This is a genomic window from Pseudomonas sp. Irchel 3F6, assembly GCF_900187595.1.
GTDB lineage: Bacteria > Pseudomonadota > Gammaproteobacteria > Pseudomonadales > Pseudomonadaceae > Aquipseudomonas > Aquipseudomonas siliginis.
Window position 1 is genome coordinate 21468 of sequence record NZ_FYDP01000001.1, and the last position, 57671, is coordinate 79138.

A 57671-nucleotide genomic window follows, 5' to 3' on the forward strand; every position below is an offset into this window, starting at 1 on the left:
ATCGATCCGGGCGCAGCGGCTCCGGTTTGCTTCGCTGCACCTCCTTCCGCTGTGTCTGGCTGCGCCAGACGGTCGCTGCGCTCCCACCCCCGGATCAATCCCTCCACTCAGCCTTCCGACGTCGCCGGTGGATCAAGATCAAGAGCACTCGAGCTTGCGCTCATTGTTGAGTGGTGCGGCTTCGCCGCGGGCAGCTGCGCTGCCTTGCTTTTCTGTGGGAGCGAGCCTGCTCGCGAAAGCTCCCTTCCAGACGACATCAAACCACCTGCCTGTCAGAGGCAATCCCTGCACTTAAACATCATCAAATAGCCACGTTTAAACTACACGACCCGTTACGCCATCCCGGCTACAACTCCTTGCGCCATTGCCTACGCCTACGCCAGAATCCGCCGGCTTACGCGTCTAGGCGGCGGGCTATATCGTTTGTCTGTCACTGAAAAACAGTGATGGGGTTTGGTAGCCCGCGTCGAAACCGTTGTATAGCGTCACCGTATGCAGTCCCGTTTCGGGGCTCGACTTTTATGGTGGGCATGCGTGGGGCTCCTTTGTGAGCGCCGGGTTTCCTGTTTCGACCGGTCTACCAACCTGCGTATGACCACCACCTTTCGTTTGGTAGCGAGGGTGTTGGCTCCCAATATTCGAAACCGGAGTACGCCCATGTTCAAAGTCACCCCAAACCCGCCACCCCCCCAAGACCGCGCTCTCGATCCGCAAAAAATCCAGGAAGCCACCGACCGCGCCCTCGATTACTACCTCAAACCCGAAGATCTGGCCGCTCCACCAAGCTCTCCAAAATATCGCCCGATCTATGTCGTGGACCCCACGCTGGATGACGAAACCCTGTTGGTCGAGGCCTGCGAGTCGCTTTCATACGCGCATGCCATGGCCGGTAACATCGCCAACTCGATAGGCGGCCCGGAACGCAAACCACTGCTGGCGCTGCAACAGGTGATCATGCTCAACGAACTGTTGGTCAATCGACTGCTGGACAAGCTCAAGTTGCCTCAATAATTTCGCTGGCTGTTATGGCCTCTTCGCGAGCAGGCTCGCTCCCACAGGGGATTGGTGTCTGGCACCTAATCTGTGATCACCGCAGATCCAATGTAGGAGTGAGCCTGCTCTCGAAGCGCCATACGGCTGAAAGGGCGGGGATGCAATCTGATCGAAACGTTGTCGCGAAAAATCACAAATCATCCCTAAGCAAGTTGAAAGTACCTATAGGCTGCGTTCGGTATCCATGGCTTTTGAACTTTGCTTCAAATGTACCTTTAGCAATCCCCTTAGTGGGATGGATGTCGATAGTGACCGTGGCTTCATCAGCATCAACATAAGTAAATCCATAAAACCCAGAGGGTCCAGGTGACGAGTGGCCGTGCTGGAATGTCAGCCCGTCTTCTAGCGTATAGGTTTTATGGAACGGGGCGTCACTGGTATAGGGGATCGAGAAAGAGTAGAGAAAGATGTTCTTCTCCTCCAGCGTTCCTGTAGATCCTGAGATTGACCAGCTCTTTTCGCCCGTCGGAATAAAATGACGTAGCTCAAAAGAAATTATAGTGGCCGTTGTTTCAGGGTTGGTGCCGAATTGCCAAGTGAAAACATTAGACTGTTTTGCAATGGCACCTGGTTTTGGGATGAGGATGCTATGTTTGCTCATTTTTTAGCTCCTTGGTCATATCGTGATAATGAAAACCATCTGTTCAACGATTTATAGATATGCCCCTGAAACTTGAATGTCTACTGTAAGACCTGACAGTAGACATACGCTGTATTCTGTGGATTTTCGCCAGGATTTCCGAATGTGCAGCGCAAAACTTTCTGATGAAGTTCAATATTAGATGTCTCGGTTTGGCAGGCGGCGCAATGCAAGACTGAACTACTCAAGCGCAGTCTCAACCTACTCAAATCCTATTGAGTAGTTCATTGACACAACAAAAAACCCGGAAAGCTCACGCCATCCGGGTTTTTTCATTCCAGCCTTCAATCAGCGATTAAACCGCGCCACCAACGAATACTGCGTGTTGGCCGTCTTCGTCAGTTCTTCACTGAGCAACGCCGAGTTGTGCGCTTGTTCCGAGGTCTGATCGGCCAGTTCCGAGATATTGCTGATGTTACGGCTGATCTCCTCAGCCACGGCACTTTGCTCTTCGGTCGCGGCGGCGATCTGGGTGGTCATGTCGGTGATATTGGCCACTGCTTCGCTGATGCCGACCAGTGCCTGATCCGCTTCCAGAACCCGGGCCACGCCTTCTTCGGCCTGGCGATGCCCGGCTTCCATGGTTTGCACGGCGCTGGAGGCAGTCTGTTGCAACTTGGCGATCAGGGCATGAATCTGCCCGGTGGATTCGCTGGTGCGTTGCGCCAGTTGGCGGACTTCGTCAGCCACTACCGCAAAACCACGGCCCATTTCACCGGCACGCGCCGCTTCAATCGCAGCGTTGAGGGCGAGCAGGTTGGTCTGGTCGGCGATGCCTTTGATCACGTCGACCACGCCACCGATTTCGTCGCTGTCCTTGGCCAGTTGTGTCACGGTCAGGCCGGTTTCGCCGACGACCACCGACAGGCGCTGAATCGCTTCGCGGGTTTCCCCGGCAATGTCGCGGCCACGCCCGGTCAGGCGGTTGGCTTCCTGGGTGGCGTCAGCGGTGCGCTGTACGTGGCTGGCGACTTCCTGGGTGGTGGCGGCCATCTGGTTGACGGCGGTGGCGACCTGTTCGGTTTCCACGCGCTGGCGTTCCAGGCCGGTTGAGCTGTTGTGTGCCAGGGCGTCGGACTGCTTGGCCTGTTCGGTCAAGTGCTCGGCGGTGTCCTGCAGGCGGGTCAGACAGGTTTTCAGGCGTGCTTCCTGGCTGAGGATCGACATTTCCAGACGCGCCTGGGCGCCACGGCTGTCGGTGTACATCTGCGCGATCAGCGGGTCGGAGGTGGTCTGTTCGGCCAGGCGCAGCAGGCGCTTGAGCCCGCGTTGCTGCCATTGCAGGCCCATCAGGCCCAGCGGCACCGACAAACCGGCGGCGAGGGCGAAGCCCCACTGCGAGTTCAGCGTCGCGCCGATCATGAAGCTCAGCTGGCTGACCAGAATGAACGGCAGCCAGTCCTGCAGGAGCGGCAGCCATTTGTCCGTCGAAGGAATCGCCGACTTGCCCTGGTTGATGCGTTGGTAGAGCGCTTCGGCGCGGCGGATCTGTTCGGCGGTGGGCTTGACGCGCACGGACTCGTAACCGATCACCTGGCTGCCATCGAACACCGGTGTGACGTAGGCGTTAACCCAATAGTGGTCACCGGATTTGCAGCGATTCTTAACGATGCCCATCCATGGCAAGCCTTGTTTCAGTGTGCCCCACATGTGCGAGAACACCGCCGATGGCACGTCAGGGTGGCGGACCAGATTGTGCGGCGCACGGATCAGTTCCTCCCGCGAAAACCCGCTGATCTCGACAAAATCGTCGTTACAGTAGGTGATCATGCCCTTGGCATCGGTGGTGGAAATCAACCGTTGCTGAGCTGGAAAGGTCCGCTCGCGTTGTGTAATGGGCTGGTTGTTACGCATGGTTTTTCAATCCGCAAGGCTTTGAATGGTTGTCGGCGCCGACAGGTTTTTATTGAAGTTTTTTTTCAGATTTAAGTACGCCGTCGCAAAACCGCGCTTGCGTCAACTGGCCAGCATCGGATAGGTGAACAGGCCGAAGTGCAACAGGTTCAGGCCGAAATGGGTGGCGATCGCCGCGCCCAGTCCGCCGAAACGGTAGGCCAGACCATAGCCGACCCCGGCCAGTCCCGCCAGCAACACCCAGGTCCAGCCAGCGCCGGCATGCACCAGACCAAACAACAGCGAGGCCAACAGCAGCGCGAGGTTGTCGCCGTAGGGCAGGTGCTTGAGGCGACGGCTGAGTCCGCCCTGAATATAACCGCGAAATAGGGCTTCCTCGACCAGCGTCACCAGCAGCAGATTGTTCAGCACCCACAGCCAGGCCTGATCCGGCCATTTCGGTGCCCAGGCGATCACGCCAAGTAAAAGCGCGCCGCCGAGGGCGAGAATCGCGCACAGCGTCAGGGCGAGGGCGGTGGCATAGACCGTCAGGCGCAACGAACGCCGCGCGACGATCCACGGACAAACCAGCAGCAACCAGAAGCCCACCAGCGGTTTGTCGAGATTGAAGTACATCGCGAACGGCACCGCGTTGTCAGTGAAACGTTGCGGATTGATCACCCGGGCGTTGGCGAAGCCCGGCAGCCAGTGCATCGCCAGTGCCACGGCCAGAACGATGAACAGGCCATGGCCGAGCCAACGCGCGACCGGCACCTCTTGCTGACGCACGGCGAACGCGGCGAACAGCAAAAGCCCCACGGAGATCAATGCCAGCCAACCGAGCTGGCCGTAGCTCAGGGCCAGTCCGTAACCGAGGCCGAGCAGCGCGAGGTAGAGCCAGGGCAGCGCCTTCATCGAAAGTCCTTGTGCGAGATTTCTGGAAGGGGCTTTCTACACGGGCGAGGGAGGTGGGACAAGTGAAGGTGTGGCAGTGATGCCAGACACAAATCAAATGTGGGAGCGAGCCTGCTCGCGAATGCGGTCTTCCAGATGACGTCACTGGCGCCTGACACTCCGCCTTCGCGAGCAGGCTCGCTCCCACAGGTTTTGCATTCGGCTGGATATCAGCGCAGGCCCAGTTTGGCCGCCGCGCGTTCAGTAATCTCGGTGCGCAGCTTCAACGAAGGCGCCGCGCGCAACCGCGCTTCATTGACAACCGCACTCGGCGCCACGTCCGGGCTGCCGGCATTGAACGGCGGTGCCGGGGCATATTCCAGTTGCAACTGCACCAGTTGCGCTGTGTCGGCATCGACCAGTTCCGCCGCCAGCACCAAGGCAAAATCGATCCCGGCAGTGATTCCGCCACCGGTAAACAGATTGCCGTCGCGTACCACCCGATCCTTCACCGCAACCGCGCCCAGGGTCGGCAGCAACTCGTGATAGGCCCAGTGCGTAGTCGCGCGCTTGCCCTTCAGTAGCCCAGCAGCGCCGAGCACCAGCGAGCCGGTGCACACCGAGGTCACGTAACGTGCCTGGGCGGCCTGGCGTTTGATGAAGTCCAACGTCTGCTGATCTTCCATCAACGGCCCGACGCCGCCACCGCCGGGCACGCAGATTACGTCCAAATCCGGGCAATCCTCGAAAGTTGTAGTCGGTTTCAGCAGCAGGCCGGTGCTGGACGTCACCGGCATCAGGTCCTTCCAGATCAGGTGCACCTGCACGCCGGGCAACGAGGCGAGGACGTCGTAAGGGCCGGTGAGGTCGAGTTGCTGGACCTGCGGGAATAACAGAAAACCGATCTGCAGCGTCATCGTTCTTGCTCCGTTGAAAGAAGTGGACGACTGCACTGTAGGCGCGTAGGTTCTGGCGCATACGCCAATAACCCCACGAATTACGCCAAATGCCTAAAGCCATTCACGTCCTCGCGTTTGCCAACATGCAGATTCTCGATGTTACCGGGCCGTTGCAGGTGTTCGCCTCGGCCAACGATCTGGCTCGCCAGCGCGGTTTGCCCACACCCTATGCGCCGAGCGTGATCGCCAGCGGCGGCGGGGCGGTGATGTCATCGGCGGGGTTGGCGGTGCTCGCCGAACCGTTGCCGCAAACGCCCAGCGACACCTTGATCATTGCCGGTGGCTGGGGCATTTATCCCGCCGCCGAAGACTCGCAACTGGTCGACTGGGTGCGCGAGCACGGCACTCATTGTCGGCGCGTGGCTTCGGTGTGCACCGGGGCCTTTCTGCTCGCCGCCAGCGGCTGGCTCGATGGCCGCCGCGTGGTCACGCACTGGACGCGCTGCGAGCAACTGGCCGCGCAACATCCCAATCTGCGCGTCGAAGCCAATCCGATTTTCATCAACGACGGCCCGGTGTGGACGTCCGCCGGGGTCACGGCCGGTATCGATCTGGCGCTGGCCATGGTTGAAGAAGACCTCGGCCGCGACATCGCCCTCGACGTCGCCCGGCACTTGGTCGTCTTCCTGAAACGCCCGGGCGGGCAGTCGCAGTTCAGCGTGACGCTGTCGCTGCAACAACAGGGCAACCGCTTCGATGAACTGCACGCCTGGATCGCCGAGAACCTGACCTGCGACCTCAGCATCCCGACCCTCGCCGAACAGGCTGGCATGAGCGAACGCAGCTTCATCCGCCACTACCGCGCCGACACCGGCCAGACCCCGGCGCGGGCGATCGAATTGATCCGCGTCGAAACCGCGCGGCGACTGCTCAGCGATACCGGTTTGCCGGTGAAACGCATCGCCGCCAATTGCGGGTTTGGCAGCGAAGAGACGCTGCGGCGCAGTTTTTTGCGAGCGATTGGCGTGACGCCGCAGGCTTATCGGGAGCGGTTTTCGGTCAGCGTTGCAGCAGATCCAGTATTGCCTTGAGGGTTTCCTGCGGCGCTTCTTCGGGAATGTTGTGGCCGACACCCGCGAGCACGCGCCGCTCATAAAAGCCGCTGAAATGCTCGGCATCTTCATCAATCAGCGAAGGCGGGCCGACGCCATCATCGCCACCGCACAGCGAAATACTCGGCACGCTGATCACCGGCTTTGTGGCCAGCGCTTCTTCCATCCACTCCAGGGCTGGATCGCCCGGGGCGTAGCCGAAGCGATGCCGATAGGAATGAATCACCACGTCGACAAAGTCAGGATTATCAAAAGCGCCAGCGGTCAGCGGGTAGCGTTCGTCCTTTCGCGCCCATGTCGGCGACCACAGCCGCCAGAGCAACTGACACAACTCCCGGCGATTCTGCTTAAGGCCCTCGGCGCCACGCGGCGTGTGGAAATAGTACTGATACCAGAGCCGATGCTCGTCTTCCGGGTCCAACGGCTGGTTCGCATGGGCGATGTCCTGCACGAGGTAGCCGTCGCCGCTGACCAGCCCGCGCACTCGCGCCGGAAACAACGCCGCGACAATACACGCTGCCCGACCGCCCCAGTCATAACCGCAAAGCGTGGCCTGTTCGATGCCCAGCGCATCCATCAGATCGAGCAAGTCCTGCGCCATCGCAGCTTGCTGGCCGGAGCGCAGGGTTTGCGCACTGTTGAACCGGGTCGGCCCGTAACCGCGCAAGTACGGCACGATGACGCGGTAGCCTCGCGCGGCCAGCGCCGGGGCGACTTCGTCGAAGGTGCGCGGGGAATAGGGGAAGCCGTGGAGCAGAATTACCGGGGCGCCGTTGTTCTGACCGTGCTGTTCGTAGGCAATGGTCAGGGTTGGGGTAAGAACGCTCTCGATCATGACGAACCACTCCGTTTGAATCGTATTCAGACACTCTGGATCTGCGAACGGAATGCGGGTCACCGCTGCGCAGGTTTCACCATGAATATGGGCCTGAGCCAGTTGTCTGGCATGCAGGCCCGTTGTGGAAACATACCTGTCGATCAGAGATCGGTCTGACAAGCGCTGGCGAAAAAGCGCTCAACGCTACGGCTGCCAGGAACTCTTCTCGCCACTCAGCTTGCGATCAAGAAAACTCGCCGCACTGATCAACGCCAGATGCGTCAGCGCTTGCGGCGTGTTGCCCAGGTGCCGCCCATGGCTGTCGAACTCTTCGGCGTACAGCCCAAGCGGATTGGCATATCGCAACAATTGCTCGAACTCCAGGTGGGCTTTTTCCACCTGGCCGGCGCGGGCCAGGCATTCGACGTACCAGAACGAACACGCGGCGAACGCGCCTTCGATGCCGCTGAGGCCATCGATGTTGGCGTCTTCGTTGCGATAGCGATAGACCATGCCGTCACGCACCAGGGTTTTTTCGATTGCCTCCAGAGTCGACAGCCAGCGCGGATCCTTGGCGCTGACGAAGCGCACCAGCGGCATCAGCAGCATCGAGCCATCCAGTGCGGTACCGCCCTTGTACTGAACGAAATGCCCGCGTTCTTCGTCCCAGAAGTTTTCCCAGATATCGGTGTAGATCGCTTGCCGGGTGTCATCCCAACGGGCGAACGGCGCCGGCAGCGAACGCTTGGAAGCCAGACGGATCGCCCGGTCCAGCGCCACCCAGCACATCAGCCGCGAGTGCAGGAAATGATGGGTCTCACCGCGCATTTCCCAAATGCCGACATCTTCGCTCTGCCAGTTTTCGCAGACCTGATCGACCACTTCGCCGACGTGCCGCCAGCCTTCGTGGGAAATCGCATCACCGTACTTGTTGACCAGATACACGGCGTCCATCAGCTCGCCGAAGATGTCCAGTTGGACCTGATCGTAGGCACCATTGCCGATCCGCACCGGTTGCGCGCCGCCGTGACCGGACAGGTGCGTGAGTTCGGTTTCCGGCAACTCCTGCTGGCCGTCGATGGCATAGAGGATGTTGAGCTTCATCGGTTTGCCGCAGCAATCGCTGACCCGTCCGCGCAGCCATTGCATGTAGTGGTTGGCTTCATCGACAAAGCCCAGGCGCATGAACGCGTAAACCGTGAACGAGGCATCGCGGATCCACGTGTAGCGGTAATCCCAATTGCGCTCGCCGCCGGGAGTTTCCGGCAGGCCGAAGGTGGCGGCGGCGAGGATCGCACCGTGGCGACGCGAGGTCAGCAGTTTCAGGGCGAGGGCGGAGCGATTGACGATTTCCCGCCAGCGCCCGCGATAGTTGGATTGGCCGATCCAGCCGCGCCAGTATTTGAGGGTGCGCTCCATGCACAACTCGCCGGCGCCTTCGGCAAAACGCGGATCGTCGCTGCCGCCGAGCATGAACGCGGCGGTTTCATTGTGCTTGAGGGTGAACTGCGCGACGGCCGCTTGCGCGTCGATCTGCAGTGCCTGATCTGAAGCCAGGCGTATCGACGGCTGGCCAGCGGCGTGGAACGTTACGTCTTTTTCGTCCATTTCTGCCCGGGTGTCGGCGCGGCCATAGTCGTGGCGCACCGCGCAACGCAGATTGAACGTCGCCGAGCCGCTGACCACGCGCACCCGGCGCATCAGCAGCGGCAGGGCGTCGACATCGTCTCCGATGGGCAACAGATCGGTGATTTCCACCACTGCGTGCTCACTTAGCCAACGGGTCTGCAAGACGTTGGTGTCGGGCAGATAAATCTGTTCCCGGCGCGCATCCGGCAAGTCCGGCGCGAGCTGGAAAATCCCTGCTTCAGGGGTATCGAGCAGCGAGCAGAAGATCGTCGGGCTGTCGAACTCCGGCCAGCAGAAAAAATCCACGCTGCCCTTGTCGTTGACCAGTGCGGCGCTGCGCATGTCGCCGATGATGCCGTGGGCACCGATGGGACTTTGTTGTTCCACTTCAGGCTCAGCCATTGCCGCGAAACTCCGGATAGAGGCTCATCCCGCCATCGATGAACAGGGTGGTGCCGACGATGTAATCGGACAGGTCGCAAGCGAGGAAAACCACTGCGTTGGCGACATCCTCGACATCGCCGATGCGCCCGTACGGAATCAGCTCAAGAAGTTTGTCGCCGGCCGCGCCTTCAGTGGCTTCTGTGTTGATAGCCGTGCTGATCGCACCGGGCGCGATGCTGTTGATGCGGATGCGCTGGTGGCTGACTTCCTGGGCGAGGCTCTGCATCAATTGATCGACGCCGCCCTTGGACGCCGCGTAATTGACATGCCCGGCCCATGGAATGCGCTGGTGCACCGAACTCATGTGAATGATCTTGCCCGCCGCGCGCGACACGCCTTCGCGCACGCCCTGACGCTGGAAAATCCGCAACGCCGCCCGTGCGCAGAGGAACTGCCCGGTGAGGTTGACGCCGATCACCGTGTTCCAGTCGTCGAGCGTCATGTCCACGGCAGCGGCGTCTTTTTGCAGGCCGGAATTGGCCACCAGAATGTCCAGCGAGCCGAAGGCTTCGACGGTCTCTTTGAACAGCCGCTCGACATCTTCTTCTTTCGAAACATCGGCGCCGATAGCGAGGGCCTTGCCGCCCTCAGCGTTGATTTGTGCAGCCAGTTCTTCGGCAGGTTCGGCGCTGCTGTTGTAGTTGATCACGACCGCAGCACCGGCCGCAGCGAGTGCTTTGGCGGCGGCATGGCCGATGCCGGAGCTGGCACCCGTGACCAGCGCCACCTGATGAGCGAGGGAAATCTGCATGACGATTCGCGCCTTGGTTCCAGAGACTTAAGTAGCTGACTGATGGCAGACGCTGAGAGTTCATTTGCTGGATGCGGTGATTGCGCCGGCCCCTTCGCGAGCAGGCTCGCTCCCACCGGGGGACGGCATTTCGAATGTGCGAGCGAAGGGGCCTTCACAGACCGCTAACAATTGCGCGCTTCCACGGTATTCAAGGCTATGGCAACTTGGCCGCCCCTGATGAGGCTGCAATCGATGGCAAACCCCTACCGCGAATTGTTCACCGCCCCCGGCGCCCGTGCGTTTGTGCTGGCCGGGATGCTGGCGCGCATGCCGATTTCCATGACCGGCATCGGCCTCATCACCATGCTTGCGCAGTTGAACGGCGGTTATGCGCTGGCGGGTGCGGTGGCGGCGACGTTTGCTTTGGCCACGGCGTTTTGCGCGCCGCAGGTATCGCGACTGGTTGACCGCTACGGGCAGGGGCGGGTGCTGCCGATCGCAGCGCTGACCGGTGGCGGCGGGTTATTGATGTTGCTGCTGTGCACGCGTTTGCAGGCGCCGGACTGGACGTTGTTCGTCTTCGCCGCGCTGGCCGGGTGCATGCCGAGCATGTCGGCGATGGTGCGGGCGCGCTGGACCGAGATCTATCGTGGCCAGCCGCAATTGCAGACGGCGTATGCCCTGGAGTCGGTGCTCGACGAAGTGTGTTTTATCGTCGGGCCGCCGCTGTCGGTGGGCCTGTCGGTCGCGGTGTTTCCCGAGGCCGGGCCGCTGGCGGCGCTGTTGGCTCTGGCCATTGGCGTGACGGCGTTTGTCGCCCAGCGCAGCACCGAGCCGCCCGTGCACGCGCAGGAGTCGCAGCATCAGGGCTCGATCATTCGCTCGACCGACGTGCAATGGCTGCTGGCGTTGATGCTGGCGATGGGCGTGATCGTCGGAGTCATCGATGTGGTCAGCGTCGCCTTCGCTCAACATCAGGGCCAGCCGGCAGCGGCCAGTATTGTCTTGTCGGTATACGCAATCGGCTCGTGCCTGGCCGGGATCGCCTTCGGTGCGATGCGTTCGAAACTGCCGTTGCCGCGCCTGTTTCTCTACGGCGGTGTGGCGACGGCGGTGACCACGCTGCCGCTGCTTTTGGCGAGCAACATCCTCGGCTTGTCGATCGCGGTATTTATCGCCGGACTGTTCTTTTCGCCGACGTTGATTGTTGCGATGGCGTTGATCGAACGCATCGTGCCGCCGGCCAAACTGACTGAAGGCCTGACCTGGCTGGTGACCGGACTGAGCATCGGCGTGGCGATCGGCGCCGCCGGTTCCGGCGCGCTGGTCGATGTTTTTGGCGCGCGCAGCGGATTCTGGCTGGCGATTGCGGCGGGGGCGGTGGTGCTGATTTCAGCGTTCCAAAGTTTCCGTCACTTGAAATGAAATTCCACTGTGGGAGCGAGCCTGCTCGCGAAGGCGGTGTGTCAGTAAATATCTTCATACCTGATACAACGCCTTCGCGAGCTGGCTCGCTCCCACAGTTATTTTGCGGTGTTACCAGCCGCGGCCGGAGTTGATCCAGAAGTTGACTGATAACGAAGTCGACACCGACTCCACCTGATGGAACCATCCCTCTGGCAAAAACAGCAGATCCCCAGCCTCCAGCGTCACCCGCAAAAACGTCACCTCCCGCGCTGCCGGGAAGCGTTCATAGTCCGGCGCGTCCGGGTTGAAATCGCAGCCATCCAGACCTCCCTTGGGCGCGGTCGACCAAGTGCCCAGTGCCTCGCGGTGATGAGGTGCGGCAAGGGTGAATTTTTTCTGCCCCCAGACCTGGGCGAAGAGGTTGTCGGTGTCATCGCGGTGCAACGGCGTCAGCGTGCCCTTGGGGCCGATCCAGATACGTGGCGGAATGAACAGCGACGTGTCGAAGTAGGGCGGGTACTGGATCTGCTGCAACAATTGCGCGGGCAGGATGTTGTTGCCCATGTACGCCGGCGGCTCGCCATCCGCGCCTTTGACCGCCGGGCTGTCCAGCGAGGCGATGAATTCGGCCATCGAGGTCGAGCGGAAATCACGCTCGGTGGAAAAGGTCTTCTTCACATAATCGCCATGGCGGGTGATGCCCTGCAGTTCAGCGAAATGCACCAGCGATTCCTCGCGGCTCAGGCTGAACAATGGCCAGTCGTGCAGGGCATTGCTGATCACCAATGGAATGCCGTTGGGCAGATACCGGGTTTCGAATTCGTGCCGGCTCAACCCTTCGCGCGCACGGCGTTCGATGCTGGTCTGCCGAGGCAGCGCGGCAGTGAGCTTTTCGCTGAAGCGCGGTGGCGTCGGGTAGCGCTTGTTCATGTCAACCTTTTCCACCGTGCCGCCACCCTGGCGAGCGTGGTCGATGATCTGCGGCAACATCGTCGCCAGGCCCATGTTGCCGCCGATCTTCAGGCGCCCGCTGGCGAACAGTTCCTCGACATTGACCACGCCGGCCATGATCCCGAGAAATTCCTTTTGCGCCACTTCGATGGTCACGTCCGGGCTTGGATGGCGCCCGATTTCCGTGCGCTGGCTGGTCTTGATGTCGTACCAGTACGCCTGTTGCGCGCTGAAAATGAACTGGAAAACGCCCTCGATGCCGACCGCGCCGGCGTTGGCGAACAACTTGCCCAGAATGCTCTGCAGGTCCACGGTGATTCCTCGCGATTGTTGTTTTTTTCCTGAACAGGCAACGAGCGGCTCGCGGGGGAATTTAGCGGCCGGCGACTAATTTGTCCGGCCAGTGATCCGTCTTTCTTGCAGACACATTTTTCAAGGAAAGCGCGGTGACCAAGCTGACATTGCTGTGCCTGCCCTATTCGGGCGCCAGCGCCATGGTTTACAGCCGCTGGCGGCGTCAACTGCCGACGTGGCTGCAATTGCAACCGGTGGAACTGCCGGGACGTGGCGCGCGGTTCGATGAACCGCTGCAAACCGACATGCGCGCACTGGCGCGGCAACTGGCGCGCGAGCACAAGCCGGGGTTGCAAGGCCCGTATGCGTTGTTCGGGCATAGCCTCGGTGCGTTGCTCGCCTGCGAAATGGCCCATGCCTTTCGCGAATTGGGTGTGCCGGAGCCGCTGGCGCTGTTCGCCTCCGGCACCGCCGCACCGTCCATGCGCAGCGATTACGACCGAGGCTTTGCCGAACCGCGCAGCGATGCAGAACTCATCGAACAGTTGCGCACTTTTCAGGGCACCAGCGAAGAAATCCTCGCCAATCAGGAATTGATGAGCCTGACCCTGCCGGTGCTGCGCGCCGATTTCATGATGTGCGGGCGCTTCACGCCTGCCGAGCGGCCCTTGCTCAATTGCCCGGTGCACGTGCTCGGTGGCAAGGAAGACCGCGCCACCACCGAACAACTGATCGGCTGGAGCAAAGAGACCCTGGGCAGTTTCTCGGTGGACATGATGACCGGCGGGCACTTCTTCATTCATGAGCACGAAGCGCGGGTCATTCGCACGATCAAGACGCATCTGGAAGTGCATCACCGGCGCCATGCGCAGGCCGCGCAACCGGCGTTCTGAGACGCGACTCATCTATCACGCATATTCAGGAGGCCAGTCATGACTGTTGCTCTGGGATTTTCCGTTCGGCCATTGCTGCCGCAGCGCGGACGCTTGCCGCTGTTGATCGAGGCGAGCGATGCCGACACTGATCTGTTTGCGGTATTCGATGAATTGAAGGAGCTGGTCGACGAGCATCTGCTGCGCGACGGTGGCGTGCTGTTTCGCGGCTTCCGCCTCGACGGCGCCGAGCAGTTTCGCCAGTTTGCCGCGAGTTTCGGCCATCCATTGCTCAACTACGAGTTCGGCTCGACGCCGCGTACCAACGTCACCCAAGGGGTGTACACCTCCACCGAATACCCGGCGCACCAAAGCATTCCGCTGCACAACGAACAGGCTTATTCCCGCGACTGGCCGATGAAGATCTGGTTCTACAGCATGATCGCCGCCAAGTCCGGCGGCGAGACGCCGATTGCCGACAGCCGCGAAGTCTACCGGCGCATCCCGGTGGCGATCCGCGAGCGTTTCGTCAGTAAAGGTCTGATGTATGTGCGCAACTTTGGCAACGGCCTCGACGTGGCTTGGGAAGACGTGTTCAACACCGAAGACCGTGAAGTCGTCGAGGCTTACTGCAAGGCTCACGGCATAGTTTGCGAGTGGAAGGACGACGGTGAGCTGCGCACGCGGCAGACCTGTCAGGCGGTGGCGGTGCATCCGGTGACCGGCGACCACGTCTGGTTCAATCAGGCGCACCTGTTTCACATCTCCAACCTGCCAGCGGACGTGCGCGAAAGCTTGCTCGACATCGTCGACGAAGAAGACCTGCCACGTAATGTCTACTACGGCGACGGCTCGCCGATCGAAGACGAAGTGCTGGCGCAGATTCGCGCGGTGCTCGACGACTGTGCGATCAGTTTCCCCTGGCAGGAGGGCGATGTGCTGATGCTCGACAACATGCTCTCGGCTCACGCGCGCTCACCGTTCGAAGGGCCGCGCAAAGTCATCGTGGCCATGGCCGAGGGGCATTCGCAGGACGCGCGCTGACCTGTTCGCAACTCTTCAACTCAAATGCCGAATCCGGGCCTGTACCGGCTTCGGCATTTGTCTGTCTGGCCTTTGAACCGTCGGGCCGTGATTGCCGCTGGCGCGCTAAATCATCGCGCGGGCCATTCGTTCTTGTTGATACGACCGGGTCTCCAGGTCACGCCGCCGATCAGCAAGGACTCCACGCATGAATGCCGCAGACGCACAGAAACTAGCCCGCCGCTTTATCGAATTGCCCCAGGACAAACGCCGTCTGTTCCTCGCCGGCATGGCCCGCGAAGGTATCGATTTTGCGCAGCTGCCCATGACCGCCTGCGACGGCATCGCCGAGCGTGACGGCCTGTCTTACGCGCAGCAGCGCATGTGGTTTCTCTGGCAGCTGGAGCCGACCAGCGCAGCCTATAACTTGCCGATGGCGGTGCGTCTGGAGGGCGATCTAAGCGTCGAGGCACTGGAGCAGGCCTTCAGCCGTCTGGCGGCGCGCCACGAATGTTTGCGCACCACCTTCGGCCAGGACGGCGAGCGGGCCTTCCAGCGTGTGGCCGAACCTCAGCCTCTGAAACTACCCGTGACTGACCTGAGCGAGTTGCCCCAAGCCCGGCGCTGGCTGCTGGCGCAGCAGCACATGATGGCCGAGGCGACGCAGGCCTTCGACCTGCAGAACGGCCCGCTGCTGAGTCTGCGTCTGTTGCGCCTGGCCGAGCAGGAACATGTGTTGCTGCTGACCCTGCATCACATCATCGCCGACGGCTGGTCGATGAACATTCTGATCGACGAGTTCATGCGCACCTACGACGCGCTGGTGGCCGGGCGTGAACCGACGCTGGCGACGCTGAGCGTGCATTACCGCGACTACGCACTGTGGCAACGCAGCTGGCTGGAGGCCGGTGAGCGCGAGCGGCAACTGGACTACTGGCGCACGCAACTGGGCGACGAACATCCAGTGCTGGAATTGCCCACCGATCGCGCCTATCCGGCGCAGTCCAGTCATCAGGGCGCACGCCTGGAAACGGTGATCGACGCAGCCCTGCGCGAAGAGCTGAAAAACCTTGCCCAGCGTCAGGGCGTAACCTTGTTCGTGGTGTTGCTGGCAGCGTTCAAGACCCTGTTGCATCGCTACAGCGGCCAGACCGATATTCGTGTCGGCGGGCTGATCGCCAACCGCACCCGCAGTGAAACCGAGGGCCTGATCGGCTTCTTCGTCAACACGCAGATTCTGCGCAGCGCGGTCACTGCACAAATGCCATTCGCCGAGCTGCTGCAGAGTCTGCGCCAGGCCGCCCTCGGAGCCCAGGCCCATCAGGATCTGCCGTTCGACGCCTTGATCGAAGCCCTGCAACCGGCGCGCAGCCAAAGCCACAATCCGCTGTTTCAGGTGATGTTCAACCATCAGCCGCTGGTCACCGATTTGCACCAGGCGCAACTCGCTTCCGGCTTGCGCGTGGGCTATCTGAGCGAGGAACAACTGGCCGGCAGCGGCCGGCAACATGCGGCCACCAGTGACCTGATGCTCGACACTCGCGAGGAGGGCGAGCAATTGTTTGCCGCCTTCACGTACGCCACGGATATTTTCGATGCCTCAACCATCGCCGCATTGGCCGGGCATTGGCGCAACATTCTCCAGTCGGTGTGCCGTGACCCGCAGCAGTTGATCGGCGATGTGGCGATGCTTGCCGAAGACGAACGCCACGCCTTGATCCAGGCCACCGCGCCAGCGCCTCGTTTCACTAGCATGCAAAGCCTGTTCGAAGCGCAAGTCGCACGGACTGCGCAAGCGCCGGCGGTGCGGTTGGCCACAGCGCCTGCGCCGGCATTCAGCTACGACGAACTCAACAGCCGCAGCAATCGCTTGGCCCATCAGTTGCGCGCACAGGGTGTCGGCCCGGACGTGCTGGTCGGCGTCGCGCTGGGGCGTTCGCTGGAATTGGCGGTGGCGCTGCTGGCGGTGCTCAAGGCCGGTGGTGCCTATGTGCCGCTGGATCCGCAGACGCCGGCCGAACGCTTGCGCCATGTGCTCGCTGACAGTGGTTTGCAACTGTTGCTCGGCGACCAGCAAAGCCTCGCCAGCCTGCCGCCGCTCGACGGCATCGAATGCCTGTGTCTGGAGCAATTGCCCGCCAGCGAACAGAGCGACAATCTGCCGGTCACTGTCGAAGCCGACAACCTCGCTTATGTGATCTACACCTCGGGTTCCACCGGGCGGCCGAAAGGCGTGGCGGTCAGTCATGGCGCGCTGAGCGAGTTCATCGCCCGCGCCATCGACTACAGCGATTTGCGCGAAGGCGACCGGGTTCTGCAATTCGCCACCAGCAGTTTCGATGGCTTCGTCGAGCAGTTTTTCCCACCGCTGTGCCATGGCGCCAGCGTGGTCATGCGCGACGCGCCGTTGTGGGACAGCGCGACGCTGCATCAGGTGATCATCGATCAGGGCATCACCCTGGCCGACCTGCCAGCGGCTTATTGGTATTGGCTGGTGCAGGAATACGCGGCGAAACCGCCGTCAAGTTTCGGCGCGCTGCGGCAGATTCACGTCGGCGGTGAAGCCATGGCGGTGGACGGTTTGCGCTTGTGGCAACAGGCCGGGCTCGGCCATATGCGCCTGCTCAACACCTACGGCCCGACCGAGGCCACGGTGGTCTCGACGATTCATGACTGCACTGCGCTGACCGCGCAGGACGTGTCGTGGCGCGGCATGCCGATCGGCAAGGGCCTGGCGGCGCGGCGTCTGTACGTGCTCGACGATGATCTGAACCTGCTGCCGCAAGGCGCGGTGGGCGAGTTGTACATCGGTGGGCCGGGGCTGGCGCGCGGTTATCACCGTCAGCCGAGCCTCAGCGCTGAGCGTTTCATTGCCGACCCGTTTGCCGACGGCCAGCGCCTGTATCGCACTGGCGACCGTGCACGGCTGCGCGGCGATGGCGCGCTGGAGTATGTCGGCCGGGTCGATCATCAAGTGAAGATTCGTGGCTTTCGCATCGAACTGGGCGAGATCGAATCGCGCCTGCAGCAATGTTCGGGCGTTCGCGAAGCAGTGGTGTTGGCGGTGCCGTTCGCCGGCGGTGCGCAACTGGTCGCCTACGTTGTGACAGAACCTGCGGTGCTCGCCAGCGCGGCGACGCAAGCGGCATTCCGTCAGCAGACCCGCGCCGCGCTGCAAGCCAGCCTGCCGGATTACATGGTGCCGGGGCATCTGCTGTTGCTGGCGAACCTGCCGCTGACACCGAGTGGCAAGCTCGACCGCAAGGCCTTGCCAGCGCCGGATCCTGCGCAGTTGCAGGGCGATTACCGCGCCCCGCAATCACCGGCTGAACAATGTCTGGCGCAGGTCTGGGCCGAGGTGCTGCACGTGCCGCGTGTGGGCCTGGATGATCACTTTTTTGAACTGGGTGGTCATTCGTTGTTGGCCGCGCAGGTGATTGCCCGGGTCAAGGAGCAGATGGGCGTGGTGCTGCCACTGCGCAGCCTGTTCGAAAACCCGCTGCTGGCGGATCTGGCCGAGGTGCTCGGGCAACTGGCCGAGGTGAGCGGCGACGACGACTGGTCCGACATGGATCAGTTCATGAATGCTTTGCAAGGAGAAGAAGTATGAGCGGCACGATGGCGGAACGTATTGCAAAAAGGTTCGTCGGCTTGCCGCTGGAACAGCGTCGGCTGTTTCTCGCCAAACTGCGCGAGGAGGGCAAGGACTTCAGCCTGTTGCCGTTGCCGGTCAGCCGCCACGACTGCGGGCAGATTCCCCTGTCGTTCGCCCAGCAACGCCTGCTGTTCCTGTGGCAACTGGAACCGCACAGCGCCGCGTACAACATGGCCGCTGGCTTGCGTCTCAAAGGTTCGCTGAATGAGTCAGCCCTGAGCCGCTCGTTCGATCATCTGCTGGCGCGCCATGAAGTGTTGCGCACGGTGTTTCACACCGACGGCGATCAAGCGCATCAGCTGATCCTCGAGCAGCAAAGTATTGCGCTGCAACGCTTCGATCTGACCGGCACCGCCGCGCAAGAGCGCGAAGAACTGCTCGCGCAACACGTGCAAGACGTCACCGCGCAACCGTTCGATCTGCGCCACGGCCCGCTGTTGCGCGCCAGCCTGTTTGCTTTGGCCGACGATGAGTTCGTGCTGGTGGTGAGCATGCATCACATCGTCTCCGATGGCTGGTCGATGGACGTCATGGTCAAGGAATTCGTGCAGTGCTATCAGGCGTTCAGCCTGCAGCGCGAGCCGCAATTGCCGGCGCTGCCGTTGCAATACGCCGACTATGCGATCTGGCAGCGGCGCTGGCTGGAGGCCGGCGAGGGTGAACGCCAGCTCGACTACTGGCGTCAGCAATTGGGCGACGAGCATCCGCTGCTGGAAGTGGCAGCGGACTTTGCCCGACCACCGACCCAGAGCTTCGCAGGGCAGACCCTGAGCTTCGATTTTGGTGCTGACCTTTCGCAGCAGCTCAATGCCTTCGCGCGCAGCCAGGGCATCAGCCTGTTCATGCTGGTGCTGGCCGGGTTCTCGCTGTTCCTTTCGCGTCTGACCGGCGAGCGCGACATTCGTGTCGGCGTGCCGAATGCCAACCGTGGCCGCGCCGAAGTCGAAGGGCTGATCGGTTTCTTCGTCAACACCCAGGTGCTGCGTTGCCAGATCGATGAGCGCGGCAGTTTCACGGATTTGCTCGCGCAGGTGCGTGAAGCGGCATTCGGCGCACAGGCACATCAGGAGTTGCCGTTCGAGCAACTGGTCGACGAATTGGTCGCCGAACGCACCCTGGGCCACAACCCGCTGTTCCAGGCCAAGTTCAACCAGAACGTCGGCATGCAGAAACAACGCTCGATGGCCTTGCCCGGCCTGACCGTCAGCGAATACCCGCTGGCCAAGGACGGCACGCATTTCGATCTGGCCCTGGACATCACCGACGACGGCGCACTGATCCACGGTCAGATGACCTACGCCAGCGATCTCTATCGGGCGGAAACGGTCGCCGGTTTTGTGCCGATGTTGCTGGATCTGTTTGCACAGTTGCTCGACTCGCCGCAGGCGCCACTGCACACCGTGGCCACGCGGCCTGCTGTGCTTGCCATTCACCGCGAACCGGCGTTGACGGTGTTGCAACACTGGGCGCGTGAAGTGGCGCGGCAGCCACAGGCGCTGGCCGCTCGGGATCTCAAGCAAACGGTGACTTTCCAGGCGCTGGATGAACAAGCCAACCGTCTCGCCCATTATTTGCGTGCGCAGGGCGTCAATGTCGGCGAACCGGTGGCGGTGCTGCTGGAACGTTCGCTGGACTGGCTGACTTGCGTATTGGCGATTTTCAAGGCTGGCGCGGTGTACATGCCGCTCGACGTCAGGGCGCCAAGCGCGCGCCTGCAACAGATGCTCGGCGCTGCCCAGGCGCGGGCGCTGATCGGTGCTGAAGGCGACGCACGGCTCAGCGAATTGGCGGCTGAGGGCTGTCAGGGTCTGGAATTTGCACAGGGGCAATGGCAGTCACTGCCGGCATCCGCGCCTGAGTTGACGCTGTATGCGCAGTCGCCGGCCTACGTGATTCACACCTCCGGTTCCACCGGGCAACCCAAGGGCGTGCTGGTCAGCCACGGCGCGCTGGGCAGTTACGTGCGCGGCGTACTCGAACGTCTGGCTCCTGCGCCGGAGGCGAGCATGGCGCTGGTCTCGACCATCGCCGCCGACCTTGGCTTCACCGTGCTGTTCGGCGCGTTGTGCTCCGGTCGTTTGCTACATGTGCTGCCAGAAGAACTCGGCTTCGACCCGGATCGTTTTGCCGAATACATGGCCTGCCATCGCGTTGGCATGTTGAAAATCGTCCCCGGGCATCTCGCCGCGCTGTTGCAGGCGGCCAAGCCTGCCGATGTGCTGCCGGAACACGCACTGATCGTCGGCGGCGAAGCCTGTTCGCCGGCACTGGTCGAGCGTGTGCAGCAACTTAAACCGGGCTGTCGCCTGATCAATCACTATGGCCCGAGCGAAACCACCGTGGGCGTGCTGACCCATGAGGTCGAAGTGCTTGCCGCGCAAGCACGCAGTGTTCCGGTCGGCACGGCGTTGGCCGGTGCCCATGTCTATGTGCTCGACGATGTGCTCAACCCGGTAGCCGATCAGGTCGCCGGTGAGCTGTACATCGGCGGCGACAGCGTTGCCCTTGGTTACCTGAATCAGCCAGCGCTGACCGCAGAACGCTTCCTGCCCGACCCGTTCGGCGCAGCGGGCGCGCGGGTCTACCGCAGTGGCGACCGGGTCCGGCGCAATCGCGAGCAGGCGCTGGAGTTCATCGGTCGTGCCGACGATCAGGTCAAAGTGCGCGGCTACCGTGTGGAGCCTGCGGAAGTCGCGCGGCTGTTGCTCAGCCTCGATGGCATCAGCGAAGCCGCCGTGCTCGCGCTGCCACTGGATGACGATCCGGCGCGCCTGCAACTGCTGGCGTGGTGCGTGCCGGCAGTGGGCGCGAAGGTGCAGGCGCAGGAGCTGCGCGAGCAATTGCAGGCGCGGCTGCCGGATTACCTGGTGCCGGCACAGTTGCTGTTGCTGGAAAAGCTGCCGCTGACTGCCAACGGCAAGCTCGACAAGCGTGCCTTGCCAGTGCCCGGCGTGGTCAGCCAGCAGTTCGTCGCGCCGGTCGGTGAGATCGAGGAAAAACTCGCCGCGATCTGGGCCGAGGTGCTCAAGCTCGAAAGAGTCGGCAGCAGCGATAACTTCTTCGAACTGGGTGGCGACTCGATCCTCAGCTTGCAGATCATCGCCCGGGCCAAGCGCCAGGGCATCAAGCTCAGCCCCAAGCAGTTGTTCGAAAAACAGACCATCGGCCAACTGGCTGCCGTGGCCAAACTGATCGAAGCCAAACCGGCTGCCGTCGCGGCACCAGTGGCACGCGGGCCGTTGCCGTTGCTGCCGATCCAGGTGCGCTTCTTCGAGACGCCGATTGCCCAGCGTCAGCACTGGAATCAGTCGGTAATGCTGCAACCGACCCTGGCGCTGGACGCCGTGCATTTGCGCAAGGCGCTGGCGACGTTGGTCGAACAGCACGAAGCGCTGGCCTTGAGCTTTGTGCAGTCGGGCGATCACTGGCAGGTACTGCCGCAGCCGCAGGGTGATGCCGAATTGCTCTGGGTACGCGAGCTGGACAGCCTCGATGCCTTGCCGGCCGTGGCCGACGCGGCGCAGCGCAGCCTGGATTTGCAACGCGGGCACTTGCTGCGCGCGGTGCTGGTCAACCTGCCGAACGCCGAGCAGCGTTTGTTGCTGGTCATCCATCACCTGGTGGTCGATGGCGTGTCGTGGCGCATTCTGCTCGAAGACTTGCAGCAGGCTTACCTCGCATGGGCGGCGGGGACGGCGCCTGTGTTGCCGGGCCAGAGCAGTTCGCTGCACAACTGGGCCGAGCAGTTGCACCGTTATGCACAGAGTGAAGCGCTTGCCGGCGATCGCGATTATTGGCGCCAGACTCTGGCGGCGGAAGACGCGGCACTGCCACAAGATTTCGCCGTGGACAGCCAGACCCGCGCCCAGGCCGCTCGCGCCAGTACGCGCCTGAGCCAGACATTGACCGACAAGCTGCTGAAAGTCGCCCCGGCGGCTTACCGCACGCAAATCAACGACCTGTTGCTGACGGCTTTGGCGCGGGTGTTGTGTGACTGGAGCGAGCAGCCTTCGGTGTTGATCCAGCTCGAAGGCCATGGTCGTGAAGACCTGTTCGACGACATCGACCTGAGCCGCACGGTCGGCTGGTTCAGCAGCCTGTTCCCGGTGCGCCTGACCCCGCAGGCCAATCCCGCTGCGTCGCTGTGCGCGATCAAGGAGCAACTGCGCGCCGTGCCGGGCAAAGGCATCGGTTATGGCGTGCTGCGTTACCTCACGCGTGCTGCCGAGTTGCAGACGCTGGCGCAACCACGGGTAACCTTCAATTATCTCGGCCAGTTCGACGGCGCGTTCAGCGCTGAGCAGGGCGCGTTGTTCCTGCCAAGCGCTGACAGCACCGGCGCCAATCAGGATGGGCAAGCGCCGCTGGGCAATTGGCTGAGCGTCGACGGACAGGTTCTCGGCGGTGAGCTGGAACTGACCTGGACCTTCGGCACCGGCATGTACCGCGCCGAGACCATCGAGGCGTTGGCCGAGGCCTATCGCCGCGAACTGCAACGCCTGATCGAACATTGCTGCGACAGCGCGGCCGGTGGCGTGACACCCTCGGATTTCAACCTCGCCAACCTGACCCAGGCGCAGCTGTCGGCGCTGCCGATGGCGCCGCGTGACATCGTCGATCTGTACCCGCTGTCGCCGATGCAGCAAGGCATTCTGTTCCACAGCCGCAACGAGCCGGACAGCCCGGCCTACACCAATCAGCTGCGCGTGGATGTCGAGCAGCTCGACGCCGAGCGCTTCCGCCAGGCCTGGCAGCAGACTGTTGATGCTCACGATATTCTGCGTACGGCGTTCGTCTGGCCGCAGGATGCCGCCGCGCCGGTGCAGGTGGTACGCAGCCGTGTGCAGATGCCGTGGCAGGTGCAGGACTGGCGCGGTCGCGCCGGCCTTGATTCAGCACTTGATCATCTCGCCACTGAAGACCTGCACAACGGTTTCGATCTGCTCGACGCACCGCTGTTGCGCGTGACGTTGGTGCGCATCGCTGAACACACTCATCACCTGATCTACACCTGCCATCACATCCTCATGGACGGCTGGAGCACATCGCAGTTGTTCGGCGAAGTGCTGCAACGCTACGCCGGCATCACGCCGGGCGCAGGGCAGGGGCGTTATCGCGATTACATCGAATGGCTCGGCCAGCGCGATCAGCAAGCCAGTCGGCAGTTCTGGCGCGCAGCGCTGGCGGACCTTGAACAGCCGACGCGACTGGCCAGTGCCATGCCGGTCAGGCACGCGGCCAGCGGCTACGCCGATCACGAGCATGTGTTCAGCGAACCGCTGACCGCCGAACTGAACCGCTTTGCCCGCGAGCAGAAAGTTACCCTCAACACACTGGTGCAAGCGGCGTGGCTGCTGCTGTTGCAGCGCTACACCGGCCAGGATCACGTGGCGTTCGGCGCGACGGTCGCCGGACGGCCAACCGATTTGCCGGGCGTCGAGCAGCAGATCGGTCTGTTCATCAACACCTTGCCGGTGGTGGCGGCGCCATCGCCGGAGATCGGCGTCAGCCAATGGCTGCAACAGGTGCAAGACCTCAACCTGGCCTTGCGCGAGCACGAACACACGCCGCTGTATGACATTCAGCGCTGGGCCGGGGCGGGTGCCGGGGCATTGTTCGACAGCATTCTGGTGTTCGAGAACTATCCGATGGCCGAAGCGCTGGCGCAGGGACCGCAGACGGGCCTGAAGTTCTCGGCGATCCGCCGGCAGGAGCAGACCAACTATCCGCTGACGCTGGTCGCGGTCACCGGCCGCGAGATGAGTCTGGGCGTAAGTTACGATCAGGCCAGCTTCGACGCTCAAGCGATCCGCGTGTTGAGTGCGCAGTTGCAAGGTCTGCTCGAACAGTTCCTCGTCGACGCCACGCAGCCGCTGGGCGCGCTGCAACTGCTCGACGAGCCACAACGGCAACAAGCGATCGAGTGGGGCGAGGCGCCGGTTACCACGCGGGATCAACGCACGGTGCTGGCGCACATCGCCGCGCAGGTGCAGCGACAGCCACAGGCGAACGCGGTGCTGTTCGCTGAGCAGTCCATCGCTTACCAAAACCTCGATACCCGGGCCAATCGTCTGGCGCACAAGCTGCAAGGCATGGGCGTCGGGCCGGAAGTGCGCGTCGGCGTGTGCATGCGCCGCACGCCGGACATGCTGGTCGGCTTGCTGGCGATCCTCAAGGCCGGTGGCGCCTACGTACCGCTCGATCCGGATTACCCGCAGGAACGCTTGCTGCATATGCTCGACGACAGCCACGCGGCGGTGCTGCTCACTGAGCCAGCGGCATTGGCGATGCTGCCTGAAACCTTGAGCGCACAGGTGCTGCTGATGGACGAGAGCGTCGCCAGCGAATGCCCGGATGCTGCGCCACTGGTTAATCTCGCGGCAGACAATCTGGCGTACGTGATCTACACCTCCGGCTCCACCGGCAAGCCGAAAGGCGTAGCCATCAGCCACGGCAATCTGTCGGCGCTGATTCAGTGGTCAGCGGGTGTCTATCGCGAAGAACAATTGCGCGGTGTGCTGGCCTCGACCTCGATCTGCTTCGATCTGTCGGTGTGGGAAATCTTCGTCACGCTGGCCTGCGGAGGCTGTCTGGTATTGGCGGACAACGCTCTGGCGCTGGCGGATTTGCCGGCGCGCGAGCAGGTCACCCTGATCAACACTGTGCCGTCGGCGATTGCCGCGTTGCAACGGGCCGGGCAGATCCCGACTTCGGTCGGCACCATCAATCTGGCCGGCGAGCCGCTCAAGCAGAGTCTGGTCGACAGCCTCTACGCCAGCACTCAGGTGCAGCAGGTCTACGACCTCTACGGGCCGTCGGAGGACACCACTTATTCAACCTTCACCCTGCGCACGCCGCAGGGCCGGGCGAACATTGGCCGGCCACTGGACAACACCGTGGCCTACCTGCTCGACAGTCAGTTGCAGGTGCTGCCCGAGGGCGTGGCGGCCGAGCTGTACCTGGCGGGTGCCGGGGTGACGCGCGGCTATCTGCGTCGTGCCGCGCTGACCGCCGAACGCTTTGTGCCGAATCCTTACGCGAGCAACGGCGAGCGCCTTTACCGCACCGGCGATCTGGTGCGCCAGGGCGACGATGGCAACATCGAGTACATCGGTCGCGCCGACCATCAGGTGAAGATTCGCGGCTTCCGCATCGAGCTCAGCGAGATCGAAGCGCGTCTGCTGGAACTCGACGATATCGGCGAAGCGGTGGTACTGGCGCAGGACGGCGCCGCTGGCAAACACCTGCATGGCTACCTCGTCGCCGCGCCGGACAGCGAGCGGTCGACGCTGGCCGAGCGGGTACGCAATGCCTTGGCCATTCGCTTGCCGGCGCACATGGTGCCGGGGCATCTGCACCTGATCGATGCGATCCCGCTGACGCCCAACGGCAAGCTTGATCGCAAGGCGCTGATGGCGTTGGGCGAGAGCCCGACGCAGGAGCAATACCAGGCACCGCAAAGCGACTTACAGTGGGAGGTCGCGACGATCTGGCAGCAAGTGCTGGAAATCGAGCGGGTCGGGCTGGCGGACAACTTCTTCCAGCTCGGCGGCCATTCGTTGCTGGCGACATTGGTGGTGACCCGGGTGCAGGAGCGTCTCGGCGACAAGGTGCCGCTCAAGGCGCTGTTCGAAACCGACACCCTCAAGGATTTCTGCGCGCGGATCGAAGCCCTGCGCGTCGAAATGTCGCCCGTTCAGGATGAATTGGCTAAATCACTGGAGGCCCTCAAACGTCTATCCCTCGATGATCTGGAAAAACTGATTTCTTGAGAGGGAAAAACGCGTGCAAGAGTTAATCGAGTCGGTAGGACAACTTTCGGCTAAGCAAAGAAAGGCTCTGGCGGTTCTGCTCAAGCAGAAAGGCGTCAACCTCTTTGACATTGCCCCGGTTTTCAAGCGCACGGCTGAAGAGCCGCTGCTGCTGTCCTACGCTCAGCAGCGCCAGTGGTTCCTCTGGCAGTGGGCACCGCACAGCGCGGCCTACAACATTCCGACGGCCCTGCGCTTGCAGGGGCCGCTGGATGTGCCGGCACTGGAACGCAGCATCGCGGCGCTGATCGAACGCCACGAAACCTTGCGCACGGTGTTCTCTCAAGACAGCGCGCAACCCTTGCAAGTGGTCCTGCCCGCAGGACCTTTTACCCTCGATATTCATCACCTGAGCGCTGATCTGGCGAATGACCCGGAGCACTCGATCGAGGCTTTCGTCCAGACCCAGAGCCAGAAGACTTTCGACCTGCAGCACGGCCCGTTGCTGCGTGCCGCGCTGCTACAGGTCAACCCCGCTGAGCATGTGCTGGTGCTGACCCTGCATCACATCGTTTCCGATGGCTGGTCGCTGCAAGTGATGATCGAGGAACTGGTGCAGCTCTATGCCGGTTTCAACCTCGGTCACGACGCCGGTCTGCCGGCCCTGCCGATTCAATACGCCGATTACGCCTTGTGGCAGCGCCAGTGGATGGAGGCCGGTGAGCAGGAGCGACAACTGGCCTACTGGCAGGCCAAGCTCGGCGGCGAGCAACCGGTGCTGGAACTGCCGCTGGATCGCCCGCGCGCGGTGGAGCAGAGCTTCGCCGGCGCCAGCCACAACCTGATTCTCGACCCGGCGCTGAGCCATGCCCTCAAAGCGTTTGCCCGGCAGGAAAACGTCACCCTGTTCGTGTTGCTGCTGGCTTCGTTTCAGGCCTTGCTGCATCGCTACAGCGGGCAAAGCGACATCCGTGTCGGCGTGCCGGTGGCCAACCGTGGCCGGGTGGAAATCGAGCGCCTGATCGGCTTCTTCGTCAACACCCAGGTGCTCAAGGCGGATGTCGACGCAGAGCTGCCGTTTGTCGAGCTGCTGCGTCAGGTCAAACAGACGGCGCAGGAGGCGCAGGCGCATCAGGACTTGCCGTTTGAGCAACTGGTCGAAGCGCTGGAGCCGGGCCGCAGCCTCAGCCACAGTCCGCTGTTCCAGGTGATGTTCAACCACCAGGCCGAGCGCCGTGCGAGCGTTGCGACGCGCCTTATCGGCCTGAACATCGAACCGCTGGAATGGCAGAGCCAGACCGCGCAATTCGACCTGACCCTCAACACTACCGAACAGGCGCACGGCATCGAAGCGGTACTCAAGTACGCCACCGACCTGTTCGACGCAGCGACCATCGAGCGCCTGGCGCAACACTGGACCGCGCTGTTGCAAGCGATCGTCGCCGAGCCGAGCCAGCGTATCGGCCAGTTGCCAATGCTCGATGCAGGCCAGCAGCAACAGCTGTTGGCGCAATGGAATCCGTCGCTGATTGAACAACCGCTGACGCCGTGCATCCAGCAAGCCATTGAGGCCCAGGCCGAGCGGCATGCCGACGCGGTGGCCGTGACCTTCGCAGGACAACGCCTGACCTACGCTGAACTCAATCGCCGCGCCAACCAGTGGGCGCATACGCTGATCGAGCAGGGCGTCGGCCCGGACGTGTGCGTCGGCGTTGCGGTCGAGCGTTCGCTGGACATGATCGTCGCCATTCTCGCGGTGCTGAAAGCGGGCGGCGCCTATGTGCCGCTGGACCCGGGCTACCCGGATGAGCGCTTGAGCTACATGATCGACGACAGCGGTATTCGATTGCTGTTGACCCAAGGCCATTTGCTCGGGCAATTGCCGCTGCCGCCGGGGCTGGTCTGCCTCGATCTGGATCAGGCGCCGGAACACAGCATCGAAAGCAACCCGCCATGCCTGACCAAGCCGGACAATCTGGCCTACGTCATCTACACCTCCGGTTCCACCGGCAAACCCAAGGGCGCGTTGCTGCCGCACGGCAACGTGATGCGCCTGTTCAGCGCCACCGCGCACTGGTTCGATTTCGGCGCGCAGGACAGCTGGACGCTGTTCCATTCCTACGCGTTTGACTTTTCGGTGTGGGAGATTTTTGGCGCGCTGCTGTACGGCGGCAAACTGGTGGTGGTGCCCCACGACGTCAGCCGTTCGCCAGAGGATTTCTACACGCTGCTGTGCGATGAAAATGTCACGGTGCTGAACCAGACACCGTCGGCGTTCAAGCCGTTGATGCAGGTTGCCTGTGAATCTGCGCGCAGCAATGCCCTGCGTTACGTGGTGTTCGGCGGCGAGGCTTTGGAAGTGCAGACTCTGCGTCCGTGGTTCGAGCGTTTTGGCGACCGCGCGCCGACGCTGATCAACATGTACGGCATCACCGAAACCACCGTGCATGTGACCTACCGGCCATTGTCGCTGGCGGATCTGCAGAGCAATCACAGCAGCCCGATTGGCGCGCCGATTGTCGACCTGTCGTGGTACTTGCTCGACAGGTCGCTCAACCTGGTGCCGCAAGGCTGCATCGGTGAGTTGTACATCGCTGGCGCCGGTCTCGCTCGTGGTTATCTGAATCAGGCTGGCATGAGCGCCACCCGCTTCGTGCCGGACCCGTTCAACCGCAAGGCCGGCCAGCGTCTGTACCGTACCGGCGACCTCGCACGCCTGCGCGGCGACGGGGTGATCGAGTACATCGGTCGTATCGACCACCAAGTGAAGATCCGTGGTTTCCGCATCGAGCTCGGCGAAATCGAAGCGCAACTGCTCAAGCATCCACAGGTGCGCGAAGCGGTGGTGCTGGCGGTGGACGGCCTCAGCGGCCAGCAACTGGCAACCTGGGTCGTGCCCGTCGAGGCAGTGAACGCGGACGAGCAGGGCGCCCTGCGCGATTCGATCAAGGCGCACCTGCGCGAAACCCTGCCGGATTACATGGTTCCGGTCAGTTGGGCGTTCCTCGACCGTCTGCCGCTGACCGCCAACGGCAAGCTCGATCGCAAACAACTGCCGCAGCCGGACGTTGCGCAAGTGCAAGAGGCTTATGCGGCGCCGTGCAGCGAACTGGAACAGCGTCTGGCGGAGATCTGGCAGGACGTGCTCAAGGTCGAGCGGGTCGGGCTTCACGATAATTTCTTCGAGCTGGGCGGCGATTCGATCATTTCGATTCAAGTGGTCAGCCGCGCGCGGCAGGCCGGCATTCGCTTTACGCCCAAGGACATTTTTCAGCATCAGACCGTGCAGCGTCTGGCCACCGTCGCGCAGCAGAGCGACGCGGTGCAGACGGAGCAGGGTGAAGTGCTGGGCGACGCGCCGCTGACGCCGATCCAGCAATATTTTTTCCACAGCGACATCCCGGCGCGGCATCACTGGAACCAGTCGATCCTGCTGGCCCCGGCGAAAACCCTGCAAGCTGCGGCGCTGCAACAGGCCCTGGCGCAGGTGCAAAAACAGCATGACGCCTTGCGTCTGCGTTATCGCCAAACCGAGCAGGGCTGGCAGCAAAGCCACGGCGCGGCGGATCAGCCACAAGACTTGTTGCGCAGCTTTACGCTGGACGACAGCGCGGCACTGCCAGCGCTGTGCCTGGACCTGCAACGCAGCCTCGACCTGCACAACGGCCCGCTGATCCGCGCGGCGCTGGTCGATATGCCGGACGCCAGTCAGCGTCTGTTGCTGGTGATTCATCACCTGGTGGTCGATGGCGTGTCGTGGCGAATCCTGCTGGAAGACCTGCAAAGCGCCTATCAGCAGATCAGCAGCGGACAGAGCGTGCATCTGCCGGCCAAGACCAGCGCGTTCAAGGACTGGGGCTTGCGCCTGCAAGAACATGCGAGCAGCGCGGCGCTGGGCAGCGAACTGAGCTACTGGCGCGAGCAGTTGCGCGATGTTCCGCTCGGTTTGCCGCTGGATAATCCGCAGGGCCAATTGAACAACCGCTTCGAACGCAGCGTCGACACGCGGCTGGACGCCGAACGTACCCGCCAATTGCTGCAACAGGCTCCGGCGGTCTACCGCACCCAGGTCAACGACCTGCTGCTGACCGCACTGGCGCGGGTGCTGTGCGAGTGGACCGCCAGCGACAGTGCGCTGGTGCAGCTCGAAGGCCATGGCCGCGAAGACCTCTTCGATGACATCGACCTGAGCCGCACCGTGGGCTGGTTCACCAGCATGTTCCCGGTGCGCCTGACACCAAACGCCAGCCTGGAAACCTCGATCAAAGGCATCAAGGAGCAACTGCGCGCGATCCCCAACAAGGGCATCGGCTTCGGCTTGCTGCGTTATCTCGGTACCGCCGAAGCACAAGCGGCACTGCATGAACTGGCGCAACCGCAGGTAACGTTCAACTACCTCGGCCAGTTCGATAACAACTTCGACGAAGACGCCTTGTGGCGGCCGGCCACCGAAGACAAGGGCGCCGGTCAGGACGCAAACGCGCCGATGGCCAATTGGCTGACCATCGATGGCCGGGTTTATCAGGGCCAGTTGAGCCTGACCTGGACCTACAGCAGCGACGTCTTCGAGGAGGCGACCATTGTCGGTTTGGCCCGCGCCTACGAAGTGGCGCTGAGCGAATTGATCGACCACTGCCTCAGTCATTCCGGGGGGCTGACTCCGTCCGACGTGCCGCTGGCCGGTTTGTCCCAGGCGCATCTGGACAGCCTGCCGATCGCCGCCCAGCGCATCGAGGACATCTATCCGCTGGCGCCGATGCAGCAGGGCATTCTGTTCCACAGCCTGTACGACGCGGATGCCAGCGCCTACGTCTATCAGATGCTGCTGGACATCGACGGCCTCGACGTCGCGCGGTTCCAGCAAGCCTGGCAACGGGTGGTCGATCGCCATGAAGTGCTGCGCGCCGGTTTCATCTGGGGCCGCGATGGCCTCGATGCGCCGTTGCAGGTGATCAACCGCCAACTGACCCTGGAAATGCCGGAAATCGATGTGCGCGATGCCGCCGATCTGCCGGCGGTGCTTGAAGCACGGGCGCAGGCCGACCGCGAACGTGGCTTCGATCTGCAGAATCCGCCGCTGTTGCGCCTGTGCCTGCTGCGCACTGCCGACGATCGCCATCGACTGATTTTCACCTGCCACCACATCCTCATGGATGGCTGGAGCAACTCGCGGATGTTCGGCGAGGTGCTGCAGGATTACGCCGGCCAGCCGGTGCCGAGCGCGCAGGGTCGCTATCGGGATTTTCTGGTGTGGCTACAGGGCCAGGACAAGGCGGCCGCGCAGGAATTCTGGCGCGGGCAACTGGCCGAACTCGACGAGCCGACCCGACTGGCCTCCGCCTGCCTCGGACGCACCGTGCCGGGGCCGGGCAAACAGATGCATCGTCTGCATTTCGATGAAGCGTTGACCCAGCGTCTGAACAGCTTCTCCCGTCAGCAACAGGTGACCCTCAACAGCCTGGTGCAGGCGGCATGGCTGCTGGTGTTGCAGCGCTATACCGGCCAGGCCACCGTTGCGTTTGGCGCCACGGTATCCGGGCGTCCGGTGGATTTGCCGGGCATCGAAGAACAGCTGGGGCTATTCATCAACACCTTGCCGGTGATCGCCAGCCCGCAGGCCACCCTCAGCGTCGGCGACTGGGTGCGCAGCGTGCAGGACAAGAACCTGCTGTTGCGCGACTACGAACAGACGCCGTTGCAGGACATTCAGCGTCTGGCGGCGTTGAGTGGCGAAGCGTTATTCGACACTTTGCTGGTGTTCGAGAACTACCCGGTGTCCGAAGCGCTGGAGGCCAATCCGGGCGGGCTGCGCTTTTCCGGTCTGGAGCATCGCGAGCAGACCAACTACGGCCTGACCCTGATCGCTGGCGCCAGCGAAGTGCTCAACCTCGATTTCAACTACCTCACCGAGCACTTTGCCGAACGCAGCGTGCTTGCTCTGGCGGAGCATTTGCGTGAAGTGCTCGAGCAATTTATCGCAGCGCCGCAGCGGGCACTTGGCGAGATCGGTCTGCTGCCGCAGGCCGAACGGCAGACGCTGGCGCAGTGGAACGACAATCACGCGGCTTATCCGGCCGAGCGGCTGATCTCGCAGAGCTTTGAAGCAAGGGTCGCAGCACATCCGCAGGCACTGGCGTTGAGTCATGCCGGCGTGGCGCTGAGCTACGGCGAACTGAACCGGCGGGCAAACCAGTTGGCCCGGCATTTGGTGACACTGGGTGTCACCGCCGAAGTACGCGTCGGCGTAGCGATGCCGCGTTCGGCGGAACTGGTGATCGCCCTGATGGCGGTGCTCAAGGCCGGTGGCACCTACGTGCCGCTGGACCCGGACTACCCGGCCGACCGCGTGGCCTACATGCTCGACGACAGCCAGGCGAAAGTCCTGCTGACCCAGCAAGCCTTGCTGGCGCAACTGCCGTCCAGCGAAGCCCACGTGGTGCTGGTCGAGGCCGGCGGTAAGGCGTTCGTCGCGCAAGCGCCGGACAACCTGCCGGCGCGCGCCGACGCGGCCAATCTGGCCTACGTGATCTATACCTCCGGTTCCACCGGCAAACCGAAAGGCGTGGCCATCGCCCATCGCAACGTAAAGGCGCTGATTCACTGGTCCGCCGAGGTCTACAGCGAGGACGATCTGCAAGGCGTACTGGCCTCGACGTCGGTGTGCTTCGACTTGTCGGTGTGGGAGATTTTCGTCACCCTGGCGCGCGGCGGGTCCATGGTCATGGCGCGCAATGCCCTGGAGCTGGCGGACTTGCCCGAGCGTGATCAGGTGCGCCTGATCAACACCGTGCCATCGGCGATTGCCGCGCTACAACGCATCGGCCAGATCCCGCCGGGCGTGCGGATCATCAATCTGGCCGGCGAGCCGCTCAAGCAGGCGCTGGTCGACATCTTGTACCGCGAGACTTCGGTTGCCCACGTTTACGATCTGTACGGGCCTTCCGAAGACACCACGTATTCGACCTGGACCCGCCGCGAACTCGGCGGCCAGGCCAATATCGGCCGGCCACTGCGCAACACCACCGCGTACCTGCTCGACGGGCAATTGCAGGCAGCTCCGCTCGGCATCGCAGCGGAGCTGTATCTGGCCGGTGAGGGCATCACCCGTGGCTATCTGTTGCGCCCGGGCCTGACCGCCGAGCGCTTCGTGCCCAACCCGTTGGCGAGCAACGGCGAGCGCATGTACCGCACCGGCGACCTGACGCGTTTCATGGACGACGGCCGTATCGAATACGTCGGCCGCATCGACCATCAGGTCAAGGTGCGCGGCTTCCGTATCGAACTGGGGGAAATCGAAGCGCGTCTGCTGGCCCAGGCCAGCGTGCGCGAAGGCGTGGTGCTGGCGGTGGACGGCGTTGGCGGCCAGCAACTGGTGGCTTATGTGGTGCCGGCGGAGGCTGATCAGAGTCTTGCGCAACTGGACGCGCTGAGCGCTGCGCTGCAAGCCGCGCTCAAGGCGCATCTGCCGGATTACATGGTGCCGGCGCAGTGGCTGTTCCTCGAACAGTTGCCGCTGACACCCAACGGCAAACTTGATCGCAAGGCCTTGCCGACGCCGGATGCCAATCAGGCGCAACGCGATTACGTCGCGCCTTCGACGCCGCTGGAGCAGCAACTGGCCGAGGTCTGGCAGGACATTCTGAAGATCGAGCGGGTCGGCGTGACCGACAACTTCTTCGCCCTCGGCGGCGATTCGATCATCTCGATTCAACTGGTCAGCCGCGCGCGGCAGCAGGGCATTTGCTTCACGCCCAAGGACCTGTTCCAGCAGCAGACGGTGCAGAAACTGGCCGCAGTGGTTTCGCATGCAGACGCGCAATCCGCCAGCGCCGCCGACTACCCGTTGGCGCAATTGGATCAGGCGCAACTCGATGCCTTGCCGGTGCCGACGGAGCTGATCGAAGACGTCTACCCGCTGTCGCCGATGCAGGAAGGCATGCTGTTCCATACGCTGTCGGATAACGGCAGCAGCCTCTACGTGCAACAGGTCAGCCTGCCGATCAAGGGCCTCGACGTGGAGCGTTTCCGCCAGGCCTGGGAATTCATCATTGTGCGGCAGGCGATCCTGCGCACCAGTTTCCATTGGCAGGATGGGCTGGCCAAGCCGTTGCAGGTAGTGCATCGCCAAGCGCCGTTGCAGATGCAGGTGCTCGATTGGCGTGGGCAGGACTGCAGCGAGGCGGCGATTGCCGAATTTGCCAGTGCCGACCGCGCGCTGGGCTTCGACTTGTCCGAGGCGCGTTTGCAGCGGGTGACCCTGCTGCAGCTGGGCGACGAGCAGTACCAGATGATCTGGACCAGCCACCACATTCTGATGGACGGCTGGAGCAGTTCGCGGTTGTTCGGCGAGGTCTTGCAGTACTACGCCACGGGCCAGGTGACTGGCGAAAACGGCCGCTATCGCGACTTCATCGCCTGGTTGCAGGCGCAGGATCAGGATGCCCAGGAGCTGTTCTGGAAAGCGCGTCTGGCGGTGGTCAACGAACCCACTGCGCTGAGTCAGGCGATGCACCCGCGCCACAGTGCCGACGTTACCGGTCACGATGCTATCTATTCGAACTGGGACAAAGCGCAAACCGCGCGCCTGCTGGAGTTCTGCCGCGATTTGCGCATCACCCCCAACACGCTGATTCAGGGCGCGTGGCTGCTGCTGTTGCAACGCTACACCGGCCAGCAGACGGTGACCTTCGGCGCCACCGTATCCGGGCGTCCGGAAAGTCTGCCGAACGTCGGCAACATGCTCGGCCTGTTCATCAACACCTTGCCGATCATTCAGACGCCGCAGGCCGATCAGCGCCTGGCCGACTGGCTGGGCGAAGTGCAGGCCTACAACCTCGACATTCGCGATTACTCCCAGGCACCGCTGGCCGATGTGCAGCGCTGGTCGAACCTCGGTGGTCAGGCGCTGTTCGACAGCATCGTGGTGTTCGAGAACTTCCCGATCGACGAGCGCTTGCAGGAAGAAACCGACACCGAGCTGACCTTCGGCAAATCCATCGGCCACGGCGTGACCAACGTGCCGATGGACCTTGCGGTGATGCTCGGCGACGAATTGTCGATCGAGTACCTGTACCTGCGCAGCCACTTCAGCGCCGAGGCGGTAGAAGGCATTCGCCTGACCCTGGAAAACACCCTCGCGGCGATGATGGCCGCGCCGTATGAGCGGCTGGGCAACTTGCAGCGTCTGTCCGCCGAACAATGGCAAGCGGCGCAGGCCTGGAGCGCCGAGCCTTCCCACCGCCACGCGCCGCAGTTGCTGCCGGAGCTGATCAGTCGTCATGCGCAACAGCAACCCCACGCGATCGCGGTGCAATGCGCCGGCGAGAGCCTGACCTACGCCGAACTGGAGCGGCAGGCCAATCGACTCGCGCAGTGCCTGATCGCCCACGGCGCCGGGCCGGAAGTGGTGATCGGCGTGGCGTTGCCGCGCTCGCTGGAAATGCTGGTGAGTTTCCTCGCCGTGCTCAAGAGCGGTGCGGCGTACGTGCCGCTGGACATCGATTACCCGCCGGAGCGTCTGGCCTACATGATCGAAGATTCGCGCATGGCCCTGCTGCTGACGCAAACCAGCCTGCGCGCGACGTTACCGGCGCCGCATGGCGTGTTGCGCCTGGAAATCGATCAGCTCGATCGCAGTCTTTACAGCGATGCCGCACCGGTCTGCGATGTTCACGAGCAGAGCCTGGCCTATCTGGTTTACACCTCCGGTTCCACCGGGCGGCCGAAAGGCGTGGCCGTCACCCAGGGACCGCTGAGCATGCACTGCCAGGCGATCGCCGAGTTGTACGAAATGGACGCGAGCAGTTGCGAGCTGCACTTCATGTCCTTCGCTTTCGACGGCGCTCACGAACGCTGGCTGAGTACGCTGTACAGCGGCGGTCGTCTGGTGATCCGCGACGGTTGTTTGTGGACGCCGGAGCAGACCTATCAGGCCCTGCATGATTACGGCGTGACCATTGCCTGCTTCCCGCCGGCCTATCTCAAACAACTGGCCGAGTACGCCGCCGCCAGCGGCATTGCACCGCCGCCGGTGCGCATCTACTGCTTCGGTGGCGACGCGGTGCCGGAGCAGACTTTCGAACAGGTGAAAGCGGCGTTGCGTCCGCAATACTTCACCAACGGCTACGGCCCGACCGAAACCGTGGTCACGCCGATGCTCTGGAAAGTCGCCATCAGCCAGCAGTGCGAAGCGGCATACGCGCCGATCGGCCGCGCGGTCGGTGCGCGTTCGCTGTACGTGCTCGACCACGATCTGAATCCGCTGCCGCCGGGTTTTGCCGGTGAGTTGTACATCGGCGGTTACGGCGTCGCTCGCGGTTACTACGGCCGCCCCGATCTGACCGGCGAGCGCTTCGTGCCCAACCCGTTTGCCCCGGGCGAACGCCTGTACCGCAGCGGCGATCTGGTGCGTCGTCGCCCGGACGGCTTGGTCGATTACGTCGGGCGCATCGACCATCAGGTCAAGGTGCGTGGCTTCCGCATCGAGCTGGGCGAAGTGGAGGCCAGCCTGCGTCAGTTGCCGGCGGTCAGCGATGCGCTGGTGATTGCCCGCGACAATGCCTCCGGCAAGCAACTGATCGGTTATGTGGTCACTGCCACGGGTGATGATATCGGCGATGAACTGAAGGCCGGGCTGCGCGCTTCGCTGCCGGAATACATGGTGCCGGCGCAGATCGTCTGCCTCAGCGCGTTCCCGGTTACGCCCAACGGCAAGCTCGATCGCAAGGCCTTGCCGGAGCCGGAGTTCAAAAGCGACGAATATGTTGCGCCGCGCACCGAGCAGGAACGCCTGCTGGCGGAAATCTGGGCGCAGGTGTTGCAGGTCGAGCAGGTCGGTATCAGCGATAACTTCTTTGAACTGGGCGGCGATTCGATCCTCAGCCTGCAAGTGATCTCGCGGGTGCGAAACCACCCGACCCTTCAGATGGAACTGAAGCTGCGCGATCTGATGCGCTATCAAACCATCGCCGGCATCGTCGAGCAGCAGGTGGCGAAGGAGGGCGCCGGGCAAGCGCTGCCGGACCTGACACAGGTTGCCGCAGAGGGCGCGTTCAATTTGCTGCCGATCCAGGAGTGGTTCTTCGCCGAAGGCATGGCCGAGGCGCATCACTACAACCAGTCGTTGCTGCTCAGCGCACGTCAGCCGCTGGATCTGGATGCACTGGAGCAGGCCCTGGGCTTGATCGAACAGCATCACGATTCGTTGCGTCTGCGGTTTTCCAACGACGGCGGGCGCTGGTTGCAGCGCTATAGCAGCAGCGCGTCCGACGAGGCTGTGCTGTGGCGCCGTGAAGCGCAAAGCAGCGAAGAGGTCGAAGCCTTGGCCAACCTCGCGCAGCGCAGCCTCAAACTCGATGACGGACCGGTCTGGCGGGTCATGCATGTGGCGTTGCCGGATGGCCAGGCGCGCTTGCTGGTGGTGATTCATCACCTGGTGGTCGACACCGTGTCGTGGCGGATTCTGCTCGACGATCTGAAAGTCGCTTATGAGGCGTGCGTGCAGGGGCTGGCGCCGCAGCTGCCGATTCGCACCAGCAGTTATCGTTCGTTTGCCGAGGCATTGCAGGCGCAGGCGCCGGTGATTGCCGAGCAGGAATTGAGCTATTGGCTGGAGCAACTGGATCAGCCCAGCGTTGATCTGCCGTGCGACAACCCGCGCGGCAAGAACCTCGTGCGGCAACAGGCGCAGGCGCGGCTCAAGCTGTCCCGCGAGCACACCGAACAACTGCTCAAACAGGCCCCGGCGGTGTACGGCACGCAGATCAACGACTTGCTGTTGTCAGCGCTCAGTCGCGCCCTGTGCCGCTGGAGCCAGCAACCGTCGGCGTTGATTCTGCTCGAAGGGCACGGGCGCGAAGACCTCTTCGAATCGATCGACCTGAGCCGCAGCCTCGGCTGGTTCACCAGCATGTTCCCGGTGCGTTTGCGCCCGGACAGCGATGACATCGGCCAGTCGATCATCGATGTGCAGGCGCAACTGGCGGGCGTACCGCAGAAGGGCATCGGCTATGGCGTGCTGCGTCATCTGGCCGGGCCGGAAATCTCGGCGCAACTGGCTGCATTGCCGCAGGCACGGGTGACGTTCAACTACCTCGGGCAGTTCGACCAGAGCTTCGATGAACAGGCGTTGCTGGTGCCGGCACTGGAAGAGACCGGCGACAACTACAGTCTCAAGGCGAATCTGGGCAACTGGCTGGAAATTGTCGGCCAGGTCTATGACGGGCAACTGGCCTTGCGCTGCATCTACAGCAGCCAGCGTTACCGCGCCGGCACCATGGATGCGCTGATGAGCGATTACCAGCGCGAGCTTGAAGCGTTGATCGAGCATTGCATGGCGCGGGTGGGTTGATCGCCCGGTCTTTTGCGCGGGCGCTGCCCAGGCGCGCCCGTCTTATTGCGGATACAAGGATTTTTATCGATGTCGTTACACCCTGATCTGGAAGCTTTCCTCGACCTCGCTCAAGACAGCCAGGACGCCGGCCTGCCGGCCATGCACCAACTGACCCCGAGCGAGGCCCGCGCCACATTCGAACAGACCACCGCGCAGTTGCGCTGGCCGGCGCCGCAAGACCTTGAAGTCAGCGAGATTGCAACACTGACCCGGGACGGCGCGGTGCTGGCCTTGCGGTTGTACCGGCCCAACGGTGTTGCTTCACCGCTGCCGGTGCTGGTGTATTTCCACGGTGGCGGGTTTGTGGTCGGCAGTCTGGATTCCCACGACGGTGTCTGCCGTGAGTTTTGCCAGCGCACGCCGTGTGCGGTGCTCTCGGTCGGTTATCGGCTGGCACCGGAGCATCGCTTTCCGACGGCGCTGGAGGATGGCGAGGACGCGTTGGCGTGGCTGGCCGAACAGGCTGTGAGCCTCGGCCTGGATTGTTCGCGGGTCGCGTTTGGCGGTGATAGCGCGGGCGCCACGCTGGCGACGGTGCTGGCGATTCAGGCGGTGCGGCAGCCGCACACGGTGGCTATCGCGCCGAAGGCGCAGTTGTTGTGTTATCCGGTGACCGATGCTTCGCGGGTGCATGATTCGCGGCTGTTGTTTGGCGAGGGGTACCTGCTCGAGAACGACACGCTGGAGTGGTTTTATCAGCACTATGCGCGAGGGCCGGAGGATTATCTGGATTGGCGCTTTTCGCCGTTGCTGGCGGAGGATTTGCGTGGGGTGGCGCCGGCCATTGTGCTGCTTGCCGGGTTTGATCCGTTGCTGGATGAGGGGCAGGCTTATGTCGACAGGCTGCGCGGCCAGGGGGTTGAGGTCGAGGTCGAGGTTTGTGCCGGGTTGACTCATGATTTGTTGCGGTTGGGGGCGGTGGTGCCTGGGGTTCTGGAGGTTTATTCGAGGGTTGGTGGGGCGCTTGCGCGGGCTCTGGTTTAGTGTGCATATCCGTTTCTGCGGGTGCTGCTGATTACGGTTCCGCCCTTACGGCGGGTCACCTTTTTCAAACGCCAAAAAGGTAACCCAAAAGGCTTGCTCCTACGTTCGGCCCTCGCAGGCTCGGGTTCCTTCGCTCCGGGACTGATCCGGGCGCAGCGGCTCCGGTTTGCTTCGCTGCACCTCCTTCCGCTGTGTCTGGCTGCGCCAGACGGTCGCTGCGCTCCCACCCCCGGATCAATCCCTCCACTCAGCCTTCCGACGTCGCCGGTGGATCAAGATCAAAAGCACTCGAGCTAACGCTCATTGTTGAGTGGTGAAAAGCGTGTGGTCTGCTTTGGATCTGTGTTGGATTCGCCCCTCACCCCAGCCCTCTCCCGAGGGAGAGGGAGCCGATTTGCGGGCTTTCCAGAATCTGCATTCGACTCGATATCGCAAGTCGGCGTATTTCGCCTGAACACCTCGGTCAGTCCCCTCTCCCTCCGGGAGAGGGCTAGGGTGAGGGGCTTTTGCTCTGGCTCTTGATCTTTTGCCCCTTCGGCAGGCTTCGTTACGGGATCGATCCGGGGGTGGGAGCGCAGCGACCGTACGACGCAGTCGTACACAGCGAGTGTAGGTGCAGCGAAGCCAACCGGAGCCGCTGCGCCCGGATCGGTCCCGTAACGAAGGTACCCCGAGCCCCAGCGAGCGGGCCGTACGCCGGGGCAAAGCCTTTTTGGTTACTTTTCGCTGGGCCGGCATTCCGGCGTTTGGAAAAAGTGACCCGCCGTAAGGGCGGAACCCTAAGTAGCCTTCACCGCAGCAACGGATATGCCCCCCAATCCCAAAAACCAAAAAGCCCCGCCAAAGCGGGGCTTCCACACAACTAAGAGCAATCAGAAATCAGCCTTCACCGACATCACAAAATTGCGCGGATCCCCGTAGAAGTTACCGAACCCCTCGGTACCAATAGTCGCGTAATAACGCTTGTCGAACAGGTTGTTGCCGTTCAACGCCACCGACCAGGTGTCATCAATCCGATAACCAATGCGACCGTTCCAGACCGCATAACCCGCGCCATCGACATTGTCGCCGCCCAGAGGCGAAACCCGGTAGGTGCCCGTCTGCGCATTGACCCCCGCACCAATCGTCACACGGTCCAGCGGCCCGCTCAGGGCGTAATCACCCCAGACGCGCAACAGGTGACGCGGCACGTAAGAGTTGTAGACCGCGCCATCCTGAGCGGCATCGGCATCTTCCAGCACCTTGGTCTGGGTGTAGGTATAACCGGCCAACAGTTGCAGGCGGTCGATCACTTCACCGCTGACTTCAGCTTCAAAGCCCTGGGCGCGGACCTTGCCCGAGTTGATCTGGCACGAACTGTCTTCGCACCGCAGGTCATCCTGGGCCGCATCTTTCTGGATGGTGCGGAACAGGTTGAACGTGGTGTTCAGACGACCGTCGTACCACTCACCCTTGATCCCCAATTCGTAGCTCTGGCCAATCAGCGGCTTGAGCGTGCTGCCGTCGATGGTTTTATACGAGCCTTGCGGGGTGAAGATGTCGGTGTAGCTGGCGTAGGCGGTCAGGTTGTCGTTGAGGTCGTAGAGCAGGCCGGCGAACGGCGTGACCTGGCCGGTTTCGGTGGACTGGGTGTTGACCTCGGTGCCTTCGCCACGGAAGTACTGCACCGAATCGGTATCGGATTTGTACCAGCTGACTCGGCTGCCGAGCACGAGCGTCATCGGGTCGGCGAGTTTCAGGCGGGCGATCGAGTAGGCGCCGTATTGCTTGATGTGCATGTCCACCGGGCCGCCACGGGAGGCGTTGGCCAGGTAGTAGCTTTCATCCGGCTGCGGGATGTTGTGGTTCGGGTTGAACACGTTCTGGCGCTGTGGCAATGCCGCCACCGCGTAGAAGTCGTCCTTGTGCGAACGGCTGGCGTTGGCGCCGACGATCAGTTCGTGCTGCTGGCCGAAGGCGTCGAATTTGCCATCGACGTAGGCATCGAACCCGTAGTCGCGCTGATCGTAATCATAGGTACTGCCGAGCATCAGCGTGTTGGTGGCGGTGGCGCCCAAGGGCACTGTGCCGCTCGGGAAGGAATATTCCATGTCCTGAGTGTTGCGCGAGTACACGCCGGCGACTTTCAGCGACCAGTCGTCGTTGAACTGGTGTTTGACGTCGGCGAAGTAGGTGGCGCGTTTGCTGCGCTGGTTGTTCCACGAGGTGTTCAGGCAGGTGGAGCGTTTCAGGTGCAGGTCGGAGCCGTCGGCGTAGCGCGGCAGGCCGCCCCAGCACGGGGTGGCGTCGACGTCTTCATAGGCCATGCCCAGACCGAGGGTGGTGTCAGGGCTGAGGTCGAAGTCCAGGGCGCCGTAGTAGATCTGGTCGCGGCGTTCAGCCACATCGTAGAAATACTTACGGGTCTGCTGGGTCACCACTGCGCGGCCACGGACAGTGCCGGCGTCGTTCAGCGGTCCGCCGGTGTCGACCTGGCCGCGGTAGTTGTCCCAGGTGCCGGCCGACAGCGACAGCTGCGTGTGCGGGGTGTCCTGGCCGCGCTTGCGCACGAAGTTGACGCCGCCGGCGGTGCCGCCCGCGCCCTTCATCATGCCCGCCGCGCCGCGGAGGATTTCCACGCGGTCGTAGATGGCCATGTCGCTGTTGAAGCTGTCCGCCTGCACGTAGCTGCTGCCGATGTCCAGCGGCACGCCGTCGTACTGGTACTGGCCGGTCATGCGGAAACCGCGCGAGTAGAAATATTTGCCGCCCATGGGCGAGTCGTAGACGGTGATGCCCGGGGTCTTCTCCATCACCTGTTCGATGGTGTTGAGGTTCTGGTCGTCGAGCATCTTGCGGGTCATCACCGTGACCGACTGCGGCGTTTCCTTCAGCGAGTGCACGCCTTTGCCGATGGTCACGCCGCCGGTGGTGTAGGAGTTGCTGCCTTCGGTGGTGGCGCCGAGGCGGTTGGCGTTGACGTTGGTCGGCGCCAGTTCCATCGCGTTGCCGCTGGTGGCCGGGCCGAGCACGGTGACGGTGTTGCCGTCACGCTGATAGCGAATGCCGGTGCCGCTGAGCATCGCCTTCAGTGACTCGTCATCCTGGTAGCGGCCGTTGAGGGCGCTGGAGCGCAGGCCTTGCAGGCTTTCCGGGCTGTAGATGATTTGCAGGCTGGTCTGCTGACCGAGGGTCTGCAGGGCCTGGGCCAGCGGCTGGGCCGGGATGTTCAGGGTCCATTCCTGGGCCTGGACATACGGCGCTGCTGCAAGGGTCAGTGCCAGACCCAGGCCGCTACCGGCCAGGCGTGTGCGGGTCGCGCCGTGCATCAGCAGGGCTCGAGTCAGAGGGCGAAGCATGAAACGGGATGCGGACATGAGGTTAAGACCTTGGCAGGTATAGTTGTTAATGGTTCTTATTCATCTCATTAAGACGAGGAAGCCGCGGCAAACCGGAAAAGTTTTTTCTCCGGCCCGGTCGCGGCTGCTTCGATCAGGCGGGTTGCAGTTCGCTTTTGACCTTGCCAGCCTCCATGCGCACCAGTTGATCGGCGACGTCGAAGTAACGGTCGTCGTGGGAAATCACGATGATGGTCTTGCCCAGACGCTTGAGGTCGGGCAGCAGCTCGGTATAGAAGATCCGCCGGAAGGTCGGGTCCTGATCCGCCGCCCATTCATCGAACACCAGCACCGGGCGCTCTTCGAGCCAGGCATTGACCAGTGCCAGGCGTTTGCGCTGGCCGGTGGACAGGTCGGTAGTGCTGAAGGCGCCGTCGCGCACGCTGACCTTGTGCGCGATCTCCAGACGTTCCAGGTAGCGGGTGGCATCCTGCGGCACTTCACGATCGCCCTGGATCAAGTCATCGAACAGGTAGTAGTCGGCGAAGATCGTCGTGAAGTTCTGCCGGTAATCATCGCGGTTGACGGCGGTGATCGGCTTGTCGTTAACGCGAATTTCGCCCTCGGTCGGCGCGTACAGGCCCAGGAGCAATTTGATCAGCGTGGTCTTGCCGCAGCCGTTCTCACCGACGATAAACACAATGTCGCCCTGTTCGATGCGCAGGTTCACCGGGCCGAGGCGGAACGGCTCGCTGCCGTCCACGGGAGGGAAGGCGTAGCGCACGTTGCGCAGTTCCAGGCTGTTGACGGCGGCCGGCTTGCCGCCCTGATCCTGCAGCAACAGGTGCGGTTCCGGTGAGGAGAACTGTTCGCTGAGTTCGGCAATGCGGCGGAAGGCAATCTGCGCGCGGCTGATGATTGGCAGGGTGCTGATCAGGTGTTCCAGCGGCCCCTTCATGTACAGCAGCACCAGAACGAAACCGCTCATCACCGCTTTGTCGGCACTCGGCCACAGCGATTGCAGGGCCAGGGCCATGCCGATGACCACGAAGAACAGCATCGAGCCAAACGACTTGGCGATGACGAAGGTGTTGATCGATCTGATCTGGGTATCGCAGATTTTCTCGGCGGTTTTCTGAATGCCGGCGACGAACATGCGCTGGCGGCGCGGGCGGTGAATGCGCAGTTCCTTGGCGCCTTCGGCAATTGCGTTGTAGTGCTTCTGCAGTTCGTCTTCGGAATCGCGCGCGGCGTAGAAACCGCGCATGCCTTTGGCCCGGGCGATGGCCTGGATGGTGGTGCCGATGGCGATGGCCACCAGCATCATCAGGAACATCGGCCACGACAGCATGGCCAGATAGCCGAGACAACCAAGGGTCACGGTCATGGAAATCGCCAGCGGCGCGAAGGCGAAGGCGAAGTCGCTGATGGTGTCGACGTCGTGGGTCAGCACCGGAATCAGGCGATGGCTGCGATAGCGTTCGATCTGGTCGATCGGCGCCGACAGGACTTTCTCCCCCAGCTCTTTGCGCAGTTTGGCGATGATGTGCTGGCCGACGTAGTTGGTGCCGATGTCCGACAGGATCGTGGTCAGCAGGGCCAGGGCACAGAGGCCGGCGAAGATCATCACCACCGTGCGGGTCAGGCCGTCATCGGAATGCAGGGCGTTGTTGATGGTCGCCAGCAGCACGGTGACGCTCAGGCCGCCGAGCATGCCGAGCACGATGGACGCCGAGACGATCAGGCGGAAGGGCTTGAGCAGGGCGAACAATTCGTTGATCGCCCCACGCGTAGGCTTGGTCATGGAGGATTCCTGCTTCGATGCGGAGGGAGTGCCGGTACTTAAGGAAAACGAATGGTCGCGGAGTTTCTTTAAACGAGCGCAGGCGTGGCTGCGCTCGTCGAGGGCGGGATCAGAGGTCGCGCACTACGCGAAAGCCCAGCCAGTCGCCCTTGCTGGTCGGCCAGCTGCTGTTGCGGTTGCCCGAGCGCGAGAAGATCGGCGCCTCGCCCCAGTCGTTGCCGCGCATGACCTGGCGTTCGCAGTTTTCCTGGGTCCATGGGCGACCGTCGGCGGGCACTCCGGAGTAGTCCGGGTGATAGCAATCGGCGGTCCATTCGTAGACGTTGCCGTGGGCGTCGAACACGCCAAACGCATTGGCCGGGAAGGTGCCGGCCGGCGAGGTGAAGTTGTAGCCGTCGGCTGCGCCGTAAGTGTTGGCGTGCCTGGAAATCTGGTAATCCTTGCCCTCATCGAACGGGAACGGGAAAGGCCCGGCGCTGCCGCCCCGGGCGGCGTATTCGCGGATCGATTCGCTTTGCAGGCGATAGGCGTGGCCGGTCTTTTTTGACAGCCAGTCGATGTAGCCCTGGGCTTCGGCGACGTTCATGCACACGGCCGGGTCGCGTGGCGTCTGTTTGAATTCCGGTTTGCCGGCGGTGCAGCGGCGGCCGGGGCGGTCATCGAAGTCGTAAGGTTTGTTGCCGGTCTCGCGGACATAGGCGTCCCATTCGCCCACCAGCACCTGCGAGCGGCTGATAGCGAATGGTTTGCTGAACGTCACCGTGTGCAGCGGGCCTTCGTCGGGTTGGCGGCCGACTTCATCGTCCGGCGTGCCCATGGTGTAGCTGCCGGTCGGCAGCACGACCATTTCCGGGCAGTCCTTGCAGTCCTTGAACACTTTACCCGCGGCGGGGCCTGTCGCCGCCTGCGCGGTGCCGGGCATCAGTGCGCCGCAGAGGGCGCTCAGCGCCAATGCGGGCAGGGCTTTGGAGAGGAGTGACGCGTGAGGCTTTTTCATGGGTCGTCTCTTTGAAAGGAAAACGGCAGTCGAGGGTCAGGCACGCAGCTTGGTGCCGAGGATGTCCATGAAGCGATCCACTTCGGCTTCGCTGTTGAGCAAGCCCGGCGCGGTGCGAATCACCGGCCCGACGTCGCGGCTGACCGCGTCGCAGATCACCCTGTTCTGCATCAGCCAGGCAGCTACTTCATCGCTGTCCTGGCCCTTGATCCGGAAGAAGGTGAAACCGGCGGAGAACTGCGGGGCGAGCGGGGTGACCAACTCGATGTTGCGGTGCTCCTGCAAGCGTTGCTTGAGGTAACTGTTGAGCTGATGAATGCGCGTCTGCACCTCGGCTTTGCCCAGCTGCAGGTGCAACTTGAAGGCTTCGTCCAGCGCCCAGCGATGCTCGAAGGCGTGGTAGCCGCCCGGGGTCATGATGGTCGAGAAAGCCGTGGCCTCGGAGAAGGTCGGCACGCTGGGGCTGACGTATTTCAGTTCTTCGGTGCGGCTGCAGACGATGCCGGTGCCGCGCGGGCCGAACATCCATTTGTGCGTGCCGGCGATGAAAAAGTCGCAGTTCATCTGCGGGAAACTCAAGTCGTCGACACCGAAACCGTGCACACCATCGACCACGTAGATCAGCCGATCCTTGTCGTCGCGCTGGCGGTTGTGCTCATCGACCAGCCGCGAAATCTCGCTGATCGGCAGCTTCACGCCGCTGCCGGAATGCACCCAGGTCATGCCCAGCACGCGGGTTTCGGGGCGGATATTGCGATTGATCGTGTCGAGCACCTGATCCAGAGAAATGCTCTGCGGGGTTTCGAACAGCTTGAGTTTGCGCACGCGCGTGCCGTCACGACGGCTGCGGAAATCGAGAATGTTGCGCGTCGAATAATGTTCGTGAACCGTGGTAAGAATTTCCTGATCCGCGCGCACCTGCACACTGCCGTAGATCATCGCCAGGCCTTCGGTGGTGCTGCCGGTCAGGGCGATTTGCGCCGGTTTGGCTTGCAGGTACTGGCCGGCCCAGTGGCGCACGTTTTCTTCACGCTTCTCGGTGACGCCCAGATCCCAATCCATCGCCAGACCCGGATTCAGATCCAGCGCCGCGCGATGGCGTTCGATCGCTTCGCGCACCGGTTTCGGATGTGAGGTGACGAGGAAATTGGCGAAGTGAATCGCCTGAGGATCCTGATCGAACATTTGACGCAACTGCGCCCATTTGTCTCGCGACGCAGTCGGCACGGCAGCGATGGCCGCCGGTGCAGTCAGACTGGCGCCCAGGGGCAGGGCGGCGGCGAGCAGGCCGGCCTGCTTCAGGAAAGTGCGACGATCGGTCATGGCCGGGCCACCTCCTGGCGCGACGCCAGCGCTGGTTTCGCGGCTTTTTGCACCTGATCCCAGACGCGCATGAAGTTGCCGCCCCAGAGCTTGGCGATATCCGCTTCGGAGTAGCCGCGCTGTAGCAGTTCGGCGGTGACGTTGCGAATCTCGCCGACGTTTTCCCAGCCCTTGATACCGCCGCCATCGTTGAAATCCGAAGCAATGCCGACGTGGTCGATACCGATCTTGCGCACCGTGTAATCGATGGCGTCGCCGAAGTCCTTGAGGGTGGCTTTCGGTTCCTCTTCGAGGATCGCGTAGAGGCCGCTGGCGTACTGGCCGAGCTTCTGTTCCGACCAGGCGGTGATGATCGGATCGCCCGGCATCAGTGCCATGGCCAGATTGGGCAGTGGCGGCAGATCGAAGCGCGCACGCAGCGCATTGAGTTTGTCCTGCGTGCCCTGGGTCAGCGGTTTCAGGTATTGCGAGAAGGCGACGACTTGCACCACGCCGCCACTGTTCTTGATCAGTTGCAGTTCTTTGTCGCTGAGGTTGCGCGGGATATCCACCGCCGCCCGTGGCGCCGAGTGCGAGGCCACCAGCGGTGTGCGGCTCAGTTCGGCGACTTGCTCGAGGGCCTTGGTCGACATCTGCGAAACGTCGATGATCACGCCCAGATCGTTCAAGCGCTGCACCGCTTGTTTACCGATGTCCGACAGGCCATCGAGGGCGTCGGGCGAATCATTGAAAAACGGTAGCGGCCGCGACGAGTCGGCCCAGCTGTTGTTGCCGATGTAACTGAAACCGAACATGCGCATGCCGCGCCCGGCCCACAGGTCGAGCTTGCTCAGATCATTGCCCAGCGGGTAGGCGTTGAGCATGCTGATGAAAATCGCAAACTTGCCTTCGCCATGCAGGCGGCGGAAATCATCCGGCGTGTAGGCGATGCCGGCCTGATTGGGAAAGTCGCGGACGATCCCGGAAATGATCTTGTAGCGCACCTCCTGCTGATTGCGCGCTTCTTCGACAAAACCCTCGGTCGGACGGTGCGGGGCATTCGGGCCGTTCCACATTTCCGGCCAGCCGAACACCGTCAGCGCGGCGCCGGACAGGCGTCCGCGATTGGCCTTGATGAGGTCGAACTGGCCCGAGCCATCCTTGTCGGCTTCGTGGTCGTGGCTGCCGAAACTCAGCGGTACGGTGATGTGGCTGTCGAACGACAGCAGGCGATCCTGCAACTCCGTCGCCTGTTTCATCACCTTCACCGGATAGCCGGGGTTGTTCCAGTAATCCCAGGCCAGAAATCCTGCGCCGGCACTGATCGCCAGGGCCAGCGGCAGGCCGATGAATAGAGCCTTTTTCCAACGCGGTTTTGTCATTGCCATCTCATTCAGGTTCGCCGTCGAGGTACAGGCGCAGGGGCCTTTGCTATCTGGGAAGAACGAGTGGCTGCACGGCTAATTTAGGTGTGCGTTACAAATGCCCGGCAGCGGCGCAGGGATGTTTTGCCGGCGGCGTAAATTTCCCCGCCGAGCAAACGTTCTAGCTTGGATAAAGCCTGCTTCATGGCTGACACAGGTAGGGCAATGACGATCTCTCGACGCTGGTTCATGGCGGGCATGGCACTCACGGGCGCCGCGCTGCCTGCCGCTTTTTATGCACATCGTGAATTGACCCGCGAGGAGTTTCCGATCACCCCGGGCGAGGCCACGGTCGATCTGGCGGACACCGCCGGGCAACAGCTGGCGGACAATTTGCGTGGGGTCTGGGACATTCGCTTTACCGGTGCGGCGGCCGGGCTTGATGGTTTGCCGGCGCAAGGCCTGGAGCTGTTTCTCGACATCGCTCATCGTGGGCGCGGCCTGCGCGGTTATCTCGACACCGGAGCGAATCTGCGTGCCGAAGGGCCTGTGCGTTATCAAGTGGTTGGCGATCTGGCACCGGGCAACGGCGCCGAGATGTATTGGCGCCTGCTGCGCACCGATGCGCCACTTGCACCGCCGGTGTATGAATTAAAAGTCAAACTGGATGAGGTCTGGGCGGCGTTCGGCAATGCCGGCAGCGCCACGTTCACCGGGCAAGTGCTGCGTCTGGACCGGCCGTTGGCGTTGCCCGAGCTGGACAACCAGTTCATCGCCATCAAACGACGTTTTCCCGAGGCCCGTGAACGCACCGGTCTGAATCCGCAACTGTTGGCCTGGCTGGTGGCGCCCGAGCATCGGTTGTTCCACCAGCTCTGGCACGCCACCCGCGACAAGTGGCACAAGCTCTCGGAGAAAAAGCGCGAAGCGCTGCGCGGCATCGGCTGGCAGCCCGGGCCGCGTGACAAGGAGCGCGACGCCCGTGGGCCAAGCAAGGATCGCAATGGCTCGGGCGTGGATTTTTTCTTTATGCATCGGCACATGCTAGGCATCGCCCGCTCGATGCAGGATTTGCCTTCCTGGCCGGCGTTTCCGCAGCCGCAGCCTGAGCTGGAGCGGGACCGACAGGGCTTCGCCCGCTATTTCGACAATCATGACGGCAATTCGCTGCCGCCGACCTGGCTGGCCGAGGGCGATGACGAGTACACCAAGTGGGTCAGCGACATCAAAGCGGCGGAGACTTTCCAGAGCAATTTCCTGGTCTGGGAATCGCAGTACCGTGACCCGCGTTATTTGTCGAAATTGACCCTTGGCCAGTTCGGTTCGGAAGTCGAACTGGGCCTGCACGACTGGCTGCACATGCGCTGGGCTTCGGTGGCGCGTGACCCATCCAACGACATTCCAGTGCCGATGGCGCGGGATCAGGCAGACTTCGCTGCGCGCTGGTATGCGCCGGAAAACGACTTTCTCGGCGACCCGTTTTCCTCCCATGTAAACCCGGTGTTCTGGCGTTTCCATGGCTGGATTGATGACCGCCTGGAAGACTGGTTCCGCGCCCATGAACGTTTTCACCCGGGCGAAGTGAGTCGTTTGGAAGTCAACGGCGTTCCGTGGTTTGCACCGGGACGCTGGGTGGAAGTCGCCGACCCCTGGCTCGGCCCCGACACCCACGGCTGCAGTACCGTGCCCGGCCTGCAAGTCGGACGCTCAGTGGAGATGGACCCGGAAACCATGAAACTGGCACTGCGCATCACCTTCGGCGATGAAGACAACATGACCGAGCTGTTCCGCAAAGTGCCACAGCGCCCTTGGTATGCGCGACACCTGAAGGTCAAGGGCCGACAGCTCTAGATTGGTTCAAACAAACACACTCTCTGAATTGGTCGCAATCCCTTGTAGGAGCGAGCTTGCTCGCGGAGGCTTTTTTTGGGGCGGTGGGGGCATTTTGAGTGAGTACATATCCATCGCTGCGGTAACGACTACCTAAGGTTTCGCCCTTACGGCGACTCACTTTTTTACAAACGCCTAAAAAAAGTAAGCAAAAAAACGCTTGCTCCTGCGTTCGGCCCTCGCAGGCTCGGGTTCCTTCGCTGCGGGATCGATCCGGGCGCAGCGTTTCCGGTTTGCTTCGCTGCACCTCCTTCCGCTGTGTCTGGCTGCGCCAGACGGTCGCTGCGCTCCCACGCCCGGATCAATCCCTCCGCGCAGCCTTCCGACGTCGCCGGTAGATCAAGATCAAAAGCACTCGAGCTAACGCTCGTTGTTGAGTGGGGCGGCTTCGCCGCGGGCAGCTGCGCTGCTTTGCTTTTCTGTGGGAGCGAGCCTGCTCGCGATAGCTATCTCAAAGATACGAATGAACAGCAGATTTACCCTGATCCCTGTGGGAGCGAGCTTGCTCGCGATGGCGTCAGTTCAGTCGACGCATCTCCGTCAGATCACTTCCCAACCACCCCCCAGCGCTTTGTACAAGGCAATGCTCGCCTGCAACCGCGACAGGCGCAGCTGGACGTTCAGGTCTTGCGCCGCATACAGCGTGCGCTGAGTTTGCAGGACGGTGAGCAGGTCTTCGGCGCCGGCCTGGTAGCGGCTCTGGGCGATGTCGAAAGCGGTCTGTGCCTGGTTCAGTTCTTCGCTTTGCCATTGCCGCTGTTCGTCGAGGCCGCGAATGCTGCTGAGGGCTTTTTCGACGTCGGCGAAGCCGTTGATGATTGCCCCGCGATAGGTCTCCAGCAGTTCATCCTGTCGGGCCTTGGCCTTGTCGCGTTCGGCGCTGAGGCGGCCGTTGTTGAAGATCGGCGCGGTCAGCCCCGAGGACAGGTTGTAGAACGTCGTGCGCAGCAGGTCGGCGGTAAGGTCGGCGCCGCTGCCGAGGCTGGCGGTCAGGGTGATTTTCGGCAGCATCGCGGCGCGGGCGACGGTGACATCAGCCTGCGCCGCCGCCAGTCTGGCCTCGGCGCTGGCAATGTCCGGGCGGCGGCTGAGCAAGTCGCTCGGCACGCCGCTGGCGATGTCCGGCCAGTGCAATTGGGCGAAGGATTGCTCGGGCAACGGCAACGCTTGCACCGGTTGGCCGAGCAGGGCGGCGAGGCTGATCAGTGCTTCGCGGGCCTGTTGTTGCACCAGCGGCAGGCGACGCTGTTGTTCCGCCACCAGGCTTTTCTGCTGGGCCAGTTCCAGCGCGGTGGCGCTGCCGGCGTCGAAACGGGTCTGCACCAGATGCAGCACATTTTGCGCATTGGCCAGATTGAGTTCGGCGATCCGCGCCTGCTCACGCAAGGCCAGGGTTTGGGTGTAACTGTTGGCGACGCCGCTGAGCAAGGTCAGCTCGACGGTGGCGCGGTCGAACTCGCTGGCCTGCACACCGAACACGGCACTGTCACGCGCGGCACGCTTGCCGCCCCAGAAATCGATCTCGTAACTGGCGCTGAGCTCGGCGTCGTAATAATCCAGCGAGCGATTCTCGGGACTGACATCCAACTGGCTGTAGCCCTTGCCGTGGATCAGTTTCTGCCGGTTGGCGTTCAGCCCGGCCTTGAGTTCGGGCAGCAGCGGGGCGCCGGCAATGGTTGCGCTGGCCTCGGCCTGTCTGACCCGTGCCACGGCGGCGGCGAGGTCGTAGCTGCCCAGCCGCGCCTGTTCCACCAGCCGCTCCAGCTCGGGGCTGCCGAATTGCGTCCACCATTGCCGATTGCTCTGCAGCGCGCCGGGGGTGTCGGCGGACTGCCACGCGCTCGGTGGCTGCACGCCGCTGTCGAGGCGCGGCGCCGGGCTGCTGCAGGCTGCCAGCAACAGGCTGGCGGCGAGGAACGTCAGTCGCACTTTCATAGGTCGATCATTCACTGGTAAGGGCCGTGACCGGGTCAAGCCGGGCAGCTTTGCGGGCCGGCATGAAGCCGAAGATGACACCGGTGACCAGCGCACAGGCAAACGCACCGATCACCGCCAGCGCTTGAAAGGCGATCGCCACGCCACTGAGCAACAACACGCCGCCGACCAGCAGCGCCAGGCCGATTCCGGCAATTCCGCCGACCACCGAGAGCATCAAGGCTTCAGTGAGAAACTGACGGAGGATGTCGCGCTGACGGGCGCCGGTGGCCATGCGAATACCGATCTCGCGGGTACGTTCGCGCACGGTCATGAGCATGATGTTCATCACGCCGATACCGCCGACCAGCAGGGAAATCGCCGCAATCGCCCCCAGCATCAGCGACAGCGTGCCTTGCGTGCGCGCTTCGGCCTGGATCATCGCGGCATTGTTGGTCAGCTCGAAATCCTTCTTGCCGTGGTGTCGACGCAACATCGCCTGTTCGATGGCCTGTTCGGCGTCCTTGACCTTGCGCGCGTCCTTGGCGGCAATCACCACGTATTGTGGATTGCGGCTGCCGAACAGGCGCGTGCTCGCCGCCGAGTAGGGAACGGCGATGCGGTTGTCGCTATCGGAGTCGCCGGAGCTGGCGCCTTTTTCCGCAAGCACGCCGAGGATCTGGAACGGCACGTTTTCGATGAGGATGTATTGACCGATGGGGTCGGCGACATCCTTGAGCAACTTGTCGCGAACCTTGGTGCCGATCACCGCGACGGCGGCGGCGCTGTCCTCGTCGGCCTGGGTGAAGTAGCTGCCCTGAATCACCGGCCAGTTGAAAATCTGCGGAAAGTTGGTGTCATTGCCGCCGACGTAACTGCTGTGGTCGGCGTTGCCAAAGCGCACCCCGGCGGTCGAGCCGTTGACCGGCATGATCCGTTCCACCTGGGGCAGGGTGGACAGTTCGGCAACGTCGTCGAGGGTGATGATGCCCTCCGGCGTACGCGGGTTCGGCGCCGAGCCGCTGAGGTAAATGATGTTCGAGCCGAACGCGCCCATTTGTGCCATGACCTGACGCTTGCTGCCCTCGCCGACGGCGAGCATGACCACCACCGAGGCCACGCCAATGACGATGCCCAGCAGGGTCAGCGCCGTGCGAAAGCGGTTGATCCACATCACCCGCCACGCCGCTTGTACAGCGTCGAGCAGTTCACCTTTCCAGGCGCCGGTCTGGTTGCTGCCGCTGCTCAGGCGCTGGCGCAGGTCGACCGCTTGCAACGCCCCGGGATTGGCCGCGGGCGGCGCGCACGCGTGCTCGGCGCTGTCGCTGATGATCAGGCCGTCGCGGATTTCGATGATGCGTTTGGCCCGTTGCGCCACTTCGCGGTCGTGGGTGATAAGGATCACCACATGGCCCTGATCGGCGAGTTCGTCGAGCAGGGTCATCACTTCAGCGCCGCTGTGGCTGTCGAGGGCGCCGGTCGGCTCGTCGGCGAGGATGATGTGGCCGCCGTTCATCAGCGCACGGGCAATCGACACCCGCTGTTGCTGGCCGCCGGAAAGTTGGTGCGGACGATTGCCGGTGCGAGTGCCGAGACCGAGACGTTCCAGCAGCGCGTGAGCTCGGGCATGGCGCTCGGCGGCCGGGGTGCCGGCATAGATCGCTGGCATCTCGACGTTTTCCTGCGCCGAGCCGGACGGGATCAGGTGATAGCCCTGAAAGACAAACCCGAACGCTTCGCGGCGCAGCCAGGCCAGTTCATCACTGTCCAGATGAGCGACGTTTTCCCCGGCGAAGCGGTATTCGCCGCTGGTCGGTCGGTCGAGGCAGCCGAGGATGTTCATCAGCGTCGATTTGCCTGAACCGGAGGCGCCGACAATCGCAACGAATTCGCCGGCGTGGATCGACAGATCGATCCCGCGCAGCACCTCCACCAGTGGGCTGTCATCACCGCCGTAGGCTTTGCGGATCTGCCGCAGGTCGATCAGGGGCGTGTGCATTCAGCCTCCATGACCAGTGGCCGGCGCGCTGAGAACATGCTCGCCCTCGGCCAGACCTTCCAGCACCTGGGTGCGCAGGCGATCGTTGATGCCGGTGCGCACTTCCCGCGTTTGAATATCACCGTTGGCAGCGACGATCTGCGCCCGCTGCCACTGCGGACGCGAGCCCGGTTGCAGGGCAGCAGTCGGCACGGTCAGGGTGTCTTGCGCCTGTTCGGCGACGAAGAACACCTGGGCGGTCATGTCGGTCATCAGGCTGTGATCGGCGTTGTCGACGTCGAGCAGCACGGTATAAAGAACCACGCGTTCGCTGCCGCTGCGACCACTGGTAGGGCTGCCGCCCTGATTCTGTTCAAGCGGACGTGGTGGCACCGGCAGGATCTGCCGCACCGTGCTGCTCCAGCGCCGAGTGCCACCGCTGAGGGTGGTGAAGTAAGCGGTCATGCCCGGTTTGACGTGGCCAATGTCGGCCTCCGAAACTTCGGCCCATACCGTCATCGGCGACAGTCGGGCGATGCGCAGGATCAGCGGGGTCTGTTGCTGCGCGTTGAGGGTCTGGCCTTCGCGCGCACCGACTGCGACCACGGTGCCGCTCATCGGCGCGTAGATGCGCGTGTAACCGAGCTCCGCTTCGTCGCTGCGCAGGCTGGCCTGGGCCTGGCGGATCTGCGCCTGGAACATGTCGATGCGCGCCTGGGTTGCGCGAACCTCGGCGCGGGCGGTCTGCACGTCTTCCTCGCGGGTGGCGCCACCGGCGGCGAGTTTCTGCTGGCGCTGGTATTTCTGCTGCGCCAGATCGTGCTGGGCGCGTTGCTCCTGCAACTGCGCCTTGAGGTTTTCGATGGAAAAGCGCCCGGCATCGAGCTTGGCTTTCTGTGTCGACGGGTCGATTTCCACCAGCAACTGGCCTTCCTTGACCGTATCGCCAGCCTCGACGTGAATCTTCTGAATCTGCCCCGAAGCCTGCGCCCCGACATCCACATAGCGGCGCGGCTGCAAGGTACCGAGCGCCGTCACGCTGTTTTCGATATCGCCCCGGCTGACCTGCACAGTGGCAACGGCGTCGCGACCGGGTGGCAAAACCTGCCAGGCAGCAACGGCGATCACGGGAATCAGACAGAGGGCGGCAAACAGCGCGCGACGGGCGGGGCGGGGACGATTCATGCAGGGTTCCGGCCAGTGGTTGCGGCCCGTCGCAAGGCACGACAGACACAGGGGCTGTCCTGTAAACGAGGCATGGGCGACGGAATTTAGCCGCAGACACATCGAGTTACCGCACGCCGGGCGACGACTATTTGTCCGGGATATGGAATCAACTCTTTAAATCTATATGAGAATTACTATAAATTACGCACCTCAAGTTGCCACTATCTTGCTACTGCGTGATCCGCAGGTCTGATCAGTGCGCTCAAGGACAGAAACGGCATCGATGCGGTCGGGAGTCATGTTGGAAAACTACTATCGTGAGCTGGTGTGTTTCCTCAACGCCAGACTGGGCAACCGTCAGGTCGCCGAGGATGTGGTGCATGACGCCTACGTACGCGTGCTGGAGCGCTCCAGCGAGGTGCCGATCGAACAACCCCGGGCCTTCCTTTATCGCACCGCGTTGAACCTGGTTATCGACGATCACCGCCGCAACGCGCTGCGCCAGGTCGAATCGCTGGACGTGCTGGATAACGAAGAGCGCTATTTCACTCCCTCGCCTCACGGCACCCTTGATCACGGACAGCGCCTGGAAATGCTCCAGCGCGCACTGGCCGAATTGCCGCCGCTGTGCCGCGACAGTTTTCTGCTGCGCAAGATCGAAGGCCTGTCCCATCCGGAAATCGCCCAGACCCTCGGCATCTCCCGGGCGCTGGTGGAAAAACACATCGTCAACGCCATGAAACATTGCCGCTTGCGCATCCAGCAATGGGATGGCCAGTGATCCGCGCCGGTTAAATTTCCTTTCATCGTCCTCGTTCCTACTCAACAGACGACCTGCTGACCTGATTCAGGCCGGTCAGGCCACCCAGGCTTTATTTCCCCGCGTTGAGGGGTTCATCCAGAGGACACTGGAAATGACACAGGCAATTGCATCGCCCATCGTTCACGACCTGATCGGCGTCGGTTTCGGCCCTTCGAACCTGGCACTGGCCATCGCCCTGCAAGAGCGCGGCCGGATCCAGGGCGAACTGGATGTGCTGTTCCTCGACAAGCAGGCCACCTACAGCTGGCACGGCAATACATTGTCGACGCAGAGCGAGTTGCAGATTTCCTTCCTCAAGGACCTGGTGACCCTGCGCAATCCGACCAGCCCGTATTCTTTCGTCAATTACCTCAAGCACCACGGGCGTCTGGTCGACTTCATCAACCTCGGCACTTTTTATCCATGCCGCATGGAGTACAACGACTACCTGCGCTGGGTGGCCGGGCAGTTCACCGAGCAGAGCCGTTATGGTGAAGAAGTGCAGTTTATCGAACCGGTGTTGCACAACCAGCAGGTTGAAGCGTTGCGGGTGATTTCCCGGGGCAGCGACGGCCAGCAATTCGTGCGCACCACGCGTTCGGTGGTGGTCAGCGCTGGCGGCACGCCGCGCATTCCAGAGGCGTTCAAGGCGTTGAAGGGCGATCATCGCGTGTTCCACCATTCGCAGTATCTGTCGCAAATGGCCAGACAGCCTTGCGTGAACAATCAACCGATGAGCATCGCCATCATCGGAGGCGGACAGAGCGCGGCGGAAGCCTTTATCGATCTGAACGATTCATTCCCGTCGGTGCAGGTCGACATGATCCTGCGCGGCTCGGCCTTGAAGCCTGCGGACGACAGCCCGTTCGTCAACGAAGTGTTCTCGCCGGAATTCACTGATCTGGTGTTCCAGCAGAACAGCGTCGAGCGCGAGCGTCTGGTCAACGAGTACCACAACACCAACTATTCGGTGGTCGACATCGACCTGATCGAACGCATCTACGGCATCTTCTACCGGCAGAAGGTTTCCGGGATTGCCCGCCATGCGTTCCGCACCCTGACCACCGTCGAGAGCGCCACTGCCACGGCAAACGGCATCGAACTGGCCGTGCGCAACAACGCCACCGGCGAAGTCACGGTGCGGATTTACGACGCCGTGGTGCTGGCCACCGGTTACGAGCGGCAGATGCACCGCAAGTTGCTCGCGCCGCTGGAGGAATATCTCGGCGAATTCGAAGTCGATCGCAACTACAAACTGATCACCGACGAGCGCTGCAAGGCCGGCATATATATGCAGGGCTTCTGCCAGGCCAGCCATGGCCTGAGCGATACGCTGCTGTCGGTGCTGCCGATTCGCGCCGATGAAATCGCTGGCTCGTTGTACGAGCATGGCAAGCAGCGCGGGCACAGTCGCTCGGTGGCGGAGCTGTTGTTGGCGACTGCCAGCTGAAGTATGCGGCGCCTGTCACACCGCTTTCGCGAGCAGGCTCGCTCCCACAATGGATCTGTGAACGCAGGCCAGAATGTGGGAGCGAGCCTGCTCGCGAAGGGGCCATGGAAAGCCCCACAGATCCTGAATCTGAACCCTTCCTGAACACCCCCCACATTCCCCGAAAACACCTCTTCCAGCCGTTTCGCTGCGGGCGTAAGCTGCGCGCGTTTTCATCAATTGCGGAGACCCACAGTGGGTACTTGTTCGAGTGACAGTTGTCGGCCGGTCTCGATCACCGGCAGATTCTCGGCAAGATAACGCG

Annotated in this window: 28 protein-coding genes; 12 read left to right on the forward strand and 16 right to left on the reverse strand. The window is 62.6% G+C overall.

Annotated elements, in window-relative coordinates; translation table 11 throughout:
• Positions 1-657 precede the first annotated feature (657 nt).
• Complete coding sequence (locus tag CKW30_RS00115) at positions 658-1011, forward strand: DUF6124 family protein (RefSeq protein WP_095179456.1); 354 nt, start codon at positions 658-660, stop codon at positions 1009-1011.
• 172 nt (positions 1012-1183) lie between these two features.
• On the opposite strand, the gene CKW30_RS00120 is transcribed toward CKW30_RS00115, so the two are convergent.
• The 4 genes from CKW30_RS00120 to inhA all read right to left on the reverse strand — a co-directional run bounded on the left by CKW30_RS00120 (position 1184) and on the right by inhA (position 5337).
• Positions 1184-1654: a hypothetical protein gene (locus tag CKW30_RS00120; RefSeq protein WP_052392185.1), complete on the reverse strand. Its 471-nt coding sequence runs from the start codon at positions 1652-1654 to the stop codon at positions 1184-1186.
• A 327-nt stretch (positions 1655-1981) separates the two neighbouring features.
• A complete protein-coding gene (locus CKW30_RS00125) occupies positions 1982-3547 on the reverse strand; it encodes a PAS domain-containing methyl-accepting chemotaxis protein (RefSeq protein ID WP_041479077.1) in 1566 nt (521 codons plus the stop codon).
• A 102-nt stretch (positions 3548-3649) separates the two neighbouring features.
• Positions 3650-4441, reverse strand: a complete 792-nt coding sequence (locus tag CKW30_RS00130) for a CPBP family intramembrane glutamic endopeptidase (protein ID WP_095179457.1) — start codon at positions 4439-4441, stop codon at positions 3650-3652.
• Positions 4442-4650: 209 nt separating this feature from the next.
• Positions 4651-5337, reverse strand: coding sequence for an isonitrile hydratase (inhA, locus tag CKW30_RS00135; RefSeq protein WP_095179458.1), 687 nt, complete (start codon positions 5335-5337; stop codon positions 4651-4653).
• Between the two features lie 89 nt (positions 5338-5426).
• Here inhA and CKW30_RS00140 point away from each other — a divergent pair, with 89 nt between their 5' ends.
• Entirely contained in the window at positions 5427-6410 is a 984-nt protein-coding gene (locus tag CKW30_RS00140) for a GlxA family transcriptional regulator (RefSeq protein WP_095179459.1), read from the forward strand.
• Here CKW30_RS00140 and CKW30_RS00145 read toward each other — a convergent pair.
• The 3 genes from CKW30_RS00145 to CKW30_RS00155 all read right to left on the reverse strand — a co-directional run bounded on the left by CKW30_RS00145 (position 6379) and on the right by CKW30_RS00155 (position 10072).
• Positions 6379-7266 carry an alpha/beta fold hydrolase gene (locus tag CKW30_RS00145; RefSeq protein ID WP_095179460.1) on the reverse strand — a complete coding sequence of 296 codons (888 nt, stop codon included), beginning with the start codon at positions 7264-7266 and terminating at the stop codon, positions 6379-6381. The genes CKW30_RS00140 and CKW30_RS00145 overlap by 32 nt on opposite strands.
• 186 nt (positions 7267-7452) lie before the next feature.
• Positions 7453-9279 (reverse strand): glycoside hydrolase family 15 protein, encoded by a 1827-nt coding sequence (locus tag CKW30_RS00150; RefSeq protein ID WP_095179461.1) that lies wholly within the window; start codon positions 9277-9279, stop codon positions 7453-7455.
• Positions 9272-10072, reverse strand: coding sequence for a glucose 1-dehydrogenase (locus tag CKW30_RS00155; RefSeq protein WP_095179462.1), 801 nt, complete (start codon positions 10070-10072; stop codon positions 9272-9274). Before CKW30_RS00155 ends, CKW30_RS00150 begins: the two co-directional genes overlap by 8 nt.
• A gap of 234 nt (positions 10073-10306) precedes the next feature.
• Between CKW30_RS00155 and CKW30_RS00160 the strand changes: the two genes are divergently transcribed.
• Positions 10307-11479: an MFS transporter gene (locus CKW30_RS00160; RefSeq protein WP_095179463.1), complete on the forward strand. Its 1173-nt coding sequence runs from the start codon at positions 10307-10309 to the stop codon at positions 11477-11479.
• Between the two features lie 111 nt (positions 11480-11590).
• Here the strand turns inward: CKW30_RS00160 and CKW30_RS00165 are convergent, their stop codons facing one another.
• Positions 11591-12724 (reverse strand): cupin-like domain-containing protein, encoded by a 1134-nt coding sequence (locus CKW30_RS00165; RefSeq protein ID WP_095179464.1) that lies wholly within the window; start codon positions 12722-12724, stop codon positions 11591-11593.
• A 134-nt stretch (positions 12725-12858) separates the two neighbouring features.
• Between CKW30_RS00165 and CKW30_RS00170 the strand changes: the two genes are divergently transcribed.
• From CKW30_RS00170 to CKW30_RS00195, 6 genes are all read left to right on the forward strand, one after another.
• The gene (locus tag CKW30_RS00170) at positions 12859-13599 is read left to right on the forward strand and encodes a thioesterase II family protein (protein ID WP_095179465.1); all 741 of its coding nucleotides are present in this window, start codon (positions 12859-12861) and stop codon (positions 13597-13599) included.
• 39 nt (positions 13600-13638) lie between these two features.
• Positions 13639-14622, forward strand: coding sequence for a TauD/TfdA family dioxygenase (locus tag CKW30_RS00175; RefSeq protein ID WP_095179466.1), 984 nt, complete (start codon positions 13639-13641; stop codon positions 14620-14622).
• Between the two features lie 187 nt (positions 14623-14809).
• Positions 14810-18211 carry a non-ribosomal peptide synthetase gene (locus CKW30_RS00180; RefSeq protein ID WP_095179467.1) on the forward strand — a complete coding sequence of 1134 codons (3402 nt, stop codon included), beginning with the start codon at positions 14810-14812 and terminating at the stop codon, positions 18209-18211.
• Complete coding sequence (locus tag CKW30_RS00185) at positions 18208-26028, forward strand: non-ribosomal peptide synthetase (RefSeq protein ID WP_095179468.1); 7821 nt, start codon at positions 18208-18210, stop codon at positions 26026-26028. Before CKW30_RS00180 ends, CKW30_RS00185 begins: the two co-directional genes overlap by 4 nt.
• 13 nt (positions 26029-26041) lie before the next feature.
• On the forward strand, positions 26042-38356 hold the full coding sequence (locus tag CKW30_RS00190) for a non-ribosomal peptide synthetase (protein WP_095179469.1): 12315 nt from the start codon (positions 26042-26044) through the stop codon (positions 38354-38356).
• A 69-nt stretch (positions 38357-38425) separates the two neighbouring features.
• Positions 38426-39382: an alpha/beta hydrolase gene (locus CKW30_RS00195; protein WP_095179470.1), complete on the forward strand. Its 957-nt coding sequence runs from the start codon at positions 38426-38428 to the stop codon at positions 39380-39382.
• Between the two features lie 872 nt (positions 39383-40254).
• On the opposite strand, the gene CKW30_RS00200 is transcribed toward CKW30_RS00195, so the two are convergent.
• The 5 genes from CKW30_RS00200 to pvdM form a co-directional block, all read right to left on the reverse strand.
• A complete protein-coding gene (locus CKW30_RS00200; protein ID WP_177434182.1) occupies positions 40255-42738 on the reverse strand; it encodes a TonB-dependent receptor in 2484 nt (827 codons plus the stop codon).
• Positions 42739-42853: 115 nt separating this feature from the next.
• Positions 42854-44503 carry a cyclic peptide export ABC transporter gene (locus CKW30_RS00205; protein ID WP_095179472.1) on the reverse strand — a complete coding sequence of 550 codons (1650 nt, stop codon included), beginning with the start codon at positions 44501-44503 and terminating at the stop codon, positions 42854-42856.
• A gap of 109 nt (positions 44504-44612) precedes the next feature.
• Positions 44613-45500, reverse strand: coding sequence for a formylglycine-generating enzyme family protein (locus CKW30_RS00210; protein ID WP_095179473.1), 888 nt, complete (start codon positions 45498-45500; stop codon positions 44613-44615).
• A 36-nt stretch (positions 45501-45536) separates the two neighbouring features.
• Positions 45537-46823 carry an aminotransferase class V-fold PLP-dependent enzyme gene (locus CKW30_RS00215; protein WP_095179474.1) on the reverse strand — a complete coding sequence of 429 codons (1287 nt, stop codon included), beginning with the start codon at positions 46821-46823 and terminating at the stop codon, positions 45537-45539.
• The gene (gene pvdM / locus CKW30_RS00220) at positions 46820-48184 is read right to left on the reverse strand and encodes a pyoverdine-tailoring dipeptidase-like protein PvdM (protein WP_095179475.1); all 1365 of its coding nucleotides are present in this window, start codon (positions 48182-48184) and stop codon (positions 46820-46822) included. Before pvdM ends, CKW30_RS00215 begins: the two co-directional genes overlap by 4 nt.
• A 207-nt stretch (positions 48185-48391) precedes the next feature.
• On the opposite strand from pvdM, the gene CKW30_RS00225 reads away from it, so the two are divergent.
• Positions 48392-50017: a PvdJ/PvdD/PvdP-like protein gene (locus tag CKW30_RS00225; protein WP_095179476.1), complete on the forward strand. Its 1626-nt coding sequence runs from the start codon at positions 48392-48394 to the stop codon at positions 50015-50017.
• Between the two features lie 579 nt (positions 50018-50596).
• Here the strand turns inward: CKW30_RS00225 and CKW30_RS00230 are convergent.
• The 3 genes from CKW30_RS00230 to CKW30_RS00240 are packed head-to-tail and all read right to left on the reverse strand — an operon-like array spanning position 50597 to position 55133.
• The gene (locus tag CKW30_RS00230; RefSeq protein ID WP_095179477.1) at positions 50597-51991 is read right to left on the reverse strand and encodes an efflux transporter outer membrane subunit; all 1395 of its coding nucleotides are present in this window, start codon (positions 51989-51991) and stop codon (positions 50597-50599) included.
• Positions 51992-51998: 7 nt separating this feature from the next.
• Positions 51999-53969, reverse strand: coding sequence for a MacB family efflux pump subunit (locus CKW30_RS00235; RefSeq protein WP_095179478.1), 1971 nt, complete (start codon positions 53967-53969; stop codon positions 51999-52001).
• Entirely contained in the window at positions 53970-55133 is a 1164-nt protein-coding gene (locus tag CKW30_RS00240) for an efflux RND transporter periplasmic adaptor subunit (RefSeq protein ID WP_095179479.1), read from the reverse strand. It lies immediately after the preceding gene.
• Positions 55134-55413: 280 nt separating this feature from the next.
• Between CKW30_RS00240 and CKW30_RS00245 the strand changes: the two genes are divergently transcribed.
• Together CKW30_RS00245 and CKW30_RS00250 are read left to right on the forward strand one after the other, a co-directional pair.
• Positions 55414-55896: a sigma-70 family RNA polymerase sigma factor gene (locus tag CKW30_RS00245; RefSeq protein WP_041478511.1), complete on the forward strand. Its 483-nt coding sequence runs from the start codon at positions 55414-55416 to the stop codon at positions 55894-55896.
• 133 nt (positions 55897-56029) lie between these two features.
• A complete protein-coding gene (locus CKW30_RS00250; protein ID WP_041478512.1) occupies positions 56030-57367 on the forward strand; it encodes a lysine N(6)-hydroxylase/L-ornithine N(5)-oxygenase family protein in 1338 nt (445 codons plus the stop codon).
• The last annotated feature ends 304 nt before the right edge of the window (positions 57368-57671 follow it).

Bases quoted from the DNA above. Each gene is read 5' to 3' on its own strand.
- CKW30_RS00130 (WP_095179457.1), bottom strand. From the start codon at position 4,441: ATGAAGGCGCTGCCCTGGCTCTACCTCGCGCTGCTCGGCCTCGGTTAC.
- CKW30_RS00185 (WP_095179468.1), top strand. From the start codon at position 18,208: ATGAGCGGCACGATGGCGGAACGTATTGCAAAAAGGTTCGTCGGCTTG.
- CKW30_RS00250 (WP_041478512.1), top strand. From the start codon at position 56,030: ATGACACAGGCAATTGCATCGCCCATCGTTCACGACCTGATCGGCGTC.
- CKW30_RS00150 (WP_095179461.1), bottom strand. From the start codon at position 9,279: ATGGCTGAGCCTGAAGTGGAACAACAAAGTCCCATCGGTGCCCACGGC.
- inhA (WP_095179458.1), bottom strand. From the start codon at position 5,337: ATGACGCTGCAGATCGGTTTTCTGTTATTCCCGCAGGTCCAGCAACTC.
- CKW30_RS00205 (WP_095179472.1), bottom strand. From the start codon at position 44,503: ATGACCAAGCCTACGCGTGGGGCGATCAACGAATTGTTCGCCCTGCTC.
- CKW30_RS00140 (WP_095179459.1), top strand. From the start codon at position 5,427: ATGCCTAAAGCCATTCACGTCCTCGCGTTTGCCAACATGCAGATTCTC.
- CKW30_RS00230 (WP_095179477.1), bottom strand. From the start codon at position 51,991: ATGAAAGTGCGACTGACGTTCCTCGCCGCCAGCCTGTTGCTGGCAGCC.
- CKW30_RS00155 (WP_095179462.1), bottom strand. From the start codon at position 10,072: ATGCAGATTTCCCTCGCTCATCAGGTGGCGCTGGTCACGGGTGCCAGC.
- CKW30_RS00180 (WP_095179467.1), top strand. From the start codon at position 14,810: ATGAATGCCGCAGACGCACAGAAACTAGCCCGCCGCTTTATCGAATTG.
- CKW30_RS00215 (WP_095179474.1), bottom strand. From the start codon at position 46,823: ATGACCGATCGTCGCACTTTCCTGAAGCAGGCCGGCCTGCTCGCCGCC.
- CKW30_RS00115 (WP_095179456.1), top strand. From the start codon at position 658: ATGTTCAAAGTCACCCCAAACCCGCCACCCCCCCAAGACCGCGCTCTC.
- CKW30_RS00200 (WP_177434182.1), bottom strand. From the start codon at position 42,738: ATGTCCGCATCCCGTTTCATGCTTCGCCCTCTGACTCGAGCCCTGCTG.
- CKW30_RS00210 (WP_095179473.1), bottom strand. From the start codon at position 45,500: ATGAAAAAGCCTCACGCGTCACTCCTCTCCAAAGCCCTGCCCGCATTG.
- CKW30_RS00120 (WP_052392185.1), bottom strand. From the start codon at position 1,654: ATGAGCAAACATAGCATCCTCATCCCAAAACCAGGTGCCATTGCAAAA.
- CKW30_RS00195 (WP_095179470.1), top strand. From the start codon at position 38,426: ATGTCGTTACACCCTGATCTGGAAGCTTTCCTCGACCTCGCTCAAGAC.
- CKW30_RS00175 (WP_095179466.1), top strand. From the start codon at position 13,639: ATGACTGTTGCTCTGGGATTTTCCGTTCGGCCATTGCTGCCGCAGCGC.
- CKW30_RS00125 (WP_041479077.1), bottom strand. From the start codon at position 3,547: ATGCGTAACAACCAGCCCATTACACAACGCGAGCGGACCTTTCCAGCT.
- CKW30_RS00225 (WP_095179476.1), top strand. From the start codon at position 48,392: ATGACGATCTCTCGACGCTGGTTCATGGCGGGCATGGCACTCACGGGC.
- CKW30_RS00235 (WP_095179478.1), bottom strand. From the start codon at position 53,969: ATGCACACGCCCCTGATCGACCTGCGGCAGATCCGCAAAGCCTACGGC.
- CKW30_RS00245 (WP_041478511.1), top strand. From the start codon at position 55,414: ATGTTGGAAAACTACTATCGTGAGCTGGTGTGTTTCCTCAACGCCAGA.
- pvdM (WP_095179475.1), bottom strand. From the start codon at position 48,184: ATGACAAAACCGCGTTGGAAAAAGGCTCTATTCATCGGCCTGCCGCTG.
- CKW30_RS00145 (WP_095179460.1), bottom strand. From the start codon at position 7,266: ATGATCGAGAGCGTTCTTACCCCAACCCTGACCATTGCCTACGAACAG.
- CKW30_RS00160 (WP_095179463.1), top strand. From the start codon at position 10,307: ATGGCAAACCCCTACCGCGAATTGTTCACCGCCCCCGGCGCCCGTGCG.
- CKW30_RS00240 (WP_095179479.1), bottom strand. From the start codon at position 55,133: ATGAATCGTCCCCGCCCCGCCCGTCGCGCGCTGTTTGCCGCCCTCTGT.